48 protein-coding genes and 4 pseudogenes (1 of these 52 running past the window's edge) are annotated in these 57671 nt (G+C 42.1%); 23 read left to right on the top strand and 29 right to left on the bottom strand.

The features are described from left to right. The 8 genes and pseudogenes from pheS to speA all read right to left on the bottom strand — a co-directional run. Nucleotides 1-445 carry the beginning of a phenylalanine--tRNA ligase subunit alpha gene (gene pheS, locus GQA99_RS02315; RefSeq protein ID WP_160052249.1) on the bottom strand. Its footprint begins 539 nt before the window's first position, so the window shows 445 of its 984 coding nt (coding positions 1-445); its start codon is at nt 443-445; its stop codon lies off the left edge, out of view. A gap of 543 nt (nt 446-988) precedes the next feature. Beyond that, on the bottom strand, nt 989-1882 hold the full coding sequence (locus GQA99_RS02310; protein ID WP_160052248.1) for a putative ATP-dependent zinc protease: 894 nt from the start codon (nt 1880-1882) through the stop codon (nt 989-991). A gap of 50 nt (nt 1883-1932) precedes the next feature. After that, nucleotides 1933-2283 (bottom strand): DUF3802 family protein, encoded by a 351-nt coding sequence (locus GQA99_RS02305; protein WP_160052247.1) that lies wholly within the window; start codon nt 2281-2283, stop codon nt 1933-1935. Between the two features lie 83 nt (nt 2284-2366). Next, complete coding sequence (locus tag GQA99_RS02300) at nt 2367-2942, bottom strand: YceI family protein (RefSeq protein ID WP_160052246.1); 576 nt, start codon at nt 2940-2942, stop codon at nt 2367-2369. Between the two features lie 84 nt (nt 2943-3026). After that, nucleotides 3027-3424: pseudogene (locus tag GQA99_RS02295) on the bottom strand (YaiI/YqxD family protein). Nucleotides 3425-3510: 86 nt separating this feature from the next. Next, entirely contained in the window at nt 3511-4149 is a 639-nt protein-coding gene (gene pdxH, locus GQA99_RS02290; RefSeq protein WP_160052245.1) for a pyridoxamine 5'-phosphate oxidase, read from the bottom strand. 175 nt (nt 4150-4324) lie between these two features. Beyond that, a complete protein-coding gene (locus GQA99_RS02285) occupies nt 4325-5254 on the bottom strand; it encodes an adenosylmethionine decarboxylase (RefSeq protein WP_160052244.1) in 930 nt (309 codons plus the stop codon). A gap of 127 nt (nt 5255-5381) precedes the next feature. Further along, nucleotides 5382-7292 (bottom strand): biosynthetic arginine decarboxylase, encoded by a 1911-nt coding sequence (speA, locus tag GQA99_RS02280; RefSeq protein ID WP_160052243.1) that lies wholly within the window; start codon nt 7290-7292, stop codon nt 5382-5384. Nucleotides 7293-7891: 599 nt separating this feature from the next. Here speA and GQA99_RS02275 point away from each other — a divergent pair. The 4 genes from GQA99_RS02275 to GQA99_RS02260 all read left to right on the top strand — a co-directional run bounded on the left by GQA99_RS02275 (nt 7892) and on the right by GQA99_RS02260 (nt 11395). Next, nucleotides 7892-8725: a CvfB family protein gene (locus GQA99_RS02275; RefSeq protein WP_160052242.1), complete on the top strand. Its 834-nt coding sequence runs from the start codon at nt 7892-7894 to the stop codon at nt 8723-8725. A 234-nt stretch (nt 8726-8959) separates the two neighbouring features. Continuing rightward, a complete protein-coding gene (locus GQA99_RS02270) occupies nt 8960-9613 on the top strand; it encodes a YceH family protein (protein WP_160052241.1) in 654 nt (217 codons plus the stop codon). A gap of 52 nt (nt 9614-9665) precedes the next feature. After that, a complete protein-coding gene (locus tag GQA99_RS02265) occupies nt 9666-10499 on the top strand; it encodes an ABC transporter permease (protein ID WP_160052240.1) in 834 nt (277 codons plus the stop codon). After that, nucleotides 10496-11395: an ABC transporter ATP-binding protein gene (locus GQA99_RS02260; RefSeq protein WP_160052239.1), complete on the top strand. Its 900-nt coding sequence runs from the start codon at nt 10496-10498 to the stop codon at nt 11393-11395. Before GQA99_RS02265 ends, GQA99_RS02260 begins: the two co-directional genes overlap by 4 nt. A 335-nt stretch (nt 11396-11730) precedes the next feature. Here the strand turns inward: GQA99_RS02260 and GQA99_RS02255 are convergent, their stop codons facing one another. From GQA99_RS02255 to GQA99_RS02240, 4 genes are all read right to left on the bottom strand, one after another. After that, complete coding sequence (locus GQA99_RS02255) at nt 11731-11895, bottom strand: hypothetical protein (RefSeq protein WP_160052238.1); 165 nt, start codon at nt 11893-11895, stop codon at nt 11731-11733. A 49-nt stretch (nt 11896-11944) separates the two neighbouring features. Continuing rightward, nucleotides 11945-12154: a cold-shock protein gene (locus GQA99_RS02250; protein WP_011496716.1), complete on the bottom strand. Its 210-nt coding sequence runs from the start codon at nt 12152-12154 to the stop codon at nt 11945-11947. A gap of 248 nt (nt 12155-12402) precedes the next feature. Continuing rightward, nucleotides 12403-13233: a 23S rRNA (guanine(745)-N(1))-methyltransferase gene (gene rlmA, locus GQA99_RS02245; RefSeq protein WP_160052237.1), complete on the bottom strand. Its 831-nt coding sequence runs from the start codon at nt 13231-13233 to the stop codon at nt 12403-12405. 23 nt (nt 13234-13256) lie between these two features. Next, a complete protein-coding gene (locus GQA99_RS02240) occupies nt 13257-14063 on the bottom strand; it encodes a hypothetical protein (protein ID WP_160052236.1) in 807 nt (268 codons plus the stop codon). A 172-nt stretch (nt 14064-14235) separates the two neighbouring features. On the opposite strand from GQA99_RS02240, the gene sbcB reads away from it, so the two are divergent. From sbcB to GQA99_RS02215, 5 genes are all read left to right on the top strand, one after another. Beyond that, a complete protein-coding gene (gene sbcB / locus GQA99_RS02235; protein WP_160052235.1) occupies nt 14236-15651 on the top strand; it encodes an exodeoxyribonuclease I in 1416 nt (471 codons plus the stop codon). Nucleotides 15652-15697: 46 nt separating this feature from the next. After that, nucleotides 15698-16594, top strand: a complete 897-nt coding sequence (gene cdd, locus GQA99_RS02230; protein WP_160052234.1) for a cytidine deaminase — start codon at nt 15698-15700, stop codon at nt 16592-16594. 203 nt (nt 16595-16797) lie between these two features. After that, nucleotides 16798-19875: an intermembrane phospholipid transport YdbH family protein gene (locus GQA99_RS02225; protein ID WP_439144424.1), complete on the top strand. Its 3078-nt coding sequence runs from the start codon at nt 16798-16800 to the stop codon at nt 19873-19875. 85 nt (nt 19876-19960) lie between these two features. Beyond that, a complete protein-coding gene (locus GQA99_RS02220) occupies nt 19961-20161 on the top strand; it encodes a YnbE family lipoprotein (protein WP_160052232.1) in 201 nt (66 codons plus the stop codon). 9 nt (nt 20162-20170) lie between these two features. Then, a complete protein-coding gene (locus GQA99_RS02215) occupies nt 20171-20509 on the top strand; it encodes a YdbL family probable chaperone protein (protein ID WP_308426343.1) in 339 nt (112 codons plus the stop codon). A gap of 78 nt (nt 20510-20587) precedes the next feature. Here GQA99_RS02215 and GQA99_RS02210 read toward each other — a convergent pair whose 3' ends face one another. From GQA99_RS02210 to GQA99_RS02200, 3 genes are all read right to left on the bottom strand, one after another. Further along, nucleotides 20588-20977: a hypothetical protein gene (locus GQA99_RS02210; RefSeq protein WP_170293496.1), complete on the bottom strand. Its 390-nt coding sequence runs from the start codon at nt 20975-20977 to the stop codon at nt 20588-20590. 379 nt (nt 20978-21356) lie between these two features. Further along, a complete protein-coding gene (locus GQA99_RS02205) occupies nt 21357-21980 on the bottom strand; it encodes a 2OG-Fe(II) oxygenase (protein WP_160052230.1) in 624 nt (207 codons plus the stop codon). Between the two features lie 208 nt (nt 21981-22188). Continuing rightward, nucleotides 22189-23925, bottom strand: coding sequence for a SulP family inorganic anion transporter (locus GQA99_RS02200; protein WP_229785852.1), 1737 nt, complete (start codon nt 23923-23925; stop codon nt 22189-22191). 413 nt (nt 23926-24338) lie between these two features. Between GQA99_RS02200 and GQA99_RS02195 the strand changes: the two genes are divergently transcribed. From GQA99_RS02195 to ilvN, 3 genes are all read left to right on the top strand, one after another. Next, nucleotides 24339-25517: a multidrug effflux MFS transporter gene (locus tag GQA99_RS02195; protein WP_160052542.1), complete on the top strand. Its 1179-nt coding sequence runs from the start codon at nt 24339-24341 to the stop codon at nt 25515-25517. Nucleotides 25518-25864: 347 nt separating this feature from the next. Beyond that, nucleotides 25865-27583, top strand: a complete 1719-nt coding sequence (locus tag GQA99_RS02190) for an acetolactate synthase 3 large subunit (protein WP_160052228.1) — start codon at nt 25865-25867, stop codon at nt 27581-27583. Beyond that, nucleotides 27583-28077 carry an acetolactate synthase small subunit gene (gene ilvN / locus GQA99_RS02185; protein WP_160052227.1) on the top strand — a complete coding sequence of 165 codons (495 nt, stop codon included), beginning with the start codon at nt 27583-27585 and terminating at the stop codon, nt 28075-28077. Before GQA99_RS02190 ends, ilvN begins: the two co-directional genes overlap by 1 nt. 75 nt (nt 28078-28152) lie before the next feature. On the opposite strand, the gene GQA99_RS02180 is transcribed toward ilvN, so the two are convergent. The 5 genes from GQA99_RS02180 to GQA99_RS02160 form a co-directional block, all read right to left on the bottom strand. Further along, nucleotides 28153-30006 (bottom strand): monovalent cation:proton antiporter-2 (CPA2) family protein, encoded by a 1854-nt coding sequence (locus GQA99_RS02180; protein WP_160052226.1) that lies wholly within the window; start codon nt 30004-30006, stop codon nt 28153-28155. 3 nt (nt 30007-30009) lie between these two features. Then, nucleotides 30010-30618: an NAD(P)H-dependent oxidoreductase gene (locus tag GQA99_RS02175; RefSeq protein WP_160052225.1), complete on the bottom strand. Its 609-nt coding sequence runs from the start codon at nt 30616-30618 to the stop codon at nt 30010-30012. Nucleotides 30619-30732: 114 nt separating this feature from the next. After that, nucleotides 30733-30846: a DUF465 domain-containing protein gene (locus GQA99_RS21050; protein WP_373291416.1), complete on the bottom strand. Its 114-nt coding sequence runs from the start codon at nt 30844-30846 to the stop codon at nt 30733-30735. 136 nt (nt 30847-30982) lie between these two features. After that, complete coding sequence (locus tag GQA99_RS02165) at nt 30983-31798, bottom strand: SDR family NAD(P)-dependent oxidoreductase (RefSeq protein WP_160052224.1); 816 nt, start codon at nt 31796-31798, stop codon at nt 30983-30985. 80 nt (nt 31799-31878) lie between these two features. Continuing rightward, nucleotides 31879-32724, bottom strand: coding sequence for an enoyl-CoA hydratase/isomerase family protein (locus GQA99_RS02160; RefSeq protein WP_160052223.1), 846 nt, complete (start codon nt 32722-32724; stop codon nt 31879-31881). Between the two features lie 362 nt (nt 32725-33086). Here GQA99_RS02160 and GQA99_RS02155 point away from each other — a divergent pair, with 362 nt between their 5' ends. The 3 genes from GQA99_RS02155 (at nt 33087) to GQA99_RS02145 (ending at nt 36498) form a co-directional block, all read left to right on the top strand. Then, entirely contained in the window at nt 33087-34076 is a 990-nt protein-coding gene (locus GQA99_RS02155; RefSeq protein WP_160052222.1) for a zinc-dependent alcohol dehydrogenase family protein, read from the top strand. A 136-nt stretch (nt 34077-34212) separates the two neighbouring features. Then, entirely contained in the window at nt 34213-35568 is a 1356-nt protein-coding gene (locus GQA99_RS02150; RefSeq protein ID WP_160052221.1) for an MATE family efflux transporter, read from the top strand. A 36-nt stretch (nt 35569-35604) separates the two neighbouring features. Then, complete coding sequence (locus tag GQA99_RS02145; RefSeq protein ID WP_160052220.1) at nt 35605-36498, top strand: LysR family transcriptional regulator; 894 nt, start codon at nt 35605-35607, stop codon at nt 36496-36498. Between the two features lie 53 nt (nt 36499-36551). Here GQA99_RS02145 and GQA99_RS02140 read toward each other — a convergent pair whose 3' ends face one another. Next, a complete protein-coding gene (locus GQA99_RS02140) occupies nt 36552-39473 on the bottom strand; it encodes a TonB-dependent receptor plug domain-containing protein (RefSeq protein WP_160052219.1) in 2922 nt (973 codons plus the stop codon). 418 nt (nt 39474-39891) lie between these two features. On the opposite strand from GQA99_RS02140, the gene GQA99_RS02135 reads away from it, so the two are divergent. Continuing rightward, the gene (locus GQA99_RS02135) at nt 39892-42081 is read left to right on the top strand and encodes a winged helix-turn-helix domain-containing protein (RefSeq protein ID WP_160052218.1); all 2190 of its coding nucleotides are present in this window, start codon (nt 39892-39894) and stop codon (nt 42079-42081) included. 47 nt (nt 42082-42128) lie between these two features. Here GQA99_RS02135 and GQA99_RS02130 read toward each other — a convergent pair whose 3' ends face one another. From GQA99_RS02130 to pdsO, 3 genes are all read right to left on the bottom strand, one after another. Continuing rightward, nucleotides 42129-42740, bottom strand: coding sequence for a class GN sortase (locus GQA99_RS02130; protein WP_160052217.1), 612 nt, complete (start codon nt 42738-42740; stop codon nt 42129-42131). Nucleotides 42741-42751: 11 nt separating this feature from the next. Then, the gene (locus GQA99_RS02125) at nt 42752-44911 is read right to left on the bottom strand and encodes a marine proteobacterial sortase target protein (RefSeq protein ID WP_160052216.1); all 2160 of its coding nucleotides are present in this window, start codon (nt 44909-44911) and stop codon (nt 42752-42754) included. A gap of 82 nt (nt 44912-44993) precedes the next feature. Continuing rightward, complete coding sequence (gene pdsO, locus GQA99_RS02120) at nt 44994-45755, bottom strand: sortase-associated OmpA-like protein PdsO (protein WP_160052215.1); 762 nt, start codon at nt 45753-45755, stop codon at nt 44994-44996. A gap of 238 nt (nt 45756-45993) precedes the next feature. Between pdsO and pdsR the strand changes: the two genes are divergently transcribed. The 4 genes from pdsR (at nt 45994) to GQA99_RS02100 (ending at nt 50619) form a co-directional block, all read left to right on the top strand. Beyond that, complete coding sequence (gene pdsR / locus GQA99_RS02115) at nt 45994-46683, top strand: proteobacterial dedicated sortase system response regulator (RefSeq protein ID WP_160052214.1); 690 nt, start codon at nt 45994-45996, stop codon at nt 46681-46683. Nucleotides 46684-46686: 3 nt separating this feature from the next. Next, nucleotides 46687-48858, top strand: coding sequence for a proteobacterial dedicated sortase system histidine kinase (gene pdsS, locus GQA99_RS02110; protein ID WP_160052541.1), 2172 nt, complete (start codon nt 46687-46689; stop codon nt 48856-48858). 114 nt (nt 48859-48972) lie between these two features. Then, nucleotides 48973-50163 (top strand): cystathionine beta-lyase, encoded by a 1191-nt coding sequence (locus tag GQA99_RS02105; protein WP_160052213.1) that lies wholly within the window; start codon nt 48973-48975, stop codon nt 50161-50163. A gap of 30 nt (nt 50164-50193) precedes the next feature. Beyond that, nucleotides 50194-50619, top strand: a complete 426-nt coding sequence (locus tag GQA99_RS02100) for a hypothetical protein (protein ID WP_160052212.1) — start codon at nt 50194-50196, stop codon at nt 50617-50619. An 87-nt stretch (nt 50620-50706) separates the two neighbouring features. On the opposite strand, the gene GQA99_RS02095 is transcribed toward GQA99_RS02100, so the two are convergent. The 3 genes from GQA99_RS02095 to trhO all read right to left on the bottom strand — a co-directional run bounded on the left by GQA99_RS02095 (nt 50707) and on the right by trhO (nt 53897). Further along, nucleotides 50707-51219, bottom strand: coding sequence for a CreA family protein (locus tag GQA99_RS02095; RefSeq protein WP_229785849.1), 513 nt, complete (start codon nt 51217-51219; stop codon nt 50707-50709). Nucleotides 51220-51233: 14 nt separating this feature from the next. Further along, nucleotides 51234-52640, bottom strand: a complete 1407-nt coding sequence (gene yegD / locus GQA99_RS02090; protein WP_160052211.1) for a molecular chaperone — start codon at nt 52638-52640, stop codon at nt 51234-51236. A 240-nt stretch (nt 52641-52880) separates the two neighbouring features. After that, entirely contained in the window at nt 52881-53897 is a 1017-nt protein-coding gene (gene trhO, locus GQA99_RS02085; protein WP_160052210.1) for an oxygen-dependent tRNA uridine(34) hydroxylase TrhO, read from the bottom strand. Nucleotides 53898-54114: 217 nt separating this feature from the next. Here trhO and GQA99_RS02080 point away from each other — a divergent pair, with 217 nt between their 5' ends. Together GQA99_RS02080 and GQA99_RS02075 are read left to right on the top strand one after the other, a co-directional pair. Beyond that, complete coding sequence (locus GQA99_RS02080) at nt 54115-54849, top strand: glutathione S-transferase (protein ID WP_160052209.1); 735 nt, start codon at nt 54115-54117, stop codon at nt 54847-54849. 638 nt (nt 54850-55487) lie between these two features. Beyond that, nucleotides 55488-55727: pseudogene (locus GQA99_RS02075) on the top strand (transposase family protein); the annotation flags it as partial. A 221-nt stretch (nt 55728-55948) separates the two neighbouring features. Here the strand turns inward: GQA99_RS02075 and GQA99_RS20770 are convergent. Together GQA99_RS20770 and GQA99_RS20765 are read right to left on the bottom strand one after the other, a co-directional pair. Next, nucleotides 55949-56068, bottom strand: a pseudogene (locus GQA99_RS20770) (transposase); the annotation flags it as partial. Between the two features lie 305 nt (nt 56069-56373). Next, nucleotides 56374-56493, bottom strand: a pseudogene (locus GQA99_RS20765) (transposase); the annotation flags it as partial. A gap of 678 nt (nt 56494-57171) precedes the next feature. Between GQA99_RS20765 and GQA99_RS02060 the strand changes: the two are divergent. Beyond that, nucleotides 57172-57671 (top strand): ISAs1 family transposase (locus GQA99_RS02060; protein WP_160052208.1); only part of this gene is annotated, 500 nt, incomplete at its 3' end.

Raw genomic sequence — 57671 nt, 5'->3', positions numbered from 1 at the left:
GATGTTCAGAAATATTTAACGCATCAAAGTTATGAAAATCATCTTCGATTTCAGGCCCATTTTTAACCACAAAGCCTAACTCGCCAAAAAAAGTTTCAATACGTTCGATAGTACGCGTAACCGGATGTAAGCCACCGATTTCTAAGGTACGACCTGGTAAAGTCACATCGATTTTTTCAGCAATTAATTTTGCTTCTAATTCCGAGGCTTTCAATCCGTCGATACGCTCAGTCAGCTGTTGCTGTACGGCTTGTTTGGCTTGGTTGACGGCTTGACCAAAGGCAGGTTTTTCTTCTGCACTTAATGATCCCATCATTTTCATCATGTCAGTGATTTTACCTTTTTTACCAAGGTAATCGACACGGATATCATCCAATGTCTTTAGATCACTGGCCTTATCAATGACCTCTAAGGCTTGTTCTACGATCTCGGTTAACTGCTGCATGTTATCATCCACTGCATCTGTGCATATCAATGCGATTGGGCGCCTGATTCGACTATCAATTACATCAATCAATCGATAGTGCCGACGCGATAGTTTAACTCTTGTAATTTGTCACAAAGAGCCAAAGCTAGGGTTAAAATAAAAGAGTGAAATTTTACGTGAGCGACCACGATTTTACTAGTCATTATTAGACTTTTTAGTGGCAAATAGCTGTATTTAACTGCAATTTCTAATTGTGAGCTTATCTGTCATGATAAACACGCCAGATTATCAATTATGACCTTCGCCGTTTCGACGTTTTATCATCGGCGTCTTTGCGCTGACAAGCTCAAATATGCCAAGAAAAGTGTAGTGAAGGTTTTTTAAGTCTGCTCCCTTGCAACGCCTAGATTTCAATACGAAGACAAAAGCTCGATGGCGTAACTGCCACATTAACGGAATATAAATTAGGGGATTAACATTGGGGGTACAAAAAACCGCTCAACAAGAACGGTTTTTTTAATAACATTTTCGAATAACATTCGCTTTTGAACAACGTTAGTCTTAAATAGATTTATGCGGTAGAGACATATCGACCACATAATGGCCTTGTAACCAATTTCGGCCTATAAGCAGTTTATAACCCATTTGACTTCTATCTGTTAAATTAACATCGACAAAATACTCCTTGGAAGGTTCGCCAATGCTTAACCTAACGGTGTATCTAATTTCGGATCCTTGAGCATTTCGAATTAACGTAGCGCCCCTAATGCGTGTGGTAAAGCTAACGGTTTCACCATTTTCGTTTTCAGTATCAAAACGGATCATTTTGCCGATGTTGTTTTCCATCACTTGCGTATCTTCATTTTCAACCTTGATGTTAACGGCATGCAAAGAATTTTGCCCGGCACCAGTATCGATACGAGTGTTATAAACTAAACCAATTTGCTTAATGCTAAGCTGAGCAACAGGGCCGATTGTTTTTTTAGAGGCCACATCAACGACATATTTTTGTTTTAAAAAGTTACGGCCTATCAACAACTTGTAATCCATATGGCTGCGATCGCGCAAATTAACGTACAATGGCTGTAAGCTATCGGCAAAGCCCACTTCTAATTTAACGGTATATCGGCTTTCAGTTCCTAAAGCATTTTTGACTGTGGACACTTTCACGATTTCAGCTTGAAGACGTTGTTGATCGCCCTGCTCATTTTCTGTTGTAAACTCGACCAGTTTACCTATATTGCCTTCCATTGTTTCAGCAGAACCACCAATAATCTCTATATCCACAGCATGTAAAGACGTATTCACTGCTCCTGTGTCAATCCGTGCTTGATAAATGAGTTCAGATTGCGAGACTGTCATCTCTTCAACTTGGCGGATTATCGTTTTACTATTGGCAAAAACCGGTAATGATAAAAAACTCAATGCTACAACAATTGCTATTTTTCTAAACATGTCTATTCCACACATCCACAAATTTCTTTAACGCGGTAAAAGTATTACGTTTAACGCAATAAATGATCAATTTCTTGATCAAATAAATTTTTAATTAACCCAGAAAACTCAGTAATAAAAATACTTTGTTCTGCGGTTGCTTGTTGATTTGCTACCGAAGCTAAAATCTCTTCTAAATCATAAACTATCGCATCAATTTCACGGATCACCATATTACGTTGTGCGAAAGACAATTGCGGGTTTTGACCGCATACCATAATAATCTGCGCAGACAACTGTTCTTCAAAGAGCTCCATCACGGTCTCCGTGGCGGCCGCATTAATTTCAGGCCCTTCAAACAAGCCTAAATGTTCAGTTAAATACTGAATTAAATGCATATATCCGTCTTTATCGGTAACCATGTTATTTCACCTTTATGTACGATTATTTAATGGGCTATGGCTTAGGTTTACATAACCAAAAGCCATTGCCTCATGGTGTTCTGTTATTGCGCTAAGGTTAGCACAAATGACACAGGCACCGCTAAACTGATACTGGGTAAACCAGCAATTTCTCTTAGTTTTTCGACACCTGTAACAAAATTAAACTCATCGGCTTGAACGATCATTGGCGCAAAACTGCTCACTACCATTTTGTTGTCTGACAATTTCGCAACTAACACATCAATATTTTTCTTTTGTTTTTTACCGTGCATTTCAACAGTGGCATTTATTTGTGTGGTTAAGGTGTCGCCAACTTTCATCCCCATAAGTAATTTAGGGTTAATCACTGCGTCAACTTTTAACTGTGGAAATTGTGCCACTTCAAACAAAATTGTTTGCATGCGTTCATCACGAATTTGAATGCCTGTATCAACCGAGTTGAGATCGATAGTTAATGCAAAGGCACCGGCTTGGGTTAAAGAACCAGCAACATGTTTAAAATGGTGTATTTCAGCGATATCATTTTTCTTTATCGATATAAAACTCACACGAGAATGATCTTGATTAATTTGCCAATCGCCTGCCATGGCCTGAAAACTTAACAACCCAGCAGCGAACAAAGGTAATAGTATTTTCATCTTGTCGTCCTTTTGTTATCAATAACACGTTAAGTCACTACAAAATAAGTATAGATGACGGTTTATTCAATGAGACAATTGCCATTATTTTACTTTAGCCAGCCATTTGTCTAATGCCTGCGCAAACGCGTGTTTATCCGCTTGAGAGAAACTATTAGGGCCACCAGTGTGTATCCCACTACTGCGCATTTCTTCCAAAAATCACGCATGGTTAGCGTTTGTTTAATATTTTCTGTGGTGTAAACCGTACCACGAGGGTTTAGTACTAACGCTCCCTTTTCTATCGCATCAGCAGCCAACGGAATGTCGGCAGTGATAACTAAATCACCCGAGTTAACTTGCTCAACGATATAATTGTCGGCTTCATCAAAGCCCGAGCTCACTCTAATCATCGAAATCAATGGAGAGATTGGCACTTTAATCAATTGATTAGCCACCAATACTAATTGAATCGATTTACGCTCTGAGGCACGAAATAACATGTCTTTTACGGCATTTGGGCACGCATCAGCGTCAACCCAAATTTTATTGCTTATCACGCGATAACGCTCCTATTTATTAACAGAGATTAAGGTGCTAAACGATCTATTTGCCAATCGCTGTCAGTCTTACTGTATATAAATCTGTCGTGTAGGCGATGTTCGCCACCTTGCCAAAATTCAATGCTGTTTGGGCGCACTAAATAGCCGCCCCAAAATTTAGGTAGAGGGACTTCACCTTGAGCATATTTGGCTTTCATTTCAGCAAATTTACCTTCTAAAGCCTGACGCGCTGAAATTTTACTCGATTGCTTTGATACCCAAGCCGCGATTTGGCTATCTTTAGGGCGGCTCATAAAGTATTTGGCCACATCTAACATCGATAAAGGTTCTGCCTCACCGATAACGGCAACTTGACGCTCTAATGGATGCCAGGGGAACAACAAACTGATTTTGCTATTTACCGCAATTTGTTTGGCTTTACGGCTCTCAAGGTTTGTAAAAAACACAAATCCGTTATCGTCAAAACGCTTGAGCAACACAATACGTTGAAAGGGTTGGCCTGTTTCATCGACTGTGGCGACACACATGGCGGTGGGATCAGTTAATTGCGCATCTTTAGCTTGCTGCATCCACTTTTCAAATAAAGCCATTGGATTAACAGGTAAGTCACCACGTCTTAAGCCACCTTGGGTGTACTCGCGGCGAATATCACTTAAATCACTCATTGTGTTTCCTTGTTTATGCTTGCTAGACCTATTTTACGCTGAGCAGGCACAAAAAAGCCAACGTCTAAACGTTGGCTATAGCATTTAAAATTATTTTTAATTAGGACTTTACCTGTTCTTAAAAGGAGTAACATTTAAAGACCTAACATTGCGCTCGCCGAGTGACATAAATTCGTTACATAAAATCGGGGCTCAGCACTTCTGAATCAAGCTGCTGAAAGTGGCCAAAGTGGACATGATAATCTGGCTTAATCGGGTATGAACAATGGGCTAGACATAGATTTTTAGGCTTGGAAGATGCAATAACGGGCGTATTAAATCCGATAGTGTCCCAACTAATTGGCTGCAATAAAGCCAGTAATTGCGCCGCGATGGGGTTATCGGGTGAGTTAATATCGACATTGGTCTCAACACTGACATAAGAGCTCTGCTCTTGCGGCGTAATGTGAATGGTAAAGTATTGCTCATCTTTGATGCCGTTAACTGAAAACCCTAATGGGGAAAATAAGTGACTGTCATAGTCAAAATCAACAAACAATGTGTCGAGTTGTAATAACTGGAAAATTGTTTTTTCAGATTGTTTCTCGCTAATTAAATACTGCGCGACCGGTCCGCTAATGTGGTACATCAAAAGTTCGCTAGTGTTATCTTGCACTGTTAACAAACAAGGTTTGTCACTGGTGAAAATAAAATGATGATGGCTGTCTAAGTGACCAATTCGGCACGCTGTACCGGGTATATATTGACGTAAGCGGGCAATGTCATCGGCAAACGTTGAAACTTGTAAATGCGCTAAATATTCATTTTTACGCTGATAACTCACAAACGCTACATGGTCGACGCCAATATGTTCGAGCATGGCCAATAAGCTGTCTATCAGGGTCGACAAGCCGCAGGTCAGCATGACGATACGGTTATCCCAGACAAACAAACTCGACTCGCTTAATAAATACGCATCGCAATATTGATTATGAATAACCGAAATAATATCCGCTTTGGCGAGGCTGACTATTTGAGTCCAAAAATCTGAACCAAGCGCCCGCAATGAACCGTGAGTCGGTGCGGTTATAAGCTCAATTTTTTTTTCAGAACCTTCAAAAAACATCAGTATGGTTAATCCTCAACTACGTTATATCTTTACTATCATAAATTAAGCCCTAGAGATAAATAAAGGCTTAGTTATTATTCATAACTAAGCCTCTTATCTGTCGCTGTTTATTTTACACTTAGCTTTAGAAATCTTCTAAGTAAGTGTAACCGTCAAGACCGACTTGTAACTCTTCTAAAATACTGGCTCTTTCATCTTCAACAATATGTTGAGTCACTAGTTCTTCAAAAGTGCGCATGAACTCTTCAGCGTCTAAGTTAACATAACGTAATACGTCTGCAACAGTATCGCCTTGAAGCACTGACTCAATGTTTGCCGCACCGTCTTGATCAAGACGAACAACTGCTGAGTTAGTGTCACCGAATAAGTTATGCATATCACCCAGGATTTCTTGGTAAGCACCGACCATGAAGAAGCCGATTAAGTATGGGCTTTCTTCGCTCCACGCAGGTACCGGTAATGTGGTTTCAATGCCTTGACCGTCTACGTATTGATCAACAATACCGTCAGAATCACAGGTAATATCCAGCATAACAGCACGGCGCTCAGGGGCTTTATCTAAGCCAGATAATGGCAATACCGGGAATACCTGGTCAATGCCCCATGCATCAGGTAATGATTGGAATAAAGAGAAGTTAACAAAGAATTTGTCGGCTAACTTTTCGTTTAATTCATCAATCACTGGACGGTGATAACGGTTGTTATTACTCAACAAACCTTTCACTTCATGACATACCCGTAAGTGAGTTTGTTCAGCCCATGCACGGTGCGCTAAGCTAAATTGACCGACCGCAAATAAAGAATGCGCTTCAGCGATATCACTTTGAGTATCATGATAAATCTCGATAATCGCACGTTGATCATGACCACCGCTGATTTCTTCCCACGACTGCCACATATTGTGTAACAGTTGTGGAGCATCTTCATCCGGCGCTTCAATCACTTCTGGCATGTACGCTTCGGTGCCGATAACATCAGTAATCAATACCGCGTGGTGCGCAGTTAAGTGACGACCAGATTCAGAAATAATACGTGGCATAGGTTGCTCGTATTCGTTACATAAATCAGTTAACACATTGACGATGTTGTTAGCGTATTCACTCAAACCGTAGTTCATTGAGTTATTGCTTTGGCTACGAGTACCATCGTAATCAACCGCTAAACCGCCACCCACATCAAAACATTTAATGTTGGCACCTAGCTGGCGCAACTCGCAATAAAAACGCCCCGCTTCACCCACCCCCTGGCGAATATCACGGATATTGGCAATTTGCGAACCGAGGTGGAAGTGCAATAACTGCAGCGAATCAAGCATGTCAGCATGTTTTAATTCAGCAACCACTTTTAATACTTGAGCCGCCGACAAACCAAACTTTGACTTTTCGCCGCCGCTTGCCTGCCACTTGCCTTTGCCTTGGAACGCTAAACGTACGCGAAGACCAAGACGCGGAGTGACACCTAATTTTGACGCTTCTTCAAGTACCATTTTAAGTTCAGACATCTTTTCAAGCACGATGTAAACTTTATGGCCTAACTTCTCGCCGATTAAGGCTAAGCGAATGTATTCTTTGTCTTTATAACCATTACACACAATCACAGAGCTGGCTTTTTGCGCCATTGCCAGTACAGCCATTAACTCTGGTTTACTGCCGGCCTCAAGGCCCAATTGTGGGACTTCTTTCGATTTTTGACTGGCAAGAATTTCTTCAACAACGGTTTGTTGTTGGTTAACTTTAATTGGATAAACTAACAAATAATCATTTTGATATTCGTACTTAGTAATCGCATCGTTAAACGCTTCACATAAGCTTTCTACTCTGTGGTGTAAAATTTGTGGGAAACGTACCAGTACCGGCAACGAAACGCCCGCTTTTACCATATTTTTAGCTAATTCATTTAAGCCAACTTTATGATCAGGGTTTTGTGGATCAGGTGACACGGTCACTTCGCCATCTTCACGAATACCGTAAAAACCCTGGCTCCAGTGAGTCACGTTATAACCAGCGCGAGCATCTTCGATAGACCAATCAGACATAATTATTTTCCGTATTTGTATCAAAGTAAGCAGCAAGCGTTGTGCTGCTGCTTGTTAAAATCCAGACAACGACTACGCGTTGTCTCAGGTAAAGTTGTTGATATTAGCGGCGGGCTTTATTGACCAACCGTTACAACAAGCTTTATGTTGCAATCCACAATTTAAGGATAAACGAGCTTACATATTAAAGGGTAAAACCACTCGCCGCCTTTACTGCGCTTAAGCTGTTTGTAAATACATATTAGTCTTACATCAGCATGGCTTGCAAATATTGTAGGTGAAACATCAGTGTGTACCCACAGCCAGTGTTTTACTGAAATAATCGATGAATAGATCACTTTCACACACTGAAATATCACTGACGCTCGCCTTGATAAAATCGGCGCAATTAAAACCTGCAATGCAGTGTAATGCAAGTAAATTACCCATTAATTCCTATAAAAAGTCACATTTATTGCAATCGAAAGAGTTCAATAATCTTGCCAACCAAAAAAACGTTTCACAGCAAGGTAATTGACATAACTTAGTGGTGATTTACGTGTATAATTAATCGATTTTGATTAAATCACCTTTTCATCTTTTATTAAGTAGAGTCATTCATGATACAAATCGGTAAACGTTATTCATTAGAAGTCGTAAAGCAAGTGAACTTTGGGGTTTACTTAAATGCTCAAGAGCTAGGACAGGTCTTGCTTCCTAATAAATTTGTCCCTACCGGTTGTAATGTCGGTGATATGGTCGACGTCTTTCTTTATTTAGACTCAGAAGATATTGTCATTGCCACCACTCAAAAAGCACTTGCCCAGGTCGGTGAGTTTGCTTACCTAAAAGTGGTCGCAACAGGTCCGTATGGTGCATTTTTAGATTGGGGCCTGGACAAAGATTTACTACTGCCCTTTGGTGAGCAGCATAAACCAGCAGAAGAAGGCCGTTCTTATTTAGTTTATGTCCATGCAAACCATGCCGATGAGCGCATCATGGCATCGTCTAAACTCGATAAGTTTGTCGACAAAACTGACGCACATTATACCGACGGCGAACAGGTTAACTTAATCATTGGTGGCACAACCGACTTGGGTTACAAAGCCATTATTAATAACAAGCATTGGGGCGTGATTTACACCAATGAAGTATTCCAAAAACTTCGTTTTGGCCAAAAAGTGACTGGTTACATTAAATCAATGCGCAGCGATGGCAAAATTGATTTAGTACTGCAAAAAAGTGGTAAAGAAGATTTAGATAAAAATGCACGCCTGATTATCAACAAACTGCGCAGTGCTAATGGTTTCTTGCCGTTACACGATAAAACAGACGCTGATATCATTTATGACCAACTCGGTATGAGCAAAAAAGCGTTTAAAAAATCCATTGGGGGTTTATTTAAAGCCGGTGAAATTAGCATCGACAGTGACGGCATTCGTCTCACTATGTAAACCTAGATGCGATAACCGCTTGAATCATGAGTAAGTAACATGTGGTTTATCACTTATGATTCAAGCAATGCTTTATTTATTGTTTAAACGGAAAAATGGCTCTTACGCCACTAATTTTTGCCTCGATTTGTTTACATGCTCACCTGCCTGAGTGACATAAGTCCGTAACCTGATGGGTATCTTCTCTAAGCTGCTATCAACACTCATAACGATTATTTATAATAAGGACAGTGTATGGAATTATCGCCGTTAGAAGCCCGAGTAATAGGATGTTTACTCGAAAAAGAACTCACCACACCAGATCAATATCCCTTATCGCTTAACTCATTAACTCTCGCCTGCAATCAAAAAAGCAGCCGTGAACCTGTCTTGTCATTAACGGAATCAGATGTACAAGCCATTATTGACGACCTCAACAAAAAGCGTTTAATCAGTGAGCAGTCAGGATTTGGTAGCCGTGTCGTTAAATACAAACATCGATTTTGTAATACCGAATTTAGTGAGTTACAGCTTAATAGTGCTGAGGTTGCGCTGATTTGTGTGCTGTTATTACGTGGGCCGCAAACTCCTGGCGAACTTAAAACACGTACTGCTCGATTACATGAATTTAATGATGTGGGCCAGGTAGAAACGGCCTTAATTGGATTAAGCCAACGTGAAACATCACTAGTTGTCCAGCTCGCACGTGAGCCTAATAAGCGAGATTGTCGCTTTATGGAATGCTTTAGCGGCAATATAGACGATCACCAAGTCAACAGTAACGACGATCTACACGTCTCTGCGCAAACGCAGCAAAGTATTGCTCAAGACAGCCGTATTGATGAGCTGAACCAACGAGTCACCGTGCTTGAAGAAAAAATAGCTCAACTTGAAAGCTTATTAAACTGATTCAATAAACCTAATTTTTTAGCGAAAATAACGCTTAAGCAAGGAAACGTTTATGCCCGTTACGACTCCCCCATCGGGGATATCTCACATTTGGTTATTAGCTCAATATGAACTCACCAAACGCTTTACCAATAAAAGCGGCATGGTTGCATTAATCGCCTTTATGCTCGTTTGGGGGATTTTATTACTTTACCCAATCAAAAGTGCATCTGAATTTATCATGCAGCCCAATTTTAAAGCGTTTACAGAAGCCTTGTTTGGCCCGGGTAGTTTGCAACATCTATTTGAATGGCCTGTGGCTGAATTGGCAGTATTTTGGCTTGCTGCATTGTACTTGTTCCCAATGTTCAGTATTTTTATAGCCTCGGACCAATTTAGTTCAGACAAACAGCGTGGTAGCTTACGATTTTTAACCCTAAGAGTAAGCCGTAGCAGTTTGTTTTTTGGTCGTTTTCTAGGACAAATGCTCATTCAATTCGCGTTAATTACATTCACACTTTTGGCTACAATTGCGATGGTAATGACCCGTGACATTAGCCTATTACTGCCCTCATTAACGACCAGCTTATTAGTCATGATAAACCTTGTCATTGTGCTACTTCCTTATACCGCTGCAATGGCTGTTTTATCCTTGTATGCCAACTCGGCAAGACAGGCCAGTATATTTGCGGTGATATTATGGGCAATAGTGTCCATCATCATTGCGATTATTAATTTTCAGTTTCCGCAATTGAATGGCTTAAGCATGATATTACCTGGCTCACAGATCTCCAGCATGATTAACACTCAAGGGCTAGACTCATTAGCTTTTTCACCCATACCACTAATGCAAACCGTGGTCATTTTAGCCCTGGGTAATGTATTAATGAAACGGAGTGCTCTATGATCCTTATTCAATGCGATAACTTATCAAAACAATACCCAAATAAGTTAGCGCTCGACAATGTTAGCTTAATCCTTCAACCGGGTGCACCAATAGCATTAGTCGGCCCCAATGGTGCGGGTAAAACCACATTATTTAGCTTGTTATGCGGTTACATTCAACCGACTCATGGCAGCATTCGCATTCTTGGGCACGCTCCCGGCAGCCAAGCATTGCAAGGCGTGTTATCTGCACTGCCACAAGATGCGGCATTAGACCCTAACTTTACGATTGCTTCACAATTACAATTTTTTGCTCAGTTGCAAGGCTTTAACAAAACTGATGCAAAACAAGAAGTCATACGAGTATTGGAACTGGTTGAACTGAGCGACTCGGCACAAGCAAAACCGAAAAGCTTAAGTCATGGCATGAGCAAACGCGTGTCGATTGCACAAGCACTTATTGGTGCCCCTGAAATCGTATTGCTTGACGAGCCGACGGCTGGCCTTGACCCGGCTAATGCGAAAAAAATTCGTCAAATCGTAAAAAATTTAGCAGGCGAAACAACGTTTATCATTAGTTCTCATAATCTCGATGAACTTGAAAAGCTGTGTGACCATGTTATCTACCTCGAGAAAGGCCAATTACAACAATCGGTCTCGATTAAAGCCAGTCAAGCAACTGACTTTATTACACTCACGATGCAAACATGCGACATGGACAAACTCCATCAACAACTACTCAGCTTAATCAATGTCATTGAAGTTAAACGTAGCGGTGATGAGCAATATGTAATTGAATACCATAAACAAAGTGGCTTTGAATTAGAATCTCAATTACTGGCGGTCTTCAATGAGCAGCAGTGGCAATACAAAGCTATACTCAAAGGCAGAACATTAGAAGAAACGCTGTTCTCATAGACCATACCAATACAGAGGCCCGCTAAACGGGCCTTATTGTCCACCTGAAAGGGAACAACCATTACTACATAGCGACGCCTTAATCAAAAACCGCTGGATGCAATCTGAGTGTTCACTTATTAATGCGCAATGGCACTATTACACTACCGGCTCAGTGCTCAAAAAATCCATGCGAGCATACTCCCATAAACATTTAGGCAGATAGATGCATTGTTGATATTCAAGATCAATCCGTCTTTCAAGCTGATCTCTTTGGGTTATTTTAGAAAACTCATTTAAACTTATTATAGCCATTCTACTAATTATCTGGTCATTCAGCGGGAATTCTGTGTCTTCTAAGCGATAAGCGATAAGCGATAAGCGATAAGCGATAAACGATAAGCGATAAGCGATAAGCGATAAACGATAAGCGATAAGCGATAAGCGATAAGCGATCCAGTGTAAACCAATTTCAGAGCAACATGACAATCATAAAAAAAAGACAAAAAAAACTGCAGCATGAATGCTACAGTCTTATTATCAATATCTAGTCGAAACTAGATAGAAATATTAGCCAACTACTGAAACGTTTTCAGCTTGAGGACCTTTCTGACCTTGAGTCACAGTGAAAGATACTTTCTGACCTTCGTCAAGAGTTTTGAAACCGTCAGAGTTGATAGCACGGAAGTGAACAAATACGTCTGGACCAGACTCTTGCTCAATAAATCCGAAACCTTTGTCAGAGTTGAACCACTTAACAACACCAGTAACTTGAGACATGATATAAATCCTGTAAAATATATAATTAAAGCCTTAACGGCGGTAAAGCTGGAAAATGCCGGTATTACTTATGTTCACAGGACGAAACTGGTCGTATTGAAACACATAAATATAAGCCCAACCTTCAAGCTAACTAGACTATAAACCATTCTCAGAATAAGTCAACAAACATCAAGGAAAGGTCAATATTTTTTTGACGATTAAACATATCGGTTTATCTTTGAGCATCAGATAGTTATTTGTCTGATTTAATCAGCCGTAGATTGTTCGCGCTGGTGAATTTCGATTTTAAAATCGATTTCACATTCGAGTCCTTGCTCTATTATTTGCCGCTTTTGCATATCACTTAACTTCCATGCGTACGGTGTCATATTGAGGAAGTGATGAATATCATCCTCTTGTGTCAGGCTAAGCGAATACGTTAATGATTCATGCTTGAGGTAGTTAAACCCCTCAAGCAACAACGACTCCTGCGGATGTAATCTTGGTTGGCTGTATATCTTTTGTTTCAACGCAAAATGATGCATTGGTCCAGGCGATACGGTAATTAAAGTACTACCCGGTTTCATGACTCTTTGTAGCTCTTCAACTTTTGACGGGGCATAAATGCGGATTGCAAGATCGATACTGTCATCAGCAAATGGCATTTCAAAAACGCTTGCCACACAAAAATGTAAATCAGAATATCGCTTGGCAGCTGAGCGAATAGCCGATTTAGAGATATCGAGGCCATAAAGCGCGCAATGCTCAGCAGATGTCTGCATGGCTTCAAATAAACGATGGCTGTAATACCCTTCACCACAGCCTATATCGAGCAGCATTTTTGCCTGTGGATGATGCTGCACCGCTAATTGATTCACTTTGTCGCTCAGGGGCTGATAAAAACCTTTGTTTAGAAATTCTCGCCTGGCGATCATCATTTCTTTGTTGTCGCCAGGGTCTTTGGTTTTTTTCTTTTGTACTGGCAATAAATTTACATAACCTTCTTTAGCGCAATCAAACTGATGGCGCTGGGAGCATGCCCAACTTTTATCGCCTAGGATTAATGGCGCAGAACAAATAGGACAAATATACGGCATGAGTGGGCTCTAAATGGTCAAAATTACATTTCGTCATCAGACAGTTTATTCACCATATCTGACACGTCTTTAGGGGCTAGCAGCTCAAAACAGTCTAGTTTTCGCTGCAATTGTTCAATATTACACAGTTGTTCATTGGATGAGCGACCTAAGTTTGGTCGCTCTAAAGATTGATGATAAGTTCTGAGTAACCATTGGTGCTTATTTTGCAATAAATGATCAAGCTTTAACAGCTCAGTTGACACACCAGGATGAATTTTACCCGACTCACCTTTAAGGTATTCTCGTAAATCGCGTCGGACTTGTTCCAGCTCGCTAATATGTACAGCCAGCATAGAAGATGGTTCATCGTAATCAAATTTACGCCCTAAAATCGCTTTCGCCATCACTAACGCGTGGGGTTCACTTAAAATGCGCAGGTCTTGCTCAAGGGAAATTAACTCAAAGCGAGCAAGGGAATCGAGACTAAAATAAACATGCTCATCGGCCTGTATATCAACGGTAATACCTTTTCTGAGTTGATCAATACACACTCTAGGCGCTACGCCCAGTGTTGGATATAACCGTGTGCCTTGCCCGAGCGATCTTATCTGATCGTACTTATCTGCAACCTGCTTCGTATGCTGGTAAACCAATTCAACAAAAGGTTGATGACGCACAATCAATGTGGCTTGAGTTGCATTGACCTGGCTGACCACAAATTCAGCGATAGGATTTGTCATCGCAGATAACACCAATAAATCACTCACCGACTCTAATAAGCGAAGGGTCAACAACGTGGGTTGTTTAATTTCACTGACAATGGGTTGAGTAAATATATGTTGGTGCATTCAATATCCTTTTAAAATCGATACGACTTGTATAATTTATCTTACTTATTAAATTGAAACTAGCAAACCAATTGAGAACATAGTAAAAAATTTGCAATATTCACGCTATTATCAATTTAATGCTCATCAATGTTAATATGCCAGTAATCGCGAAAAGGATCTTATTTTTATTATGGCAAATGCAATTCAACCCAGCCTATTTTGGCACGATTATGAAACCTTTGGTGCAAACCCAGCCAAAGATCGTCCGTCGCAATTTGCAGGGATTAGAACGGATCTTGAATTAAATATTATCGGTGAACCCGAAACCTTTTATTGTCAGCAATCGCCCGATTATTTACCTTCACCCGAAGCCATTCTTATTACCGGCATCACCCCACAATTGGCGAACATGAAAGGCATACCTGAAGCCGAGTTTATGCGTCGCATCAACAACTTATTTAGCCAACCTAACACTTGTGTTGTCGGCTATAACTCATTACGTTTTGATGATGAAGTTAGCCGCTATGGTTTTTATCGCAACTTTATTGATCCTTACGGCCGTGAGTGGCAAAACGGCAATTCGCGTTGGGACATTATCGACTTAGTCAGGGCTTGTTATGCTTTTCGTCCACAAGGCATTAACTGGCCGATGAAAGAAGATGGTTCGCCAAGTTTTAAATTAGAGTTGCTAACACAAGCAAATGGTTTAAGTCATGAAAAAGCTCATGACGCGATGTCAGATGTGTACGCAACCATTGCAATGGCGAAGCTGATTAAAGAAAAACAGCCTAAATTATATGACTATTATTTCAATTTACGTCGTAAACAAGCGGTAGCAGATCACATTGATGTATTAAAAATGCAGCCATTAGTGCATGTGAGCTCCAAAATCAGTGCATTAAATGGTTGTACCACTTTAATTGCACCTGTGGCTTACCACCCTACCAACAAAAATGCCGTTATTTGCATTAATTTAGCAATGGATATCTCACCGCTGCTTGAGTTAACCGCTCAAGAAATCAGCGACCGTATGTACACACCTCGCCATGAATTAGCAGAAACAGAGATGGCAATCCCAGTAAAACAAATCCATTTAAATAAATGTCCTTTTATTGGATCTGCAAAATTACTTGACGACGAGGTAGCCACAAAATTACAGTTTGATAAAGACTTTGCGCGTGAGCAATATAAACGCTTAAAAAACCATCCCGAAATACGAGAAAAACTGAATCAAGTTTTTGAGTTAGAGTCAGATCGTAAGCCAATTACCGATCCTGATTTGATGCTGTATAGCGGTGGTTTTTTCAGTCATGCAGATAAAACTAAAATGGACATTATCTGCCATACTGAACCGCGCAATCTTGCCGCGTTAGCATTGCAGTTTGATGATCCGCGCATTGATGAAATGCTATTTCGTTTTCGGGCTCGTAACTACCCAGAAACATTGTCCGATAATGAAGCACGTCGATGGCGCGACTTTTGCCAACAACGGCTATCGGATGCCGATTATGTGATTAATCTCGAAAACTTGGTCGAAGAAACCAGCGAGAATGAACACAAACAAAAGTTACTTAAAGCCCTATATCAATACTTACAGTCATTATAGTGAATCATCACTTTTACCCGATTTATTTCATTTAAGGATTAAGGGAATGCAAAATCGTTTTTTAGACAGCATTACTCAGTTAGACAAACCATTAGCGACCGCACTTGCACCATTACTGCATGAGCAATTTTGTGGCCACATCGATGCCAGCCAATTTGCAATGTTAGTCGACGCTAGCGGTAAACCAGAAGAACAAGTACTAATGGATTTATTGCCTATTGCTGCTGCTCTGGCCAACCCACCTATCAGTGAGTTTTATGTCGGTGCGATAGCTAAAGGTGCGAGCGGCGACCTGTACATGGGCGGCAACCTTGAACTACCCGGTGAAGCGCTATTTCACAGTGTACATGCAGAGCAAAGCGCCATTAGTCATGCATGGTTAAGCGGTGAAACAGAAATTGTAGATATTATTGTTAATTACAGTCCGTGTGGCCACTGTCGTCAATTTATGAATGAATTGTTCAACGGCAGTAATATCAAGATCCATCTGCCACAACAAGAAACTAAAGCCTTATCTCATTACTTACCGTATGGCTTTAGCCCTGCCGACCTCAATGTTACCTTGCCACTACTGTGCAAACGTGAAAAAGAATTTAGCCTAAACTCTGACGACCCAATGATCATTGAAGCGGTAGATCAAGCTGGCCTTAGCTATGCGCCTTACACTGACAGTAATGCCGCTGTGGTGCTTGAAACCATCGACGGAGCAACATTCTGTGGCCGTTATGCCGAAAACGCCGCCTTTAACCCATCAATGCAACCGATGCAAATGGCGTTATCGAACTTGATTAGACACAACCGTCAATACAGTGAAATTAAACGTGCCGTATTGGTTGAGTCATCTGAAGGCAAAATTAGTTTAGTGGGCGCAACGATGGATGCATTACACGCAATTGCTGCCATTGAGTTAGAGCACATTGTTGTTGAACCTATGCCAGCTTAATCGATTATTGTCACCCAAAGGCGCTTAATTGCGCCTTTTTTATTGGCTGATTAGCGTACTAAAGGGATTAATTATCTTTTATAGGCTAATTCAATCAACCTGTTAACATGCTAATCTTGAGTAGAATCAAACGACTTTATCTACGGTATTGAGCCGTAGTAACGCTAAAATAGAGCAAAAACAAAGCAACGAGTGAGCCACTATTGCGCCTATTTACCCTAAAACGACTGTTACTTTTTATACTGATATGCACAGTAGGTTTAGTGTGGGCCATTATCGAACATGCCAAACCACTGACAGTAAAATTACTCAATAACTTACTGGCAGACAATCACATTGAAGTCCTGAATTTCGATGCCGAATACGTATCATTAAATCATCTTTATATTCCAAGGCTAATTATCAAAATTGAAGACAGCCATATTGCCGTACAAGAGTTTAATCTCGAACTGCGCGACAGTATTGAAATGCTTAAAAATCAGCAATTCAATGCCGACGATATTGTCAGCATTAAAACAAAAAGCGTGTATGTCGACTTAGGTGAAAGTTTTTTTATTAGGCAATCAGAGCAAACCGAAGACTCGCCCGCCACCTTACAATTAAATCTCGCGAAACTCCCAACGATTAATTTAGGCAATATCACCATAAGACTCCCCGTCTTAGAGACCGCACAAGCCAACCAACATAGCTTAACCATGGATAATCTAATCCTGTCAGAAACTGGTAAACTCAATACCGTGTGGCGCTTTGATGATTTTCCACTATTCAGTGTTGATGCAACACTTGGCAAACGTGCTTGGAAATTTGACACTCTGGTCGACTTAGGTGCTAGTTATCAAGGGCTTGAGTCGTTACAGCAATATTTAAACCTGTTGCATGATAAACAATTTAAGGCTAATCCAAACAGCAACAACCTATTAAGTGGCTTACAAAAACAACTGACACATATACTCAACCCTATCACTGAGCAGCAATTATCAGTTCAAGGACAATGGACAACTCACACCCAACTTAACTTACTCAATGGCGAGCTTAAGAGCCAACAATCCATACGCGATTTATCATTACACTCAGCACGTTGGCCAAGTGTGTTTTTTACGCCACAACAACCGATCAATTTTACCTTAGATATAGGTCAGTACCCGATTAATGATCCATTCAAGGCACTGCAACCGATTGAAACACTTGCGCTAAAATTGGTCTTTGCGCCCATCAATTATCAACTAACCCCGAGTGATGCTGACATCAATCAATTAGTGGATTTATTGATAACCGACGCTGAAATTCAGCAACACATTACGCAACTAATACAGCAGTTTGCACCGTCATCTGAGCAGCCACAAATAGCCATTAATATGACAGAGCCAGTTGAAGTGATTATTCCCATTCAACATGATACTGCGGTAACGCAAGTATCGCTGCCAAATGTCACATTTAGCCTTAAAGGTTTACGCTTGCAAACCCTATTGTCATTAAACCACATTAAGGCAAACAGCCAACAACAATGGCGCAGCGATGTTAATTGGGGGACGCAATTCTTGGCTGCAGGCACTACATCTACCCCGCCCCAATCCATTGATATAAAAACTATCTTTCCAGACATTGATATTCAACATCTAACGTTCAACACCGCGTCAATTATGCTTAACGGCTCAATAGGAAGCCAGCATGCGAGTGATATCAATGTTGCTTTGCATCCTAGTTCAACGATGACATTTACAGATCTGAATTTAGCGCACCAAGATGGTGATAAAACCACCCATAAAATTCAGAAAAATACTGCTGTGCAACTCGCTTCACTCACGTTTAATTTATCTGAAACATCAACTATTAATAAAAGCCAAAAACTCGATATTCAGTTAGCGCCGTTTAAGGTGACTGCAAAACAATTTATCGGCCAGCACATTGTCAGTCAAAAAAGCATTAAAACCATCACGAGTTATGCAACCGTCGACCAGGCGAGTATTGACGTTCAACAAGCTGTTTCATTTAGCCTAAGTGACGATGAAAATATTGAACAGGCCATTGCCCGCTGGTTACAAACTCCTACTGCAAACCATGTTGTTTGGAGCATAAAGCAACTTGATGCCGTTAAACAGGTTGGTAAAAGTCGTCGTCAACCCTTACTTGCACTGAATAACGTTAAATTGCAGCAGCAACTTAATTTGTCAAAAGGTTTATTGGTGGGCAGTGAGCAATGGCAATTAGATACCCTTGCATTAAGCAGTTACCATTTATTAAAGTTTGCCGACGCCAAGAGTCCGCTTTCATTAGCTGGCCAATGGACATTTGACACCGACATAGAACAGGCTCTGAGCACGCTTAAAAAAGTGCAGCCATTACCTGACAACTTCAACCTTCAAGGTCATAGCCATTTGGTAGCAGGCTTTGCTCTGAGCGAACTTGATAACAGCAGTCAATTTGAAATGAAAATTCAGCACCAACTTTCATCATTATCTGGCCGCTTAGCTGACAAATCATTTATTGGTGGAGATGTGTTTGCACAGTGCCAATTTAACTGGCAACAGCAGCACGACAAACCAAACACACCGCTGGCAGAGCAACACTTTGCACAAAGCCAATTGGTGTGCCCTCAAACTGCTATTAGCTTACAAAAAGCCAATGTCGGCTTATTAATGACTAACCTCAACGTTAATGCCAATATTGAATTAACCAAAGACGGCAATAAAGTGCCCGAAAATTGGCTGCAACAAATCACTGGACTCAGTGAAACCAACGTCAGTTTAACAGCCAGTGGCGACATGCTCGATGGCCGCTTTTTATTGCCAGAGTTTATACTTAAGTTGCATGATAAATCCCACGGCTATCTTTTATTACAAGGGTTAAGTTTAGCCACATTTTTAGAAGAACAACCTCAAGTCGGTGTAAAAGCCAGCGGTCTATTTGATGGCGTACTCCCTGCTGAACTTGTCGATGGTAAAGTGACGATTGCGGGCGGGAAGCTCGCGGCTCGTAAGCCTGGAGGATTAATTGAAGTTGCAGGAAATCCAGCAATGGATCAACTGGCCCTATCTCAGCCTTATTTGGAATTAGTGTTTACCGCACTGGAGCATCTTAACTACACTGAATTATCGAGTACTTTTGATATGAACCCAAACGGTGATGCCTTTATTCATGTGGGTGTAAAAGGTAAAAGCCGCGATATTGAGCGCCCTGTTCATCTCAATTATGACCATCAGGAAAACCTTTTTCAGTTATACAAGAGCACTCAAATAGGCAACCAATTACAAAACAAGATTGAAACCAAGGTTCAGTACTAAATGTTCAACAGCATACTCTCAGTAACACAAGCTCAGTAACACAAGTTGAATAACATCAGTCAAGTCGCATCAAAAGGAAATACAGGTGAAATACTCGTCGATATACATTGTTAGTATCAGTACCCTGCTGGGCTCATTGTGGCTCTCAGGTTGTACACCCACGGTGAAAATTGAGCCGCCAGACAAACCTATTGTGATTAATCTTAATGTCAAAATTGAACATGAAATTAAAATCAAAGTGGATAAAGCGTTAGATACTTTGATAGAAAATGATGAGTTATTTTAGGCGGTCACTATGATGAAATCTTCATTCGCTATCGTGACGCTACTGTGCGCCACTAGTCTATTATGGTGCTCAAGTGTGTTGGCTGCAGTGACCTTACAACAAGCCAAAGCATCGGGCTGGGTTGGAGAACAAACCAATGGCTATTTAGGTGTAGTGGTGGATAGCCAAGAAACTCAAACATTGGTGTTCGCGGTAAACGAGAAGCGTAAAAAGTATTATCTGGTGATTGCAGAGCATAATCACATTACACTTGAAACAGTTGCTAAGCTTGCTGCACAAAAAGTCATACAAGCAGCTGATACCGGCCATATAATACAAACGCCGCAAGGAAAATGGCTAACTAAGTAAGGCTTAATTAACGACATATCCACTCGCGGCGTATTCTATTGATGGACTGCACCATCGATACTTTCAGGCAGGTTTGTATTACATGGTTGCCATTGTCCAGTAATCTAAACGTTTTTGCGGATCATCAACTAACGTCTTGCAAGCATCTTTATACTGAGCCATCAAACCACCAAGGTTGTTTGAGCCAGCGAGCTTTTTCACTTGGGCCTCTTTAGCTGCAGCCACATCTTGTGCTACTTGCTCTGCGCCACGATATTTACTGGCAAGCGTTACCGCATCACTTGCAGAGGTATTTAGACGCTCGCCTACCGCTTTCATTTGTGGAGCATTCATCGCAGCAATAGCCTCAGAGCTAATTTGGTAATAAGCAGCACATTCAATTAATTCATTAGTAAAGGCTTTTTCGGCGGCATCTTCTGCAAACGAAACCGTGCTGAAACACACAAATGATGAAGCCAAAATCCACATTGCTGGTTTGAACATTCTATTGTCTTCCTTATGTAAAATAGTTTTTTTAGCGTCTCGCTCGCCAGTATCTAAGTCATCTAAAAATGACTACTTACGCGTTCAACATATAAACAGTCAACGTCGTGAGAGTTTTTGCTGCGATTAATAAAATTTGAATTACCACAACATAAACAGATGGTGAATACGATATATATCACATAATCGTATAGCAATAGTGACTAAATTGAAAAGTATCACTGCAGGCACGCAGTTGATTTATTGTAAGAGAACATGGCAGCGATGGCGGCTTACAAAAAATTGCAGATTGATATGAATTATCAAAACACAGATAATCGTTGTCTACATCATTATCTGTGTCTGAGTGATAACCCATTAACGATTAAAAGCCGTGATTAGCGTTACTGACCCTAAACCAACCGGCAATACTCTTACGCGTTTTAAACGTTGGGCGCACTTCATGAGGAAATCGCTCACTCAAAAACAGTACTAGCGTACCAATTTGTGGATTCACCACATCGAGTTGCTGGTCAAGCTCATCATAAATCACCAACTCACCACCGTCGCTTTCTTGCCATTCTGGATTCAAGAAAAATACCGTCGACAAAATTCGATTTTGGCTACCGTGCAATGCATCAACATGTTTTTTATAAAATGCACCAGGCTCATAAACAGCATAATGGCTTTCAAAATCGAACAACCCCATAAATAAGCGCCGATTTAAGCCCTCTTTTAGTTGATCCATAATCGACAAGTATTCGCGATCGGTATGATCTTGATTGTCTAACCAACTAATTTTATCCGAGCGAATTTCAGTATTGATTTGTTGATCAATACCTCGACCTATGGCTGCGTCTTTAAAGTTAATATCTTGCTCAGCTTGCATTTTTTCAAGCAAGGCTAAGCTTACATAATCAGGAATGATGTCAGATAAAAGAATATATCCTTTATCGACTAACGCATCTGCGATCACATCCAGCATTGCTTCACTTACTTGCGAAACCATACATGCCACATCCAAACAGAAAGACTACGCTTTTTACTTTACTTAAGGACTCAGAAAGGAAGTTAAGAGTCTGATTTTCGAGGGGGCGTCGTTACAAGGTATGATTGCCATACCTCAGTTATTTCGGGCGATTTTATAGAATAAAGCCGCCCTCGACAACAAATATTAAAAACATTTAAAATCAATTATTTAAATGAATAGCGCTCACTTATATTTGACTGTGAGTTAACACAGACTGTTCGTCAGCCGTCATCTGTTGCTTAACCTCAGGCACTATTGTGGCCGCTAAGTGACTCTGGTGTAATTTAAGCGCTAAATACAAATCCGAGCGGATGGTAATCCCCTCATCACCCGACACCATATCTGTTTGCTCAAACCAACTGATCAACTGCCGTTTTCTGCCTGCTAACACCAAGCTTACGCCACGTTTACGCAATAATGCTTCAATGTCGGTCAACATGGCCATCACACTCAAATCTAAATGTGTAAAACAAGGCACTGCATCAATAATCACACAATCAACAGGCTCAAGTTGATTCTGGCGTGCAAAACGTTCAAGTAACCTGCGTTTAAAGTACGTTGAATTAAAATAGGTCAAAGGCGAGTTAAACCGATAAATAAACACACCGGGTACCGCAGCCGCTTTATCGCTGCCGTCAATACTGCGAATAATCCCTTTGGCATCAAGGCCTAACACTTGATCTGTTGGGCGCATTACCGTGCGTAAAAATTGAAATAAGCCAAGTAATACCGCAAGCGTAATCCCCGGGATAACCCCAATAAATAACACCGCAAATAACGTGGTCAGAGCCAGGTAAAATGCTTGACGATCTCGCAGGCGCAACACCCAAATCGCTTTAAAATCGATAAGGTGAATTGATGCTATAACGAGTACAACCCCTAATGCTGCACTGGGGATGTATTCAAGTGGTGCGGTTAAAAAAACCGCCACTATGGCTATTAATACCGCGGCAATAACCGACACAAGTTGGGTTTTACCACCATTTGCATCATTAACGGCAGTGCGAGAATCGGCGCCACTGACAGCAAAACCTTGCGATAACGCCGATGCAATATTGGCTAGCCCTAAGGCTTTAAATTCTTTGTCTGCATCGATGTCGTAACCATTTTTAGCGGCAAAACTGCGCGCTGTGAGCATCATACTCACAAAGCTCACCATCGCTAAGTTCAGTGCAGGCATCACCAGTTCACGGGCAATACCAATATTAAATGCAGGAGTTTGAAATGACGGTAAGCCACCCGCAACAGAGCCAATGACTGCAATATCGTATTGGGTAAGCTTAAAGCCCCACACCAGTAATGCACTGACAGCAATGGCAAACATTGACGCTGGCCATGTCGGTTTAATCCGCTTCATCACAAAGTAAACAATCACGGTTAATACAGCCATTAACAACGTAGGCACATGCGTTTGTGACAAGTAGCTAGGCGCGCCACCTAAACGTTCTAGTAGGTATTTTTCATCGAAGGTAAAGCCAAATATTTTGGAAAACTGACCCACAATAATGGTAATCGCGACCCCGTTAAGCAGGCCCATTAAAATCGGTTTTGATAAAAAATCGGCCAACACGCCTAACTTAAATCGACTGGCAATTAAACACCAAAAACCCGTCATCACCGTCATGGTCATTACCAGTTGCCAATGCATTAAGCTGTCGCCCGCAGCAAGTGGCGTAACCACCGCGGCAATCACCGCACAGGTGGCTGCATCAGGGCCAACAATAAGTTGTCTTGATGTACCAAACAGGGCATAAACTAGCATAGGTAAAACGCAAGAATACAAACCAACCGCGGCATTAACACCCGTTAGCTGCGCATAAGCAATCGCCACAGGTAATGCAACAGCTGCAACAGATAACGCTGCGGTGACATCGTCTTTGAGCCAGCTTCGCTCATAACGAGAAAAGGTCTCTAAACCAGGCATAAACGCATACAATCGACTCAGAAACACAACACCCCCACAGCTTTGACTTTGACAGTTATCATAGTTTTATTTCAAAATAATTACGACACATTCAATCGCGCTAAACAGGTAAATTTTTGTTAACGCTGTAAAATTGGTAATAAACCCAGCCCTACTTTCAAATGCAGCCACTTCATGAACGACAAGTGCAGCATAAAGGTTATGACACCCAAAGCACCGATGCTAAAGCGATCATGAGATCGTGCCAAATTCGCTTACAAATATGACGGTGCCCCCACATTTTTACATGCTAAACTGTTACATCTTTTGCGCACTTTGCGCAGTTTTTACGTTTTTCTGCTTTCGAGGTTTATGTGGTAACGCCAGTAAAATCAACGTCATCGCCCATCAATACCGGTATTCCTAATTTGGCCATGCTGATCCCTATGTTGGCCGCAATCGTGGCGATAACCCCTTTAGCCATCGACATGTATTTACCGGCAATGTCGGTCTTGGCTCTGGGCTTTGACACCAGTATTACCACGGTGCAACAGTCTTTAAGTATTTATTTGGCAGGCTATGCCTTAGGCATGCTCACTTTTGGCCCATTAGCCGATAAAATTGGCCGCCGACCATTAGTGATTTTTGGCTTATCCGGATTTACGGTTATTAGTTTACTCATTGCCTTGAGTACCAGTATTGAGCAATTTTTAATTCTACGTTTTGCCCAGGCATTTATTGGCGCTGCAGCCACAGTTGTGGTGCCGGGTTATATAAAAGAAGTCTATGGCGACAATACGGCTAAAGGCATGTCTTATGTCAGTTTAATTATGATGTTGGCCCCTTTACTTGCTCCAACATTAGGAAGCTTGATTATGGAGCTAGGCGACTGGCATTTAATCTTTTTAAGTCAAAGTTGTTATGCCATCACCTTGTTAGCACTGGTGCTGTTTAAATTAAAAATGCCCAGTGATAAAGATGCTGATAGTCGCAGTCAAAAATCTTTTCTGCGGGCCTATTACACCGTATTTGCAAGGGATGGCGTCAAGCTCAATATTACCAGTGGTGTATTAACGGCATTTGCCTTTTTTTGCTATTTAACCGCATCCCCGTTTATCTATATGGAAGTGTTCAATTTAGACAAATCACTGTTTGCGATCTTATTTAGTACTAACGTTGGCGCTCTGATGCTGGCGAACATTGTTAACTCAAGAATTGTCAGTCGCTATGGCTCAAAACGCATGTTGCACGTCTCGACATTTTTTGGCGTGATTGCCGCTTGCGGTTTATTGATGGTTAATCTGCTGGATTCAAGCTACCACTTTACTGTGTTGATGCTCATCCCCTTAATGGGCTCACTTGGGGTGATGTCGGTGAATGCTGATGCCATTGTATTATTAAAATTCAAACAAGAAACCGGTACAGCGACTGCTGTCATTGGTACTCTGCGTTTTGGATTTGGTGCAACTGCAGGGCCTTTACTGGCTTATTTTTACGATGGCAGTGCCGTGCCCTTCTCTGCACTTATGCTTTGTGCCATTTTGCTTGTGGGTGTATGCCAATTTTTACAATCTCGACTGCCGAAAACACCCAGTATCGAGGCACAACCTTAAGTCGTAAAAATACCTAAAAATACACAATCAGGCCATCAATATTGATGGCCTGAACGTTTTTGATGTGGTGATAAATTGCCCTGCTACAGAAATTTAAAAATCATAAACATGAAATGATTTCAACCTTGAAAAATATTTAACTAAAGAGCTTGCAGTAAATTTTAATTTACATAAGATGGGTGTCAGTAACTCGTCTGGGTTGCTGAATGAACAAGTCATTGAATTTAGCTACTGTTAAATTCAATCGTCGAGTTTGAATTACCGTTCAAACTTATTTTTAAAGCGATTACCGTCGTTGTATAACAAGATACTGTTTACCATACGGTAACTTAAAAAGGACTCATTTCATGGAAAAGCTTTCTGGCGCGAGTATGATCGTGCGCTCTTTGATCGATGAAGGCGTAAGCCACATCTTCGGTTATCCCGGTGGTTCAGTTTTAGACATCTATGATTCTCTTCATAAAATTCCCGGCATGGAGCACATTCTTGTGCGCCACGAGCAAGCTGCTGTGCACATGGCTGACGGTTACGCTCGTGCTACTGGTAAAGTCGGTGTCGTACTTGTTACATCTGGCCCAGGCGCAACTAACGCCATTACCGGTATTGCAACCGCTTATATGGACTCTATTCCGTTAGTTGTGTTATCAGGTCAGGTGCCGAGTAACCTTATCGGTAATGATGCATTCCAAGAATGCGACATGATTGGTATTTCACGCCCTGTGGTTAAACACAGCTTTTTAGTGAAAGATGCCAAAGATATTCCTGAAATCGTTAAAAAAGCTTTTTTCATCGCATCGACAGGCCGCCCAGGTCCGGTTGTTATCGATATTCCAAAAGACTGTTTAAGCCCAGACATACTTCACGATTACATTTATCCAGACAGCGTTAAAATGCGCTCTTATAACCCGACAACCACAGGCCATAAAGGCCAAATCCGCCGAGGATTACAAGCCTTATTAGCCGCTAAAAAACCTGTGTTATATGTGGGCGGCGGCGCGGTGATATCGGGTTGTGACGCACAAATTCTTAAACTAGCAGAACGCTTAAACATTCCTGTCATCAGTACCTTAATGGGCTTAGGCGCGTTCCCTGGTACTCATAAGCAAAGTTTAGGCATGCTGGGTATGCACGGTCTTTATGAGGCCAACATGGCCATGCATAACACCGATTTAATTTTTGGTATCGGTGTTCGTTTTGACGACAGAACCACCAACAATGTTGAAAAATACTGTCCAAACGCCACTATTTTACACATCGATATAGATCCCTCTTCAATCTCTAAAACGGTACGCGTTGATATTCCGATTGTCGGTTCAGCTGATAATATCCTAGACAGCATGCTAGAGCTGTTAGATGAATCGAGCGAAACCAACGATACTGATGCACTTGCCATATGGTGGCGCGAAATTGATATTTGGCGCTCGCGTAAAAGCTTAGAATTTGACCGCACAAGTGATCGCATTAAACCGCAACAAGTGATTGAAACACTGTATAAATTAACCAATGGTGATGCCTATGTTGCATCCGATGTCGGTCAACACCAAATGTTTGCCGCCTTATATTACCCATTTGATAAGCCACGCCGTTGGATTAACTCAGGCGGTTTAGGCACCATGGGCTTTGGTTTACCTGCGGCTATGGGCGTTAAGATGGCATTTCCTGATGAAACCGTAGTGTGCGTCACCGGTGACGGTTCGATCCAGATGAACATTCAAGAGCTATCAACTGCATTGCAATATGATACTCCAGTGAAAATCATTAACTTAAACAACCGTTTCCTAGGCATGGTTAAGCAATGGCAAGACATGATTTACTCAGGTCGTCATTCACAATCCTATATGGACTCTGTGCCTAACTTTGCCAAAATTGCTGAAGCTTATGGCCATGTCGGCATGAACATCAATCACCCTGATGAGCTTGAATCAAAACTAGCTGAAGCCTTAGCAATGAAAGACAAGTTAGTGTTTGTCGATATTAGCGTAGACGAAACTGAACACGTTTACCCTATGCTCATCCGCGGCGGCGCGATGAACGAAATGTGGTTAAGCAAAACGGAGAAAAGCTAATGCGTCGTATTATTTCTGTATTACTTGAAAACCAACCAGGCGCATTGTCACGCGTTGTAGGGCTTTTTTCTCAGCGCGGTTATAACATCGAAAGCTTAACCGTAGCGCCAACGGAAGACACCACGCTATCACGCCTCAACATTACCGTGATTGCCGATGAAACCGTGTTAGAACAAATTGAAAAGCAATTGCATAAGCTTATCGATATTCTAAAAGTGGCTAACATCACCGAAGCGGCGCACATTGAGCGTGAAATTGCATTAGTCAAAGTGAAAGCTCAGGGTGAGCAACGCGAAGAAGTTAAACGTACTGCGGATATTTTCCGGGGGCAAATTGTCGATGTCACGCCCAACTTGTACACCATACAAATGGTGGGAACTAGCGACAAAATCGATGCGTTTATACACGCTTTAGGTGACACCACAAAAGTGATTGAAATATCGCGTTCTGGTGTGGTCGGCTTAGCACGCGGCGAAAAATCAATGCGCGCTTAACCGTTAAGTATCAACAAATAAAAACCGCCTAATGCGAAGTCCAGGCGGTTTTTTATGGCTTTATATTAAGCCTCATCATAATGACGGGTTTTTAGCGGTCCAGGCTTTGTCGAGCTCATCATTGTCAGCATGTAAATCGCGCGTCATTAAGGCTTCTAACTCAGCATGCTTTTGTTGATAGTGAGAAATATAATGCTCTTCTTCACAGTGCCACTTGTAGAGTTCTGGCATCATTTCTTCGTCTTTTTTACGGAAAATACGCGCTAAACGGTAAGCCTCGTACGGGTCGACACCTAATTGTTGCAAAGCATCTTGGCCTAACGCCAGTGCACTGCCAAAGGTTTCACGACGAATATGATCAATATTTAATTCCATCAATTTAAAGCTTGCCTGACGGTCATCGGCATTCACCACAATTTTGAGGTGCGGATAATGCTTTCTTACCAGCTCAATTAAGGTCGTTGACTTCTCAATGTCACCAATGGTTATCACTAATAATTTCGCTTCTTTAGCGCCAGCAGCTTCCAGCAAGTCTAAACGGGTAATGTCGCCATAATACACCTCGTAACCCAGTTTACGCAGTACATCAACGTTAGTTGAATCATGGTCAATAATCACTGGCTTAACCCCAGCAGAGATTAAAAAACGTCCTAAATCAGTACCTAAACGGCCAAAGCCAGCTAAAATTACCTCATGACCACTGTGGTTGATGGTGTCATCTTCGCGTGCATTCAATTGAGTATCGTCTTTCGATATCGCCAGTTTTTCATAGGCCATAAACATCAATGGGGTTAAAAACATCGAAATCGCTACTGCAGAGATTAACGGCTCAACAGTCTCGGCGCCCAGTACGCCATTGACCTTGGCAAATTGAAATAACACAAACGCAAATTCGCCGCCTTGTGCTAATGCTACGGCAAATAACGCTCTGTCTTTTTTTGCCACCTTAAAGGCCTTGCCAGTAATGATTAATATCAGCCACTTAATCACAATTAAGCCCGCGGTTAAGCCTGCAATAAGCGCCACATTATCGCCAATTAAACTGAAGTTAAGGCTGGCACCAATTGAAATAAAGAACACCCCAAGTAATAAGCCTTTAAAGGGTTCAATATCGCTTTCAAGCTCATGGCGGTATTCACTGTCAGCTAACACCACACCGGCTAAAAATGTCCCTAACGCAGGCGACAAGCCCACTACGGTCATTAATAATGAAATCCCAACCACCAGTGCTAATGCCGCCGCGACAAAAATTTCTCGAACGCCAGTGGCTGCAATAGCTCTAAATATGGGCCGACTGGCATAACGCCCTAATACTAAAATCCCCACAACCGCCAGCAGGGTCGCAATCACTTGTAAATACGCTGGTAAGGTATTGATATCAAATAACACCGAACCATGATGTCCATCATCGCCTAAGGTTAACGTGGCCAATAGTGGCATAAACGCTAACATGGGGATCACGGCTAAATCTTGAAATAACAATACTGAAAACACCGAGCGACCAGGCGCGGTATTCATTAAAGCTTTTTCTTTGAGGGTTTGTAGCACAATTGCCGTTGAGGATAATGACAAAATTAACCCAATCGCCAGTGCTTGTTGCCAAGGCAAAGCCCATAGCGCAATAGCCGCCATGACAATACTCGACAACACCACTTGCATGCCGCCCATGCCTAAAATGGGGGTGCGCATTTGCCATAACATGGAAGGCCTTAACTCTAAGCCCACTAAAAATAGCATCATCACAACACCAAATTCAGTCAAATGCATCACCACTTCAACATCGCCAATCAGTGAAATACCAAACGGACCAATGATCATCCCGGCAATCAGGTAACCGAGCACCGAACCCAGTCCTAAACGTTTGGCTATCGGCACGGCAATGGCTGACGCGGCTAAGAAAATAAATAACTGCAGTAAAAAGTATTCCATTGTTTATGCCCTTAACATGATGTCGTCAAGATTTGCGTTTAAAAACTCAGCTTGTTGAGCTTTGTCTTTATCCAATACGCCATCACGAATAGCGATAATAAGGCGTCGATAATCTTCGGCGTGGCCGGTAACTTGTTCTGTGGGCAAGCCACGGTGAACGCCCATTACCGCAAAAGGCGGTAGCCATTCCATTAAGCATAAATTGGCGGTAGCACGCATTGGCGAAGTTAACTCGGCAATGGTAAATTGATTGGCGCCATCAACCCGATAGGTTGTCGCATCGCCACCTGCGCTAATGGCTTGAAAGCACCATTTATCTTTTAACGCCGTGCCGGTTTTACCATAAGCCCAGCCGTGCTCTAGCACTAAATCTAGCCACTCTTTAACGATTGCAGGCGTTGAATACCAATAAAATGGATGCTGAAATATAATCACATCATGGCTTTCACACAGCTTTTGCTCGCGAGCGACATCAATTAAAAAGTCAGGGTAATTGGCGTACAAATCATTGATGGTCACGCCTTCAATGTTTTCTACGGCCGCCCTAAACTGGGCATTAATGTTAGATCGCCCTTTGGCTGGATGGGCAAAGTTGATTAATATTTTCTTCATGGCGATCCTTGAAAACTAATGATTTATTACACTACGTTATTAGCGGTAAACAACAGTCGGAACGGTTGCCGCTTATTACCGAAGATAATAAACAGCACGCAAGTAATGATTTGATTAACGTTGATGAATACGTTGGTACAACGAATCTTTTAACACTGAGCGTTTATGCTTTAACTGGTGCATATCTTCGTCATTAATTGGCGCACCGTCTAACTCTAAGGTACGGATTTCTTGATCAAGCTCGTGGTATTGCTTTGCATCTGCAGCAAATTAACTGTCGGCAGCATTTAGCTCAGTAATGCGCTGGGTAAATTCTTGAAAATCAAGCACTAAACAATGGTTTTCACCTAACATAACAACCTCTTTATCCTAAATTGACTTGGGCAATAATCGATTCAATTGCTGCCACTAACTGTTGATTTTTAACAATGTTTAACGCATCTGCATGGGGCGAAGTAAATTGACCCTGGTCATTATCGAAATAACGCCCTGATGCATGAGCAAACTCATCAGACAGTGCCGCACGACATAAAATATCCGCGCCAATATTTAAGTCAGCACCGGCCATACCGTAGGCTTCTTTTACTAATTTACTGCCCAAAAATGATGCTGGATTAACGGCAATAAAAGCCGGTCCGCTATTTTGTAATGTGGTTGCTAAATGTACTGACCACATAGTGATAGCCAGTTTACTTTGTGCATATACCGCGCCATCAGCAGGCCCTGCATTTGCGCTGGCTAATGCAGCTAAATTAACGCTCGCTTGCGCCGCAGAAGATAAATTAACCACTCGGCCAGTACTGTCTAACAATGGCAGTAATCGCTGTGTTAATAAGTAAGGCGCAATGGTGTTAACCACAAAACGCACATCTAAATTATCTATGCTGGTAATTTGCGGCACTTTGTACACACCGGCATTATTAATAATCACATCAAGCTTATTGTGCTGAGCACTTATGGCATCAGCCAATGCAGCAACATCACCTAGGTTCGATAAGTCAGCGCGGAAGCTTTCTATTTCGCTTGCACCGGGTATTGCTTTTAGCTCGGCTTCAACCTGGCTGAGTTTTTGTGCATTACGACCGTGAATAAGGACGTGATGACCTTCTGCAACCAACATTTTGGCTGTAGCTAAACCAATACCGTCGGTGGCACCAGTGACTAAAATAATTTTTTTCATAGTGTTATTGTCTCGTCTAATTAAATGGGTCATTAACGCTGACAAGGCACATCAGCGTTAATGATGAATCACGAATAAGGTTAGTTTATTTCTTGCACTTTCATCACTAACTCATTCCAATGACGTTGATTATCAATGTCATGCTCAAGCCCTTGCTCATCAGCAATGGTGAAACGTTTAATGGCAGGAGTTTTGCTGGTTGCTTGATATAACCAATAAGCTTCCGCTTTTAGGGCTTCATCTATCGGCTTATCGATAGATTCGTATACAGCTTGTTTACAGGCATTAATTGATTCAGCAGGAAATTGAGCAATGCGCTGTGCTAATGCATCAACATAAGGGCCAATTTCGTCAGGGTCTAATGCTTTGTTGATAGTGCCGTACGCTTCTGCTTCATCGGCAGTAAAGTCACGAGCACTTAAAATAATTTCTAATGCACGGCCTAAACCGGTTTGACGTGCCATGCGTGAAGCACCGCCGCCACAAGGTAAGATGCCCATGCCCACTTCCATTTGCATAAACTTATATTTACCGCGTGCAGCAAAACGCATATCACACGCTAAAGCAAACTCATGCCCGCCGCCACGCGCAAAACCTTCTAACTTAGCAATGGTCGCTTGGGGTAACTTGCTAATTCGTTCAAGGATCACCTGTAAATCAAGTAACTTAACATCTTCACGAGACACCGCTTCTGTCGACATATCTTTTAACAGGTTAGTGTCGTAGTGCGATACCCAAATCTCAGGATTGGCAGATTGAAACACTACCACTTTAGTGTCGCGGTCACGCTCAAGTCGCATTGCTAAACCATTTAAATCCGCTAACATCTCCTGGCCTTGTACATTAACAGTACCAAAATCGAATGTGACCGTTAAAATCCCGCCCTCTTGGGTCGCGTTAAATGTTGTATAACCTTGATATTTCATTGGATTGTTCCTTGTTATTTATTAGCTATTTATTCGTTATTACTTATTAGGTGATGAGCACATGCTGTTCATCAATATTTTTAGCAAATGTGTAAATTTCGTTAATAAGATTAACAAGGACTCTCTCAATTGATAATTGCCGCTACAGCATAAATAGTTTTAATATATTATTAATAATTAGCGGCTTCTTACGCTTTGTGATTAATTTTTTATTAATAGTGATTGTAATAACTGGCTGTTTTTTATTCGAGTCGACACTGATTATTAATAAAAACTTAAAACACATTGTTGTTTACTGGCCATTATCATTAACCCTCAAACGCCTATACTAGCTTCACACAAACACAACGAGGTTTTACACAATGAAAGCTATGATAATTCGCGAATTTGGTGCAGCTGATGTTTTCGAGTCGGCAGACATTCTTAAGCCAACAGTAAGTGTTGGTAATGTATTGGTTCGCTTAGCAGCTACCAGTGTTAATACCATTGACATGATGATCCGTGAAATGGGCGAAGCATTGCCTTTCTCACCTAAAGCCCCTGCAGTATTAGGAATGGACTTTGCCGGTACCATTGAAGCAGTCGGTGAAGGCGTTACTGAATTTAACGTTGGCGATGAAATTTATGGCTGTGCTGGCGGTTTAGGTGACTTACCAGGCACACTTGCTCAATACATGTTGGCTGACGCTAAGCTTATTGCTCGTAAACCTAAAAACCTTTCTATGCGTGAAGCGGCTGCATTGCCTTTGGTGGGGATTACTGCATACGAAGGCTTAACACGTGCAGGTATTGCAGAAGGTAAAAGCGTACTTGTACATGGTGGCGCCGGCGGTGTGGGTCACGTTGCAGTACAGCTTGCAAAACATTTTGGTGCAAACGTTTTTGCTACCGGTGCTGAAGGCACTCAAGCAGAATTAATTGAAAAGTTAGGCGCTAAAGCCATCAACTTTAAAACAGAAACAGTTGCCGATTACGTGGCTAAACACACTGACGGTGCAGGCTTTGATGTTATTTTAGATACCGTTGGCGGCGCAAACCTCACCAACTCTATTGAAGCCGCTAAATTAAACGGTCAAATTGCCACAACCTTATCCTTCATTGAATTAGATTTATCAATGGTACACATGAAAGGTTTGTCATTACATGTGGTCTTTATGTTAATCCCAATGATGCACAACATAGGTCGTGAAGTTCATGGCAATATTCTAGCTCAACTGGCTGAGATTGTTGAATCTGGAGCATTAGTACCTGTAGTTGATGAACAACGCTTTGGCCTAGAGCAAGTGACTGATGCACATCAGTATTTAGCTAGCGGCAAAGCCATTGGTAAAGTGGTTATTGATATTAACTAAACCACTTTAGGGCTCACATTGGTTATGTGAGCCCTAACCTTTCACCATGATGTTGTCACGCTACCCCAAATTGATCCGACATTAAGCTGCGTTTCATCTTGGCTTAATCTTTACCCTCATATCGTACGGAAAGTATATGTTCGCTGTTTCTTCAACACTTCGTACCCTTATCAGTAAAACATTGCCTTTATGCATTGGTTTATTTGCCATCATGTCGGTGCAATTAGTTGATTCGGTGTTTATCGGCTTATTAGGCGTTAATGAACTGGCAGCACACGGCATGACATTACCGTTTCAAACACTGTTAATTGGTATTCAGGTGGGTATTGGCGTTGGCGCTACCGCGATTATGTCTCAAGCGATTGGCGCAAAAAAACATTACAAAGCCCGTGCTGTTGCGACATTATCAGTTAACGGTGGCATTGTATTTATGGCATTGTTTTGCTTACTTTTATGGCAACTCGATACATTTATAGTGCGTGTATTTATCAGCCCCAATATAGAAAACCCGCACTACTTTTTGTTAGTCAATTTATTTATCACTTACTGGCCATATTGGTTATTTAGCGCCTTGAGCGTGGCAGTGCTGTACTTGCTCACCAGTGTTTACCGTGCCCATGGCGACACCAAAACCACTGGGGCGATGTTTGTTACCGCCAGTATTATTAACCTAGTATTAGATCCTTTATTAATATTCTATTTTGATTTAGGCATTAAAGGTGCAGCCATCGCCTCTAGCCTAGGTTATGGTATTGCCACCATCTATGTGCTGTTTGATGTAAAACCAAAACAGTGGTTTATTGGATTACAGCGCCATATCGGTACCATTAAATATGGTATCGAACTGCTCAATGTCACCTCTGCGACCATTACCAATCAATTTTTACCTGCTGCTAGCGCGTTTGTAGCCATGATGCTTATTGCTAAACTGGGTACAGATGCTATTGCATTTTGGAGTTTATTGGCGCGTATTGAGAGTTTTTCACTGGTATTCACTTTAGCACTCACCATGTCAATTCCGCCTATGATTGGTCAGTATTTAGGGGCGCGCCAATACCATGCCATAGACAATTTATTAACCACCACTGCAAAACTATTACTCGGTTTTACTGCCGTTCTCGCAGTGCTATTAGCACTGAGCGCTGATTTAATGTTGCCACTTATCACCCAGGACCCGTCATTAAGTGCATGGTTAAAGGCGGCACTGTGGATTATGCCCATCAGTTATGGGCCATTAGGATTATGCATGGTGGTAGTATCGGTATTTAATGCGTTAGGGGCACCCAAAACAGCATTAATCGTGTCGTTTGCGAGGCTGTTTATCCTGTATATTCCAGCTGTTGCCATTGGCACCGCAACGGGTGATATGTTAAATACTATCATCGCGGCCACATTCGCGAATCTATTGGCAGGCACCTTCGCATGGTTTAAGCTTAAAGATTACCTAAAAAGCACCCTAGATCATGCGCAACCTTGTATTGCAAACACCTAGATATTTCATGACGTTAACTTAACACGGGCTAAAAAGATGAATTTTGAACACCTAAAACTGTTTGTCCGAGTCGCGTCGACCCACAATATCAGCCAAGCAGGGCAAGAGTTAGGCTTGTCGCCTCCGGTTGCCAGCATGCATATCAACCGTTTAGAAGAAAGCCTAGGTGCGCGCTTAATTCACCGAACCACACGTAAAGTTTCGTTAACCGAAGAAGGCATGGCGTTTTTACCCCATGCAGAAGAAATCATTCAAAGTGTGGTGGCCGCCCGTGCGGCGGTGGGTAGTGGCGATGCTCAGCCCCAGGGGACATTAAGGATCACCGCGCCAGCGTCATTTGGCCGGATGCATTTAATGCCAGCCTTTAAAGCTTTTATTGCTCAATATCCCGCTCTGTATATCGATATTCGCTTAACCGATTCGATTGTAGATTTAGTTGAAGGTGGGTTTGATGTCGCCATTCGTAACGCACAATTACAAGACTCAAGCTTAATTGCTAAAAAATTGGCTGTTGATAAACGCATTATGTGTGCCTCGGCAGACTATGTCGCCCAATATGGCAAGCCAAAAACACCGCAAGATTTATACAATCATCAATGCATCAATCAAGCGGGGCTTGAAACCTGGGCATTTAGCACACCAGATGGCCCGCTGAGCATGAAAATAAAAGGTTCAATTCGCATTGACCACGGAGAAGCGGTGCGTGATGCCTGTGCCAATGGCATGGGGATAGCTAAATGTGCCACATGGATTGCTTATGAGCATTTAAAACGTGGCGAAATGGTGCAAGTGTTAGAGGATTACCCGTTAATTGATGAAGCCGCCATTTGGGCTGTTTACCCGAGCTCACGGTTGTTAGCCCCCAAAGTGAGAGCTTTTATTGACTACTTTTCCAATTATTATGGCAACCCGCCCTATTGGGATAAATAGCAGTGATAAAAAAAGACCCTAAAAAGGGTCTTTTTTGTACAGAGTGTTAATGATTAGAAGCGTTGTTTAAACGATGCATATAAGTAACGACCAGGAATACGGTACGAAGGATCGTAACTGTTAGCAAACGCTGAGTAAGCAACTGGAGGCTCTTTATCAAATAAGTTACGTATACCTACTGATACAGTGCTGTCCCATGACGTATTCCAACCTGCTTGCGCATCGAAATACATTGTTGGAGACAATTTATTTTCAGGTGCAGAGACTTCAGTTGCAACGACATCTGTTGTGCCAGGTGTAAAGGCATAACTCATTGCCATATTGTCTGGGTCGCTACATAAATCACGTAGTTCAGGTTGGCCAACACCCGCTGCAACGGTGATCACGTTTGAGCAACTTTCTATTTGTTTAGATAAGAACTGAGCTGTGACAGATGCGAAGAAATCATCATTACTCCAACCCACTGTTAAGTTTGATTTCAATCTAAACTCACTGCCACCGCCAGACGCACCTGCGGTAAGTTTTCCGACACTGTTACCGCCAGAAATATTGCCGTCAACGTTTACCTCACCACGATCAGGCTGACCTATGTCGCCTGCGTAATCAACATAAGTTGAGTCCCAGTTAATCTGCCAATCGCCCAAAGATGTGGTGAAATTATACGTCACATTGAAGTCATACCCTTCGGTTTCATAACCACCAACAAAGTTTTGAGACAATGCCAGTAAGTTAGAAATCTCACCAGGATTACTGTTTAGTGCGCCCGTGGTATCACGAGTGATCAAGTTACAGTATTGAGAGATCCCTTGAATATAACAACGATTAGCAATGGTTTGTGCGGTGTTAGTACCAATCAAATTTTCAATTTGTACGTTAAACCAGTCTAGTGTTAAGCCCAGCCCTTCGATTTGACTTGGGTTGTACACAACACCAACAATTTTTGATGTAGATGTTTCTGGTTGTAAATCTGGATTACCCCCAATTTTTGAACGGAACTGTGGATCTTTCTGTTCAAACGTTGTGCTCACACCCGCAGCTAAACAGTTAGCACGCGTTTGCGCTGAACTGGTATAAGCAACTGATTTAATATCACATGGGTCAGTCGCCGCAGGACGAGAGTCATTTTGACCACTGTATAATTCGGTTAACGATGGCGCACGGAAACCGTCACTGATACTGGCGCGGAACATCACGTCATCAACAGGAGCATAAGTCAGCTTAAAGCTTGGGTTAGTGGTATTACCAAAGTTTGAGTAGTCAGACACACGCACAGCAGCATTTAACTCAACTTTTTTAACATATGGTAAATCAGCGAGTAATGGGATTACCGTTTCAGCAAATGCTTCAGATACCGAGAAACCACCTTCCGTAGGCTGTGAAGCGTTATCACCTAACACTTGGCCAGCAACGGTTAAAGGATCGGGTGAGTCGTAACCGGCATGGCGTTGGTACTCAACACCAGCGACAAAAGCTAACATACCGGCAGGTAACTCAACCACATCACCGCCAATACTAGCGCCGTAGTTATGTAATGTTTGTGATGCTAAATTACGTGGCGATACTGAAATGTAATCTAACATTTCTTGTGTTACCCCATCAGGGCCACCAAAAATGTTTAATGGTACACAAGCTGCGTTGCCGTCACAGGTTGCCACGCCATTGGTGATGCTAGACGCACCTAAGGCTGCTTTTACCTTGTTAGTATCAAAGAAACCATTTTTTAAGAAAACCGAATTCGTTTCAGAAAATGCTGCAAATGCATCCCAATAGAATGAACGATCGGCTAATTCAAAATCACCTTCAAGACTACCACTGACGCGCCATGTATCAACATCTGCTGCAAATGAACGCGGTGCCACGATTGGACGGAATGAACCGCCTGTAATATCTTGATTAAATGGGTTATAAACAGAATCTTTAGAAATTGCTAATCCCCCCATTGGCTGAGCGGCAAGTTGTGCTTCAGAAGTTCTTTGCGAATACATGACGTCTGATTTTGCCGTAATCGAATCATTGAGTTGATGCGCGGCTTGCAAATATAAACTCGTTGTTTCAGAAGGCTGTTGAATGTAGTTTACCGGAGCAAAGTTATATCCGTCAGTTAAGCGGTCATATAACTTAAAGTCACCTACGCTGGTACACTCTTGATTGGCAACACAACCCGTTTTAGATTGATCTAATGTGTACGAACCTTTAACTCCGTCCACTGTTGCGGTGTATTGACCGTATGGCGTAGTAGGACTAGCACGGCCACCAGAACCCGAAATGTTCGCTGGTAGATTGTAAATAGGTACAGATGAAATATCACGATCGCCCCCTAAAATTGATTCTTGCTTGGTATAAGCAACGTTCATCAATATTGAGGTTTTCTCTCCCGCACCGCCAAAAGTAATCGACGCAGTTTCTTGCTCGCCATCACCTTGTTCGTATCCACCCATTGAACCTGAAAACTCTGCGCCTTCAAAGTCATTACGGGTGATCACGTTTACAACACCACAAATGGCATCGGTACCATAAATGGTTGATGCACCATCTTTTAATACTTCAATGCGTTCAACTGCGGCTAAAGGAATCGTTGAAACGTCAACGTTACCACCAAGTTGTGGGATCCAACGGCGTCCATTGATTAACACTAATGTTCTGGCTGAGCCACAGTTACGTAGGCTAACAGTAGCAGCACCACCGGTATTACCATTGTTAGTTTGTAAGCCAAGAGAAGCACCGTTAGTGGCGATTTCTTTTAATAAGTTAGATAAACTGCTTAAACCTGAACGGTCAATATCATCACGGCTAATATTCAATAGTGGTTGCGCCGTTTCTAGGTCGGTACGTTTAATACGAGAACCCGTTACCGCAATACGTTCAACTTTATTGGCGCCTTCTTCTGTTTCTGCAGCATAAACTATGCCTGACGACGCAACAGTTACACCCAGTAATGCCATATTAATCGCTAGCACCATTTGTGTTTTTTTCATCTAATCACTGCTCCCTAAAAGCCATTTCTATTCTAATTGTTTTGTTCCAATCGGTAATGATTGGTTAATGCAGAGCATCTGTTAATGACATGTAACAAACAACAATCGAGAAGTGATTTGTTGGTGATTTGTTAGTGATTATGATGTGATATTAGGTGACTTTTGTTATGAATTTAGTATTATCGCGCCAACTAATATTGCTAAATACTACGAATAAAAAAAAGCGAGCACGAGGCTCGCTTAAAAAATCCAGGTACAACAATAAAGATGGAACAGTTCGATTATTTTGTTTATCCATTGTTGATATATCAAGATTAACAAACTTCTCGAGTGATGAAATGAGCACAAAGTGATTTATTGCTGATATTGTGCCATTTCTCAACGGACTGATAATGTAAAAAATAGCAACGGATTGGATATGCTACTCACACATAAAAACTATAAAATAAGTGCATTAACATTAGATTTTGCAACACAGACCTTAGCATTAAACACTGAACAAATTGTTCAACTAAAGCCTCAATCATTTCAACTACTGTACTATTTTTGTACAAACAACCATAAAATTGTTAATAGAGAAGAGCTAATTACGCACGTTTGGCAAAATAGAATTGTCAGTGATAATGCAATTAACCGCGCAGTATCTCAACTACGCGCCGTAATTGCACAATTAGATCCAGCCCAAGAATATATCCAAACCTTACCTCGAGCAGGGTATCGTTTATGCGTTGCAGTGACAGCTTTAGATACGATAAATACTCTAACAACATCACACAACCTTGACACAACCAGCGCAGAATTACCGCTTAATCAAACCAGTACTTCACCACATATAAAAGTTAAACAAGCCGACAATGACGAGGCCAGTCAACCTACTAACTTAACGGCAAACCATTACGCTATGGGCGCAACTCACGAGACGGTATTGCAACAAAAACATCGACCTAAAGTATGGAGGCTAGCTGTAATGCTGAGCTTTATCATACTTGTTGTATTGTTACTGTTTAAATCATCGCCGCTATTATCGAAGGCTGAACCACGATTAAAAGTCGTCGAAAGTGAAACGGTCACATATGCACCAGGGGCTGAGTTTGACACAAGCTCGACGCGAGATTGGTTGGTGTACATCAATAAAAATGATGCGGTATTTAATGTTATTGCACGTCACCTAGACAGTGACAAGCAGCGTAATATTTATCGTAGCGCCGATACAATAAGGCAACCAAAGTTATCACCTAATGTTGATTTAATGAGTGTTTTTTTACGTAAAAATGAAGCTTTAGGGCTGCGTAATTGTCAATTAAACATCTATCGATTTCATACTTCTGAGCAACTCAAACAATACTCTTGTGGTATCGCAAATGTAGTCAGCCAACGCTGGAAAACAAACGCTAAAATACAGGTAGTGACAGCAACAGAAGGCCAAGGGATAACCAGTTTCGACATCGATTTAAACCAGCAACATCCCTTACCGGCATTGAGTATTGCATTTGCTGATGAACGATTACGTTTTATCAGCGTCCAGTTTTCACCAAATGGACAACAGATTGCTTTATTGAGCCGTAATACGCTTAACAACCAAACTCACTTACATTTATTCGACGTACCAACCTTAACGATACAAAGGACAGTCATCATGCCTGGTATCAATATTTCAGCGGTGCAATACCTCGATAACGGTGATTTAATGTGGTTATCGGCAGGTAAATTATTTATCACCGACAATGAAGGTAATAAACATACCGAACTCATGTCTGATTTAAATAATATTACCCAACTAAGCAGTATTAATGGTGGGAATGTATTTGTTAGCCATGGATTAACTCGAGCAAATTTAGTTAATGTCGATACTCATGGTAAAGAGACACTCATCGCTTTGTCATCTAAAGATGAATACATGCCCACTTATGCCCATCATTCCGAACAATTTGTGTTTTTCAGTAATCGTACTGGTCGTGACGAAATATGGCTTAGCCAAGCTGACGGTGAGGTAAAAAAACTGCCATTACCTCGACAAGATCTTCAAATAAAACCGTTACAATGGTCGCCAGATGACGCAAAAATAATCATCTCTACCGTGAATGCGATTTGGGTTTACTCTTTTGCAAATGACAACGTACAAACGATTGATATTAACCACGCCCATCAAGTACGCTGGTTAAATAATAACCAGCTAGCCATCTTAAGTAATACCAACAATCAACAACTGCTTGTTATTGACGTGATTAGCGGTGTTCAAAGCAAAATAAGCCTGCCATCAACTATCACTAATTTTGATGTTGTAGATGACGTTATCTATTTTACGCAAAGTAACAGCCAAGACTTCGCTCGCTATAATTTAACGACCCAGCAGCTGGACTTTTTAGGCGTCGAAGCCAATACCAACGTTGGGATGTGGCAAGTCAAACAAGGTGAACTGTATTACGTACCGGTCAGCCAAGAGACACTGCATATTGAAAAAATGAACCTCAGCACAGGTGACTCGCAACCTATTTATTATTTTAAAATGGCAGACGCCCCAGTATTTAGCGTTTCATCAACGGCACATATATTACTGCAACGCCAGGTTCATGATGAAACCGACATTAGTAAAATAAATATTCACTAGCCTGATTAAAAAGCCCAAATTAATCTGAATAGGGCTTTTTTTAATCGTTACACCAATGGCGTAGCTTCGACGATATAGCGGTATTCAGCATTGCCCGCAAGCTGATCAAATGGATAACAGGTAATTAAGGTTAGCTTGCTGCTTTCTGTTTGATCTAGCACCTCGGTTGCGGTTTCATGCACTACTTGCGTGGCGGTAATTTGGTACACCTGCAATTGCCCTGTTGCGCTGTAAAGCTCAATCATGTCGCCGACATTAACATATTGTAAGCGCATAAAATGGCTGTCGCGGTGTCCGGCAATAATCATATTTCCCTGCTCGCCAACGCCTGCCCCAGCTAACATCAAGCTTGGCCCAAAGGCGAGATTTCGGCCTGAAGCCCCAGCAAGCACATATAAATCCTGGCCAAGTGGCTGCTGCCCTCCTTGTGCATTGTGTTGCAGTAAACGCATTTTGGCGACCGGGTGCGTGTCGGCCCATGACCAGGGCTTATGGGGCTGATTATCCACCAGCGTTTGTTCAAATGCGCGCTCAATTAAAAACTGGGCGAAATGGGCTTTAGCTTGCATATATCCTCCTTGAGCAATGAGCCCAAGGCCCACTAGTATTATCAGCGCCATAATCCACAAATGTATTTTGGCATGTAGAGATGGCTTCATTAGTTATCTCCTTAAACATTGGCTTCTATTACCAATACCTGGCCAGGTAAGCGCTGTCTAAGCCACAAAAAGTGCAAGATACCTAAACCCAATAAGCTAAATCCAATCAATAACCATAAACGGCTCGATGTCGCGGTTTGCGGTAAAATTTGTGCCTGATTGCCCACTTGTAACCCGTGAGGCAAATGCGATTGCACATTGGTATCAATAGTCGTGTCACTCATTGGGTTTACGGGGGTCACATCGACGGCAACTAAGCTGGTTTGGCTGGTCACTAAATGGTATTGCATGCCTAAGGCTTCGACTTGCTTATTCACTCGTGGGCCGCTGGCGGCATTTTTATGTAACTCCAATGCGGTAATTTGTGCATTCGCCCATAACAGATCTATACCTCTTGCTGGTTGATTATCAGTAAAATCAAGTTGTTGCTGCCAGTATTGACCATTAATGTTGCCCGACACAATCATCGGCTGCAGTAACTGGCTTGGTGATTTAATACTGACCCACAACGGCTCGTTTTGATATAAGTCGCTAATGGTCGATGGCCAGTAATCCGGTACACTACCGTCGAGGTAATACAGACCAATATTGGTTAAAACCGGTTGTTCTATTTTAGTCAGTAGTTGCTCAATTTTTTGTTGCACTTCGGTTTCTTTACCAATATAGGTAAAGGTACCTCGGCCCATGCTGGCAGCTCGGCGCATAAAGTCTGAATTGGGCGCAGAACCAATGCCAACGGTAAAAAAGCGACTGTCACCCAGTTGATCGCTAATTAATTGATACAACTGCTGCTCATTACTGACCGCACCGTCGGTCATAAATATCACCTGGCGTAACATTGATTCACCAAGCACATTAACCGATTCACTTTGCAAAGTGTCGACTAATGCAGCTTGGATAGCTGGCGCCATTTCTGTGCCACCATCGGCCTCGAGCGTCGAGATAAAACGATTTGCCAAGCCCAAATTATGACTATTGGCCGTTAATGGCTCGGGGGATAATAAACTGATGTCTTGATTAAACTCGATAATATTAAAGGTATCGATATCGCGCAGGCCTGCTATCGCAAATTGCAGTGCTTGTTTGGCTTGAACAATGGATTGGCCAGACATAGACCCCGATGTATCAATCACTAAAATCAATTCGCGGCCGATTAAATGTTGCTCGCTCACTTCAACGCTTGGCGGCATTAACATCACTAATGAATACACGCTTTGATCACCCGCGGTGATGGTTATATTGTCGTCTGGATTAACCGCTACGGTATGGGTTTTACCGGTTTGATAAAAGGTTGCCGCTTGCGGCAATGCGCCAACATCAGCTTGCCACTGCAACACAAAATCACGATCGGCAATTTGCTTACCTTCAAAACTCACCGTATAACGTTGGCCATTTACGCTTTGCTTAATAGGGTGATACAGACTGTTAATGATATTTAACGTAAAGCCTGCATCAATGGTAATTTGCATATTGACATTAATGCCCTGATTTTTGCTGGTTTCAGCGACCCTATTTGGCAACACGGTTGGGTCAATATAGGCTATCGCTAAAGCCTGTTTGTCTTTGTTGCTGGTATTGTCTGGGTGATATCGTGGCGTAATAGCCATAGGAAAACGCAAACTAAACAGACCATCGTTAAAGTCCAATGTTTGTTGGTAACTGAGTTCCACCACTAATTGATCGTGCGGACCTAAGTTGGCCACTTCTGAGGTGAAAATATTTCGGCGCTGTTGCTGTAGTAAGCTGGCTTGTTTACCTTGCTTTTTAGCTGTTTCAAAGGTTTTTATCGCTTGTTTTTTGGGTTGAATTTGCCCTGCGATAATCTTGTCTCCAATACGCAGTTGCATGCTATCTACGGCGGCATTTTCTGGTAACGGAAAAACATAACGGCCATTGAGCCATTGGTCTGTATCGTTAATAAAGACTTGCTTAACCGTCACGCGATTCAGTAAACCAGACACATCCATGCTCACTTGCGTGTCCATCGCCAAAGCTTGTATCACTTTATCTTTAGCAAAATAAACCAAGGTACCTTGCGTAATATCCTCATCGGTTGCACCTGACGGTGAGGCTTGCACTGTGGCAGTAAAAATAACCAACAACACACTAATAAACCACTTTTGATAACCTAAACGGTTCGATAAACACGACATACGAGATAACCAGCACATAGCAGCTCCTTGCTCTATTACGCATGCTCTTTAGGCATTGGCGTAACAGAGTCGGTATAAAATAAAAATGAATAACAATCGATTAGTTTGCGGCTAGCTCGGCACCTGGAGACATTAACGTCAGGGTGACTCTGCGATCGAAAAAGTCATTTTCGTGGTTTTGCTCAGTATGTAATGGTGAGGTTGCACCATAAGCTCTGCCTTGCAGGCGTTGACTGTCGATACCCTGTAGGACCAGATATTGGGTCACTTCAGCTAAACGCTGCTCAGACAACGCCTGGTTATATTGGTCTGCACCTCGGCGGTCAGCATAGCCGGTTAAATCAATGGTCAGCTCAGGTGATAAGGTCATCATATAAGCCACATTATCTAACTGCTGTTTAAACAAAGGCTCTATTTGGCTCGAACCCGTTTTAAATTGCACATTCATGCCGATGGTCAATTCATTAAGCGTTTGTTGTTGATTGGCATTGAGTTCTGCAAGGTTCGTTTGTAACTGATAGTATTTTTCAGACACCTGCACTAACTCTTGTTGCTGCAAATCCATTGCGATGAGTTGCTGCTGCGTTTCGATTAATTCATGTTCTTGTTTTACCAGTTGTTGGTTTTTATCAGCAATCTCTGCTTCATCGCCTACCGTTTTACCAATCATGGTGCCAGTGAACGCTCCAATGATGGCGCCAACTGGGCCCGCGATGACCGCACCTAATAATATGCCTGAGCTTAGGCCAACTAATTCTTCTGTGTGCTCGCGCTCGTCTTGAGGTTCTGCCACAACAGCCCATGAAGTGTGAGGTAATAAAATTGCGCTAATAATAGTGGCGGCGATAAGTTGCTTTTTCATAATGAGTCCCTTTTAGCAATGATGTGTAAAGTGAAAGTCATTGGGTTAACGTGCAACCTCATAACTTTATGCCCTCATTAAACAAAATATAAATGGCTTTATTGGGGAGTAAAAATGGCAATGTGGCGATCAAATGTGGCAACAATATGGCAATTGGCTTTAGCGGCTTTTTTGGTGGATAAAATCCTGTATAGTCAGCAGGGTATTTATTTTTATCCCTATTAATTGAAGTCACGCCATGAAACGAATTGCCATTGTTGAAGATGAAGCGGCTATCCGCGAAAATTACAAAGATGTGCTGCAACAACAAGGTTATAGCGTCCAAGCCTATGCTAATCGCCCTGCGGCGATGTTGGCCTTTAATGCGCGCCTGCCCGATTTAGCCATTATTGATATTGGTCTTGAGCATGAAATAGACGGTGGCTTTACCTTGTGTCAGGCACTGCGCGCCATGTCGAGCAGCTTACCGATCATCTTTTTAACCGCGCGTGACAGTGATTTCGACACTGTTTGCGGCTTACGTTTAGGCGCCGATGATTACTTAACTAAAGATGTGAGTTTTCCGCATTTACTCGCACGGATTGCGGCATTATTTCGCCGTTCAGAGCTGATTGGCTCAAGCCCTGTAGAAGACAATCTACTCGAGCGCGGCCATTTAACCATTGATGGCAACCGCATTCAGGTGTACTGGAAAACCCAACCCATTGAACTTACCGTCACCGAATTTTGGATGGTCCATGCCATGGCCAAACACCCGGGGCATGTGCGCAGTCGTCAGGATTTAATGCAAGAAGCCAAGATTTATGTCGATGACAGTACAATTACCTCCCACGTAAAACGTATCCGTAAAAAGTTTATTGCCATCGATAATGAATTTGATTGTATCGACACGGTTTACGGCATGGGTTATCGCTGGGACAATATTTAATTGATGTACTTACCTTTAGGGCTACGAGCCAAAGTCGTTATCTTGTCACTCTTTTTACTCTGTCTCCCCTGGCTTGGGTACGAGTACGTATGGGAGATGGAAAAATACCTACGTCATGGTCAGGAAAAAACCCTTGAAGGCACAACACAAGCACTCGCAACCGCATTACACGAGCGCCCAAAACTGTTTGACAACCAGGCCAGTTTTTTAAATCAGGTTGAAAAAGGCCGCGACTTATATGCCTATCCCATTGCCGGCCCCATTCAACTAGACGGGAAATTAAGCGACTGGGACTTATACCAACATCGCACACTAAATTACGCCGATAACCACCTGATTTATCAACGTAATGAAGCCGAACCTATCAATATCAGCTTTACCCACATGGTGGGGAAATACGGCGGTTATTTGTATGGCTTTTTCCAGGTAAGAGACCCAGAAGTGGTGTTTCGTAGCCGTAAAAGTTTACGGGTCGACAGGAACGATCATTTAGTGATGGCCACGCAATCACCAGACGGCCAATTTCGACGCTACATTATTGCTAATACCAAAAGCGGTTGGCTCAGTGCATTTGAATTGCCAGCCGATCCGACACAATCAACCCCGGTAGAGCCTGAGTCGCGGATTCAGGGGCAATGGCTGCAAACAGACCAGGGTTACAATATAGAATTTAGATTACCCCTCACCATGGTGGGCAGTAAGTTGGGCTTTGCCATTCATAACGTTAACGATACCAATAATCGTCAATTGGTAAATGTGATTGGTACTTCTGCCACTGATTCTGTTGCCAGTTTAGGCACGGTACTCGTGCCCTCGCCTGAAATAGAAAGCATTATTAAAGGCATGAGCCACAACAGCTCACGTATTTGGGTGGTCGATAATCATGGCCGCGTATTAGCAAAATCGGGCGATATTCGCACCTCCTCTAACACCTGGGCAGACGACTTAGACGTGAGCCAGTCCAGCTCATTTTGGCAAGGTATTAAGCAAAACTATATATTGCCTTTGTACTACAAAATACTCACCCGGCCGCCACAAGATTTTATCGACTCACTGCAAGACTCAACCGAGCTTACGGGCAGCCACATTGAAAAAGCCTTAAGCGGTAAACAAGGCTCAACCTGGCGCTTAACCCCCGACAATAAAGCGGTAGTGTTAGCCGCAGCGAGCCCGATTTGGATTGACGATAAAGTGATGGGGGTAGTGATAGCCGAAGAAACCACTCATGGCATTCGCAGCTTGCGTAACCGCGCCCTTGAAAAACTGTTCAACGTTATTTTAACCATTATGAGCATGGGCACGCTGGCGCTGTTTATCTTTGCCTCGAGTATTTCTAGCCGTATACGCAGTTTGCGCGACCAAGCCGAACTGGCTATCGACAGCCAGGGCCGTGTACGCCAGCAAATTGAAGCCTCTAAAAATCGTGATGAAATTGGCGATTTGTCACGCAGTTTCTCGAGTATTGTCAGTCGTTTAGGACAATATACTCATTACCTGGAAAACATGTCGTCGCGCTTATCGCACGAGTTACGTACGCCAGTCGCTGTGGTGCGCAGCTCGCTTGAGCATTTAGGTTTGCAGCAACTTGACGAGCAATCGCAAAAGTACGTTAATCGCGCCCAGGAAGGGGTGAATCGCCTGCATTTAATCTTAAATAATTTAAGTGAAGCCACCCGATTAGAAGCCAGTTTAACTCAAGCAGAAAGCTGCCGATTCTCGCTTAAAAAAGTCATTAGCGGCTGCATGCAAGGTTATCAACTCACTTATCCTGAGCAATTGTTTACCGTCCACATTGAAGACAAAAACATGCAATGCCAGGGCGTACCGGAATACATCGCTCAGTTAATGGATAAGCTGATTAATAATGCGATTGAGTTCAGTGACAAAGGCACCGCCATCACGGTAAGCCTGACACAATACCAAAAGCAAGCCATCTTAAAAGTCAGTAATATCGGACCTTTGTTACCCAAAGACATGAACAGCCAAATTTTTGAGTCCATGGTGTCTATTCGTCCACAGGGCGTGAATGGCAAGCCCCATTTGGGCCTGGGTTTGTATATTGCGAGGTTAGTGACCGATTTTCATCATGGTAAAATTAAAGCCACTAACCTTTTAGACAATAACATCGAAGGCGTAGAAATTTGCCTTACATTACCTTTAGTTGATGAAAAATAGTCAAGCTTGTCAATTAGGCGCTTTTATTTACGCTTTTGGTGCTAGGATGACATTCAAATCTTATTTATTGATAGGCAAAGTCAGCGCTAATCGGCTGAATATGGAAGTGAACACATGAGCAAAAACGACAAATTAGCCACTCAAATCGTCAGTGTCGGTCGCGAGAAAAAATTCACCAAAGGTATTATTAACCCGCCAGTATTTAGAGCTTCAACCGTGGTTTTTGACACTATGGATGAGATGCGTTTTGCGATAAAAAACAAAACTAACGGCGAAATGTTTTATGGCCGCCGCGGCACGCCAACCCACTTCTCATTTCAACAAGCCATTAGTGAACTTGAAGGAGGTGTGGGCACTGCATTATACCCATCAGGGGCTGGCGCAATCAGTAGCGCATTATTATCATTCTTAAAAAGTGGCGACCATTTGCTCATGGTCGACACCGCCTATGAACCGACACGTGATTTATGCAATAAAATGCTCGCTGGATTTGGTATCGAAACCACTTATTATGACCCAATGATCGGTGAAGGCATTCGAGAACTTATTCGTCCTAACACCAAGGTGTTGTTTTTAGAATCGCCAGGTTCTATCACCATGGAAGTACAAGATGTACCAACATTAAGCCGCATCGCTCACGAGCACGACATGATTGTTATGCTCGATAATACCTGGGCATCACCGATTAACTCGCGCCCATTTGATATGGGGGTTGATGTATCGATTCAAGCCGCGACTAAGTACATTGTCGGCCATTCTGATGTGATGATGGGCACCGCAACCGCTAATGAAAAATGCTGGGATCAACTGCGCGAAAACAGTTATTTAATGGGGCAAACCACCTCACCAGACGACGTGTATTTAGCTGCCCGCGGCTTGCGTACCTTAGGGGTACGTATGGCGCAACATAATAAAAATGCCCTTAACGTGGCTAATTGGTTAGCAAGTCGACCAGAAGTCGACCATGTGCGTCACCCTGCCTTTGAAACCTGCCCAGGCCATGAGTTCTTTAAACGTGACTTTAGCAGCGGTAATGGCCTGTTTTCATTTGTATTAAAGCAAGGTGACTTAGCCTCTGTTACCGCATTTGTTGAAAACATGGCCCACTTTAAAATGGGTTTCTCATGGGGCGGTTTTGAAAGCTTGATTTTAGGCGTATTTGGCATTAATAATATCCGCACAGCAACCCAATGGGATAGCAGTAAACCGCTGATTAGATTGCACATCGGATTAGAAGATACCGATGACTTAATTGCCGATCTTGAAGCGGCTTTTGAACGTTACAATGCAGTGTTAAACAAGTAAGTTTTTTTTCAATCATTTAAAAGGACACAAATGAACTTCATCAGATTAGTGATACTCAGTTTATGCGTAGGCATAGCTTATTTCGCGTTAAGCATCGCAGCGATAGGACAGTCGGCTGCGGGCAATGTTTTTTGGTGGTTTAACATCAGTGGCTACCCCACCATCACCCATTTAGCTCAAAACTTTGTCGGGATCGGTTTGGTGGCGTTTATTCCTGCATTTGTGATTAAAAGCTATGAGCCAGGCAAACAATGGTTAACAATGACAGTGGTGGTTTTAGCGACCATTTTTTTACACGGTAATCTGAATTACATGCCGTGGGACCCGATGGGTATTGTCAGGTTTATTTTTAGCACTTTATTGTCCGGCGATATCGGCGCTACAATGATGTTTTTTTATATCACCTTATTGCCTGCATTGTGGCTATGGATATTAAAACGGGCGGCACGGGTATAACTCGCTAGCTCATCATAAAAAAAGGCAAATAACCTGAGCTCAGATTATTTGCCTTTTTTATTATGGGTTTACTTTTTTATTATGCATTTACTGTGTGGTTAATGGCTTTTGCCAGGCTGCAGTGCCGTATAGCGGCACGGTAGACAACGCATGTTTATGACTGCCGTTGGTTTCTTTGGTTGAGTATGATAAATACAATAACGTTTGATTTTCAGCATCAAAAATACGGCGCACTTTTAAGCTTTTAAATAAAATACTCAAAGATTCTTTAAACACCACCTCGCCATTTTTCGACTTATCAATATCGGCTAATTCAGCTTGGCTTATCGGGCCGGTTTGACGGCAACTGATGCTCATATCAGACGGGTCGGCTAAGTCTAAATTGGCCTCAATACGGCTAATATGACAAGTCACCCCTGGTATTTTAGGATCGTGTTTAGCATCAATAATCACATCTTTAGTGGTAAATAACCCTAAACTGACTTTACCCACATCATCACTACAGCCACTCAGTACTACACTGCCTAACAATGTGGCGAATAACAGTGATGCCGTTTTAGACGCAACCTTTGCAAACTTAAACCTTAATTGACTGTGCATATTATTGACTCTATTTAGTTAAATGCATATTGGGCACAACGGGTTAACCCTGCCGTTACCGAACCAAAGTGATCACCAACCACCACTTTTGCAGACGGATAAACACTGGCAATTTTTTGGTAAATCGCAGGGCTACGAGCTGTACCACCGGTAACATAAACAATATCAGGACTGCTTGGCAAAGCGCAATCTTGTTGTTGTGCCTGTGTAATCGCCGTGTTCATGGCTTGCTGCATTAACGCTTCAACTTTAGCTAATGGGTCGCTAATCGCTTGTTTAAACTGTTCAGCCGATAAAGTAACAAACAAACCTTTTTCAATAAAATCAAGCGAACACTGGGTGCTCTCTGCGTCAGATAAACTGATTTTTGCCGCTTCAGCCTGGCGCACCACTTGATAGCTCATTTGATTTTTTTGTACCGTTTGTAAGCGTTGTAGAAGTTGTGGTTGTTCAGCCTCTTTGATCATCGACTCAACCAATTTACGCGACGCTAAACTGACAAAATCACGTTGAGCACTAATGTCGTTCACCGACACCGCATTCCAAAATGGCGCTCTTGGCATAGGTTTACCGTTAGTCATTAAGGTATCTGCGCCAAAACTCGGCATTAGGCCTGTCATGGCCAGCGCGATATCTAAATCATTACCGCCAATACGTTGCCCAGAGTGGCCTAAACAGTCTTGAGTGCGATCGGTATTGTTACTGTGCGAAGGCCCCATCGTTACCACTGAGCAATCCGTTGTACCACCGCCCACATCGACCACCAATACGGTGTTATCGCTGTCTAGGGTTGACTCAAAATCCATCCCTGCGGCTAACGGCTCAAACAAGAATGTCACTTCAGTAAACCCTGCACGAGATGCCGCAAGGCGTAAAATGGTTTCAGCTTGCTGGTTACTGTCTTCGCCGCCTATGCCTTGAAAGTTGACCGGCCGGCCAATAACTGCATGGGTTGCTGGCGGCAACGACTTTTGCTGTAAGGCTTTATCTGCTAGTTTTTTAACGTGTTGCATCATTAAAGTGACGATATCTTCAAACAAGCCTATCTGATCTGGACGCAGGCCGTTAGCGCCTAAAAATGATTTTGGCGAACGGACATAAAATCCTTCTTCGGGCATTTCAAGGTATGCATCAATGGCGGCCTGGCCGACAAATACGGCTTGTTCATTGGGCATTAAGTCCAATTCATGGCGCATTTGCTTAGCGCGCATTAATTGCGAGCTACGAAGGTGAGAATATTCCGCTTTTAACGGCTCTGGTAAACCTTGATAAACCGCCTCGGCAATCAGCTCGCGGTCCATGGCGTATAAGGTTGAAGGCATAAAATCAGAATTGGCGGATAACGGCAGTAAGGTTACCGCATCGTCAATCATTACCCCTATTGCACAGTTAGCACTGCCATAATCAAATCCAACAAACATTGGCTTACCTTCAGTCGTCTAATCGAAAAAAGCGCTCAAAATAGCACACTTATGGCGCTTGCTAAACCATTTATACGGGTTTAATGTCTGCTTTGCTCAAATACTCTAAATAAATTTTAAATATGAAGCACTTACAATGCTGCGTTACATTCGCTATCTCTGGAATTTGGCATTCAACGAGCATACAAAAAGCCCAACCGTTACCGATTGGGCTCATTTTAAAATAAGGCCTAATAGGCGTTATTTTTTATTCACTTTCTCTTGCGCTTTACGCTGCGCTTCTTTTTGTTGACGACGAGCTTCAATCACTTGATTAACATCGCTACCAATGTGTGCTTCGCCGCGTTGCAACGCCAATTGCACCTGGCGTTCACGCTCAATAAAACGTTGACGCTGCTCTGCTGGAATTTTGTCAATACAATGCGGGCAACTCACACCTTGTACATAAGCTTCAGACAGTTTCTCTTCTTCGGTGATCGGCATACGACAAGCATTACATTGGTCATATTGGCCTTTCTCTAGGCTGTGATTAACCGCCACGCGATTATCAAACACAAAACACTCGCCTTCCCACAGGCTTTGCTCTTGTTCAACTTCTTCAAGATATTTTAAAATGCCGCCTTCAAGATGATACACCTCATCAAAGCCCTGCTCTTTTAAGTATGCGGTTGATTTTTCACAGCGAATACCACCAGTACAGAACATCGCCACTTTTTTGTGTTTCGCAGGATCTAAATTCTGTTTTACGTACTCAGGAAACTCACGAAAGGTTTCTGTTACAGGGTTAACGGCATTTTTAAAGGTACCAATTTTCACTTCGTAATCGTTACGCGTATCGACCAAAATGACATCTGGATCAGAAATCAGTGCATTCCAATCCTTAGGCTTAACATAAGTACCCACCACTTTACGTGGATCAATACCTTCAACACCCATAGTCACGATTTCTTTTTTAAGCTTCACTTTGGTGCGATAAAAAGGCATCTCAGTGTCAAACGACACTTTGGTAACGATATGATCTAACCCAGGTTGCGTATCTAACCAACCCAGTAAGTTATCGATACCTTGTTGTGTACTCGCCACAGTGCCGTTAATACCTTCCTGAGCCAATAACAAAGTCCCTTTCACTTCGTTTTGCTCCATTACTGACAATAATGGCTGACGGATCGACTCAAAATGAGGCAAAGCGACAAACTTATAAAGGGCACACACAACGACTTGAGTGGGTGATGTTTGGGCTAAATGAGTGTCTTGCATATAATAATAACTCCGCTGGCTGGAACTTAACTTCCAGTGCATATAAGGCTAACGCACCGTGCGCTAACTCAAAAAAACGGCGGAAAGTATACCCAAGTCACCATTAAAACACACTCAAAAATTCGATCTGCAAGTAAATTAGCCTTAAACTGTCGACCTCAGCGGGTGTCTTGGTTGTTTGGCACAAATGTTTTCTCATTTTTAGAAAAGTGACTTTATGAATTCAGCTATTTTGTACACGTTTCGTCGATGCCCCTATGCTATGCGCGCCCGAATAGGTTTACATTTAAGCACGTTAAACCCCATCGTGCGTGAAATCGAACTCAAAAATAAACCGCAAGAGATGCTCGCCGTATCAGCAAAAGGTACTGTGCCAGTGTTGATCACCGCTGAGCAGCAGGTGATAGCAGAAAGCATTGAAATAATGCAATTTGCCTTAACTCAACACCTAGACCCAAGCTCGCCCTGGTTAACGCCCGAGGCTTATCAAACATTACTTGATGAGTTACCAAAGCCACAAACACATGCGTTAATTAAAGCAAACGATCATGATTTTAAGCCCTGGTTAGATAAATACAAATACGCTGACAGGTTCCCTGAACACAGCCAAACCTGGTATCGCCAACAGGCAGAAATATTTTTGCAGTTATTAGAAGATAAATTAGCTCAACAAGCGTTTTTATGTGCAGATAGCCCAACTATGGCTGACTTTGCTATTTTTCCATTTATTCGCCAGTTTGCGAATGTTGAACCGATTTGGTTTAACGCTTTACCCTACCCCAATGTTTACCAATGGTTACAAAGCTTAGTGAACAGTTCACTCTTTTTGGCCGTAATGCATAAGTACGCATTGTGGTTACCTGAAAGAAGTATGATGCAGTTCAAACAATCACAACATCAACAAGTAAAAATCATACCTTTGTGTAAAAATGAAAAAATTATGAATATTTAATGGTTTACTGACTATTATTCTGTTTAATTTTGCAGTAAATTAGCAATGTAAGAATGAATTGCAGAGTTGAAAGCGGATCTTCGAATTTTTTACTGCAGAATTTTAATTTAAGCTTACACTTAATTAACGTCATTGCTGCAATGCAAAGGAACATGACATGAATAATATGGATATTACATTAGTCTTTATGCTTATCGCTTTAATGATATTGCACATTCACTTTTGCTATAGAGCCTTTACCTCGAAAGCACATATCAAAAATGCCCAACGCTTGTTGTGGTCCATGTTAAGCCTACTGATGGGCCCACTTGGTTACTACGTTTATCAAAATATCTTACCCCTCGAATTTTACGATTAGATTTGTTTTAGGGCATTGCTTTGGCGTTTAGCGTTTAACGAATAAACGAATAAACGAATAAACGTCTGATTGTTTCTTGTACCAATCCGCATGAATACATTACTGAACAAAGCTTGTTACCCACCTTATTGTCGTCCCGGCAGTGCTTTTTAGCCGGGATTGTTATCTTTATGACCAGGGTGAGATCGTGAACGTTTTTTGAGCTGATGATATTGACACACAATCTGTTTGACGCCTTGGCTTAGCTGTGATCTTATACTCTCTTTTAGGAGAGTAAACTATGTACCTTGAAGCCTTCACAACCTTTTTGAGTGAGCTTACCGACACTCGTCAATCGGCTAAAATCACTTACCCTCTCGAAGATATTTTATTTGTTACCTTGTGTGGCGTTATAGCAGGAGCCGAGGGCTGGAGCGAGATCCGTGATTACGCTGATGGTCATCTTGATTGGTTTCAACAGCATGGATATTTAAGTGATGGTGTCCCTGTCGATGACACCATCGCGAGGACCATCTCACGTAGGAATACTAGCCACCCATAATTTGTACAAGTAACTTAACTCGTTTTCATTGCTTTGGCGAGGGTTATACTTGATGTACTCAACTCATCAATTTATATCGATATGACTAAAATATTAACGTTAAATGAGTGGTTTACCTGTCATGTCCAGAATTCTGCACAACAGAACATCTTGATAGCAATCAAGTATAAGGAAATGGTAATTCGATTGGGGATGATGACTTAAGCGCACAGCCAACGCTGACAATTTGCAGCGCCTTGTCGTCGTTTTCGCTCTAAATGCTCACAGTATTCGGTTAACGCAGGTAATGCGCCGACAGCGCCTTTAAATAAGAAGGAAAAGTAGCCACCCATAGCAAGAAGGAAAAGTAGCCACCCATAATTTGTACAAGTAACTTAACTCGTTTTCATTGCTTTGGCGAGCGTAGGAATACTAGCCACCCATAATTTGTACAAGTAACTTAACTCGTTTTCATTGCTTTGGCGAGGGTTATACTTGATGTACTCAACTCATCAATTTATATCGATATGACTAAAATATTAACGTTAAATGAGTGGTTTACCTGTCATGTCCAGAATTCTGCACAACAGAACATCTTGATAGCAATCAAGTATAAGGAAATGGTAATTCGATTGGGGATGATGACTTAAGCGCACAGCCAACGCTGACAATTTGCAGCGCCTTGTCGTCGTTTTCGCTCTAAATGCTCACAGTATTCGGTTAACGCAGGTAATGCGCCGACAGCGCCTTTAAATAAGAAGGAAAAGTAGCCACCCATAGCAAGAAGGAAAAGTAGCCACCCATAGCAAGAAGGAAAAGTAGCCACCCATAATTTGTACAAGTAACTTAACTCGTTTTCATTGCTTTGGCGAGGGTTATGTTTGATGTACTCAACGACTTAATTTCAATCGATATGACTAGAATATTAACTTTAAATCGAGAAGGAAAAGTAGCCACCCATAATTTATACAAATAACATAACTCGTTTTCATGGTTTTGGCGAGGGTCACGAACTATGTGATCAACTCATCAATTTATATCGATATGACTAAAGTATTAACGTTAAATGATTGACTTACCTGTCATATCCAGAAATCTGCACAGCAGAAAAACCTGATAGCAATCAAGTATAAGGAAATGGTAATTCGATTGGGGTTTATGGCTTAAAGGAAAAGTAGCCACCCATAATTTGTACAAGTAACTTAACTCGTTTTCATTGCTTTGGCGAGGGTTATGTTTGATGTACTCAACGACTTAATTTCAATCGATATGACTAGAATATTAACTTTAAATCGAGAAGGAAAAGTAGCCACCCATAATTTATACAAATAACATAACTCAGGGTGAGATCGTGAACGTTTTTTGAGCTGATGAAATTGATACACAATCTGTTTGACGCCTTGGCTTAGCTGTGATCTTATACTCTCTTTTAGGAGAGTAAATTATGTACCTTGAAGCCTTCACAACCTTTTTCAGTGAGCTTACCGACACTCGTCAATCGGCTAAAATCACTTACCCTCTCGAAGATATTTTATTTGTTACCTTGTGTGGCGTTATCGCTGGAGCCGAGGGCTGGAGCGAGATCCGTGACTACGCTGCTGGTCATCTTGATTGGTTTCAACAGCATGGATATTTAAGTGATGGTGTCCCTGTCGATGACACCATCGCGAGGACCATCTCACGCATTGACCCCGAGCAATTTAGGCTGTGTTTCATAAAGTGGATGCAAGCCGTGCATGAAATAACGCAAGGTCAACTTATCGCGATAGACGGCAAGACATTAAGAGGCTCCTATCAACGTGGGAACCGACAATCAACAATTCATATGGTGAATGCGTTTGCATGTAAAAACAAACTCGTTCTTGGGCAAGTCAAGACCTCTGAAAAGTCCAATGAAATCACAGCAATCCCAGAGCTAATAAAGCTTCTGGATATTGAAGGTGC

This window comes from Shewanella litoralis (assembly GCF_009828585.1).
In the GTDB taxonomy this organism is placed as follows: domain Bacteria; phylum Pseudomonadota; class Gammaproteobacteria; order Enterobacterales; family Shewanellaceae; genus Shewanella; species Shewanella litoralis.
This window is presented reverse-complemented; position numbering and strand designations above follow the sequence as displayed.

What these genes read in the sequence shown, in the direction of transcription:
- GQA99_RS02310 (WP_160052248.1), bottom strand. Translation starts at nt 1,882, where the DNA reads ATGTTTAGAAAAATAGCAATTGTTGTAGCATTGAGTTTTTTATCATTA.
- GQA99_RS02305 (WP_160052247.1), bottom strand. Translation starts at nt 2,283, where the DNA reads ATGGTTACCGATAAAGACGGATATATGCATTTAATTCAGTATTTAACT.
- GQA99_RS02300 (WP_160052246.1), bottom strand. Translation starts at nt 2,942, where the DNA reads ATGAAAATACTATTACCTTTGTTCGCTGCTGGGTTGTTAAGTTTTCAG.
- pdxH (WP_160052245.1), bottom strand. Translation starts at nt 4,149, where the DNA reads ATGAGTGATTTAAGTGATATTCGCCGCGAGTACACCCAAGGTGGCTTA.
- GQA99_RS02285 (WP_160052244.1), bottom strand. Translation starts at nt 5,254, where the DNA reads ATGTTTTTTGAAGGTTCTGAAAAAAAAATTGAGCTTATAACCGCACCG.
- speA (WP_160052243.1), bottom strand. Translation starts at nt 7,292, where the DNA reads ATGTCTGATTGGTCTATCGAAGATGCTCGCGCTGGTTATAACGTGACT.
- GQA99_RS02275 (WP_160052242.1), top strand. Translation starts at nt 7,892, where the DNA reads ATGATACAAATCGGTAAACGTTATTCATTAGAAGTCGTAAAGCAAGTG.
- GQA99_RS02270 (WP_160052241.1), top strand. Translation starts at nt 8,960, where the DNA reads ATGGAATTATCGCCGTTAGAAGCCCGAGTAATAGGATGTTTACTCGAA.
- GQA99_RS02265 (WP_160052240.1), top strand. Translation starts at nt 9,666, where the DNA reads ATGCCCGTTACGACTCCCCCATCGGGGATATCTCACATTTGGTTATTA.
- GQA99_RS02260 (WP_160052239.1), top strand. Translation starts at nt 10,496, where the DNA reads ATGATCCTTATTCAATGCGATAACTTATCAAAACAATACCCAAATAAG.
- GQA99_RS02255 (WP_160052238.1), bottom strand. Translation starts at nt 11,895, where the DNA reads ATGCTGCAGTTTTTTTTGTCTTTTTTTTATGATTGTCATGTTGCTCTG.
- GQA99_RS02250 (WP_011496716.1), bottom strand. Translation starts at nt 12,154, where the DNA reads ATGTCTCAAGTTACTGGTGTTGTTAAGTGGTTCAACTCTGACAAAGGT.
- rlmA (WP_160052237.1), bottom strand. Translation starts at nt 13,233, where the DNA reads ATGCCGTATATTTGTCCTATTTGTTCTGCGCCATTAATCCTAGGCGAT.
- GQA99_RS02240 (WP_160052236.1), bottom strand. Translation starts at nt 14,063, where the DNA reads ATGCACCAACATATATTTACTCAACCCATTGTCAGTGAAATTAAACAA.
- sbcB (WP_160052235.1), top strand. Translation starts at nt 14,236, where the DNA reads ATGGCAAATGCAATTCAACCCAGCCTATTTTGGCACGATTATGAAACC.
- cdd (WP_160052234.1), top strand. Translation starts at nt 15,698, where the DNA reads ATGCAAAATCGTTTTTTAGACAGCATTACTCAGTTAGACAAACCATTA.
- GQA99_RS02215 (WP_308426343.1), top strand. Translation starts at nt 20,171, where the DNA reads ATGATGAAATCTTCATTCGCTATCGTGACGCTACTGTGCGCCACTAGT.
- GQA99_RS02210 (WP_170293496.1), bottom strand. Translation starts at nt 20,977, where the DNA reads ATGTGGATTTTGGCTTCATCATTTGTGTGTTTCAGCACGGTTTCGTTT.
- GQA99_RS02205 (WP_160052230.1), bottom strand. Translation starts at nt 21,980, where the DNA reads ATGGTTTCGCAAGTAAGTGAAGCAATGCTGGATGTGATCGCAGATGCG.
- GQA99_RS02200 (WP_229785852.1), bottom strand. Translation starts at nt 23,925, where the DNA reads ATGCCTGGTTTAGAGACCTTTTCTCGTTATGAGCGAAGCTGGCTCAAA.
- GQA99_RS02195 (WP_160052542.1), top strand. Translation starts at nt 24,339, where the DNA reads ATGCTGATCCCTATGTTGGCCGCAATCGTGGCGATAACCCCTTTAGCC.
- GQA99_RS02190 (WP_160052228.1), top strand. Translation starts at nt 25,865, where the DNA reads ATGGAAAAGCTTTCTGGCGCGAGTATGATCGTGCGCTCTTTGATCGAT.
- ilvN (WP_160052227.1), top strand. Translation starts at nt 27,583, where the DNA reads ATGCGTCGTATTATTTCTGTATTACTTGAAAACCAACCAGGCGCATTG.
- GQA99_RS02180 (WP_160052226.1), bottom strand. Translation starts at nt 30,006, where the DNA reads ATGGAATACTTTTTACTGCAGTTATTTATTTTCTTAGCCGCGTCAGCC.
- GQA99_RS02175 (WP_160052225.1), bottom strand. Translation starts at nt 30,618, where the DNA reads ATGAAGAAAATATTAATCAACTTTGCCCATCCAGCCAAAGGGCGATCT.
- GQA99_RS02165 (WP_160052224.1), bottom strand. Translation starts at nt 31,798, where the DNA reads ATGAAAAAAATTATTTTAGTCACTGGTGCCACCGACGGTATTGGTTTA.
- GQA99_RS02160 (WP_160052223.1), bottom strand. Translation starts at nt 32,724, where the DNA reads ATGAAATATCAAGGTTATACAACATTTAACGCGACCCAAGAGGGCGGG.
- GQA99_RS02155 (WP_160052222.1), top strand. Translation starts at nt 33,087, where the DNA reads ATGAAAGCTATGATAATTCGCGAATTTGGTGCAGCTGATGTTTTCGAG.
- GQA99_RS02150 (WP_160052221.1), top strand. Translation starts at nt 34,213, where the DNA reads ATGTTCGCTGTTTCTTCAACACTTCGTACCCTTATCAGTAAAACATTG.
- GQA99_RS02145 (WP_160052220.1), top strand. Translation starts at nt 35,605, where the DNA reads ATGAATTTTGAACACCTAAAACTGTTTGTCCGAGTCGCGTCGACCCAC.
- GQA99_RS02140 (WP_160052219.1), bottom strand. Translation starts at nt 39,473, where the DNA reads ATGAAAAAAACACAAATGGTGCTAGCGATTAATATGGCATTACTGGGT.
- GQA99_RS02135 (WP_160052218.1), top strand. Translation starts at nt 39,892, where the DNA reads ATGCTACTCACACATAAAAACTATAAAATAAGTGCATTAACATTAGAT.
- GQA99_RS02130 (WP_160052217.1), bottom strand. Translation starts at nt 42,740, where the DNA reads ATGAAGCCATCTCTACATGCCAAAATACATTTGTGGATTATGGCGCTG.
- GQA99_RS02125 (WP_160052216.1), bottom strand. Translation starts at nt 44,911, where the DNA reads ATGTGCTGGTTATCTCGTATGTCGTGTTTATCGAACCGTTTAGGTTAT.
- pdsO (WP_160052215.1), bottom strand. Translation starts at nt 45,755, where the DNA reads ATGAAAAAGCAACTTATCGCCGCCACTATTATTAGCGCAATTTTATTA.
- pdsR (WP_160052214.1), top strand. Translation starts at nt 45,994, where the DNA reads ATGAAACGAATTGCCATTGTTGAAGATGAAGCGGCTATCCGCGAAAAT.
- pdsS (WP_160052541.1), top strand. Translation starts at nt 46,687, where the DNA reads ATGTACTTACCTTTAGGGCTACGAGCCAAAGTCGTTATCTTGTCACTC.
- GQA99_RS02105 (WP_160052213.1), top strand. Translation starts at nt 48,973, where the DNA reads ATGAGCAAAAACGACAAATTAGCCACTCAAATCGTCAGTGTCGGTCGC.
- GQA99_RS02100 (WP_160052212.1), top strand. Translation starts at nt 50,194, where the DNA reads ATGAACTTCATCAGATTAGTGATACTCAGTTTATGCGTAGGCATAGCT.
- GQA99_RS02095 (WP_229785849.1), bottom strand. Translation starts at nt 51,219, where the DNA reads ATGCACAGTCAATTAAGGTTTAAGTTTGCAAAGGTTGCGTCTAAAACG.
- yegD (WP_160052211.1), bottom strand. Translation starts at nt 52,640, where the DNA reads ATGTTTGTTGGATTTGATTATGGCAGTGCTAACTGTGCAATAGGGGTA.
- trhO (WP_160052210.1), bottom strand. Translation starts at nt 53,897, where the DNA reads ATGCAAGACACTCATTTAGCCCAAACATCACCCACTCAAGTCGTTGTG.
- GQA99_RS02080 (WP_160052209.1), top strand. Translation starts at nt 54,115, where the DNA reads ATGAATTCAGCTATTTTGTACACGTTTCGTCGATGCCCCTATGCTATG.